Below are 57,671 nucleotides of genomic sequence, written 5' to 3'. Positions count from 1 at the left end.
AACATTCCAACCAATTTAAAGTTTTGATTATCTTGTGAAGTATAGACTTCTAATTTTGTCGGTAACACAATCCAAGAACGAGAATCTTGCAAGAAATTCATGACAACCGAAGAAACAGATTTTGCTTTTTTCATATCAATAATTGCTTCAAAATTTTGATCATAATAGCCTTGCCAATCTCCTTTTTTCCAATTGCTATCACCAACAATTCCGTCCAATAAACCTTGTGGACCACCTGCATGATATTGTGGTGTATAAGTAGAATTCAACTGAATTGTATAATCATTTGGTTTCTTTGTAAACGTTCCAGAAATCGTTTTACTTTTCTTTCCATTCACTTCTATGAAAGAAGAAATTGTAGTTGTTTCTTTTATTGAAATTGGCTTTTTATAAATTTCAGCTTTTTTACCATTCACCGAAACATAAATTTTTGCATTAGGTTCAGAAGATTTTACTTCAACATTCATTTTATTTTGAAATGATCTGTCTTCAGCAACCAAAACTGGAACTGTTACAATTTTTTCACTTTCAGAAATAGTCTTAATCTCTCTATCTTTCAAGAATTCAAATCCTAAAAATTGATTTTCTTTATAATTATTTTTCGTGATTACACGCTTCGTTCCATCTTCTAAATTAATCGTGATTTCATCAAAATACGGCTCAACCGTCGTCCACATTCCAGAACCTGGCGTAACGCTATAAATTCCCATCGAAGCTAAAACATACCACGCACTCATCTGTCCGCAATCTTCATTACCAATTAATCCGTCTGGTGAATTTTTATAATGTTCGTCCAAAATTTTATGAACCAATTCTTTCGTTTTTTCAGGTTTATCAATGTAATTGTACAAAAAAGCTACGTGATGACTCGGCTCATTTCCTTGCGCGTATTGCCCAATAAGTCCCGTAACATCCACTTGTTCACGACCTGTTGTTTCTGATGGCGCATTAAATAATTCATCCAATTTTGCCTCAAAACCATCTTTTCCACCATAAATATTAATCATTCCATTAATATCTTGTGGAGCGAAAAATGTGTATTGCCAACCATTTGCTTCTGTGTAATTGTTATTAACTTCACGAGGATCAAAAGGCTTTAGCCAACCTCCATTTTTCTTTGGCTGAATAAATTTTGTCTCATGATTGAATAAATTTTTCCAATATTGAGAACGCTCAATGAAGTAATTATAATCGTCTTGTTTATTTAAAATCAATGCCATTTGCGCAATACACCAATCATCGTATGCATATTCTAACGTTTTTGAAACTGACTCGTGTTCATCATCAATCGAAATAAATCCATTCTGTTTGTAGGCTTTCAATCCCAAATGATCTAACATTGCCGAATGTTTTGCCGCTTCATAAGCTTTCTCATAATCAAAGCCTTTGAAAACTTTGACCATCGCATCTGCAATCACAGACACCGAGTGATAACCAATCATACAATCGGTTTCGTTGCTCGCTAATTCCCAAACTGGCAAACGTCCGCCTTGTTCGTAATGTTTGATAAATGTGTTAATAAAATCGATCGTTCTTCTCTTCTCAATCAACGTATACAAAGGATGCGCAGCACGAAAAGTATCCCAAAGTGAAAAAACTGAATAGTAATCGAAGTTATTTGCCAAATGAATTTGATCGTCCATTCCACGATAATCTCCATTCAAATCTTGCGAAATATTTGGTTGCATCATCGTGTGATACATTGCTGTATAAAAAATTGTTAGCTTATTTTTCTCTGAAGATTTTACTTCAATCTTTGATAATTCTTTGTTCCAAGTTTTTTCAGCAGCGGCTTTCGTTTTTGAGAAATCAAAAGTTGTTAATTCTTTGCTATTAACATCCGTTCCATTGTATCCAGTTGTTGACAAGGTTACTTTCAACAAAATTTTCTCGCCTTTCTTTACTTTTTTTCCAAAAGCCAAGGCAATTTCATTTCCTTTGAATGTTTTAGATTCAATATTTCCGTCTTTTGAAGAAGTTAATTTCAACGGAACATTAAATTCTATTTTGGCAAAAATCTTTTGATTCTTCGCCCACTCTTCCGAATTTCTGTATACATAAAGTGTTTTAGCGTCTACAATTTTCACTTCTCCGTCTACCAATTTATCACGATGATTAAGATCTAAAATGATATTTGCATCACCAGCTTTATTAAAAGTATATTCATGCAAGCCAACGCGAGTTGTCGTTGTTAATCGAACATTTATATTGTATTTATCCAACAAAACTTGGTAATATCCTGCTGTTGCTTTTTCATTTTTATGCGAAAATTTAGAACCATAATCCGCTTGATTAAATCCTTTCTGATTAAACGTTGGCATCAACATAATATCACCATAATCAGAAACTCCTGTTCCATTAAGATGCGTATGCGAAAAACCGTAAATAAAATCATCTGAATAATGATAACCGCTACAGCCGTCCCAACTTCCATCAATGCGAGTATCTGGTGAAAGTTGAACCATTCCATAAGGTAAAGTCGCTCCAGGAAAGGTATGTCCATGACCACCTGTTCCAATAAAAGGATTTACATATTGCGCATAATTATTCTTTTGTGCAAACATAAAAGAAGAAATTATCATCCAAAAAATAGATAGTAAAATTGTTCTCATAGTTTTTAGTGTTTTGATTATCAGATAAACTGTTATACAATTATATGGATTATATTTGTTAGATTCATTATTTGAAATCGATTAACACATGAATAATAGAAGAAATTTTATAAAAAATTTAGGTGCTTTAGGATTGCTTTTAGGCACAACCAAACTAGATCTTAATGCGCAAACTAAATCTACAAAATCAGCTGCTTCAACAAAAGTTAATAAACCAATTGTTCTTTCAACATGGCGTTTTGGAATTGAAGCTAATGCCGAAGCTTGGAAAATTTTAGGTAAAAACGGTACAGCTTTAGACGCAGTAGAACAAGGTGTAAAATTAGTTGAAGCTGATCCAAATGAACGAAGTGTTGGTTACGGCGGACGTCCTGATCGTGATGGAAAAGTAACGTTGGATGCTTGTATTATGGACGATCAAGCTAACATTGGTTCCGTTGCTGGTTTAGAATATATAAAACATCCTATTTCTGTTGCGCGAAAGGTGATGGAAGATACGCCACACGTGATGTTGGTTGGAAATGGAGCGTTACAATTTGCATTGGAAAAAGGCTTCAAAAAAGAGAATTTATTAACTGAAATTTCCGAAAAAGAATGGAAAGAATGGTTGAAAGATACCAATTATCAAATGCCAATCAATATCGAAAATCATGATACAATCGGAATGATTGCCTTAGATGCCCACGGAAATCTTTCTGGAGCTTGTACTACTAGCGGAATGGCGTACAAAATGCATGGTCGTGTTGGCGATTCACCAATTATCGGTGCAGGTTTGTATGTTGATAACGAAATTGGTGCGGCAACTGCAACTGGACACGGTGAAGAAGTGATTCGTATTGCGGGAAGTCATTTGGTTGTGGAGTTAATGCGTCAAGGTTATTCGCCAGAAAACGCATGTAAAGAGGCTGTTCATCGAATCATTAAATTAACAAAATCGCGCAAAAAAGATTTATCGGCGATTCAAGTTGGTTTTATTGCAATCAATAAACAAGGTGAATATGGTTCGTATTGTATCCATCCAGGCTTTAACTTTGCGGTTTATGACGAAACTGGAAATCGTTTGATTGACGGAAAATCTATTACAAAATGAAAAAAATAGAAATCGCTTGCTTCAACTTAGAATCAGCTTTAATTGCAGCAAAATCAAATACAGATCGAATAGAGTTATGCGCCGATGCTTCAACAGGTGGAGTTACGCCAGACTTTGAAGATATCAAAACATTAAGAAAAGAAACGGACAAAGAAATCATGGTGATGATTCGCCCTCGTGGTGGAGATTTTTGTTATTCTGATGAAGAATTTGAACAAATGAGATCTGAAATTATCATGATTAAAAATTTTAGAATTGATGGTTTTGTTTTCGGAATTTTGAATGAAGAAAACGAAATCGATTTTGAACGAAATCAAGAATTAGTTGAACTTTCAAAACCTTTTCCATGTACTTTTCATCGTGCTTTTGACAGAACTTCAGATGCTGAAGATTCACTTCAAATGGTGATTGATTTAGGATTCAAAACCATTTTAACTTCTGGTTTGGATAGCAATGTTGATTACGGAAAACGTGAATTAAAAAATCTAGTTAAAAAAGCAGAAAATCAAATCACAATTATGCCAGGAGGTGGTTTACGCTCAACAAATATTGAAGAAATTGATTCATATACACATGCAACCTACTTTCATTCGTCAGCTATGATTGACGATTCTGGAATTGCTAATTTAGAAGAAATCAATCGATTAAAAAGTTTGATAAATTCTGAAAAATAAAAATAGTAACTTTGGACTATGCTTTGGGAAAATGTAATTGGACAACAGGAAATTAAAAACAAACTTCAACAATCTATAAAAGATGGTCGTATAAGTCATGCGCAGCTATTTTCTGGTCCAGAAGGTTCGGGAACTTTGGCTTTAGCAATTGCTTACGCACGTGAGGTTTTGTGTGGTTTGAATAACGAACAATGCAATCTAAAAGTTGATAAATTACAACATCCTGATTTACATTTTTCTTTTCCTTATTCAGCAACAGAAAGTGTAAAAAAGCCACTTGCTAAGTATTTATTAAATGATTGGAGGACTTTTGCAGACGAAAATGTCTACGGAAATCTAACTGATTGGATGTCTCATCTCGGAATTGAAAAAAAACAAGGCGTTATCCCTGTTGATGAAGCAGATGAAATTGTTAAAACATTAGCGCTAAACAGTTACGAAGGCGGTTACAAAATCATGATTATTTGGCAAGCAGAGGAAATGACAACTGCAGCAGCAAATAAATTGTTAAAAATAATTGAAGAACCACCTCAAAAAACATTGTTTTTATTGGTAACAGAGCGTGAAGATTTAATTTTACAGACGATTACTTCTCGTTGTCAATTAGTTAAAATTCCTCGTTTATCACAAGCAGATATTAAGAATTATTTGGTTGAGAAGAAAAAAATTAATTCAGAAAAGGCACAACATATTGCTTTTCTATCTCAAGGAAATGTACGAGAAGCTTTGCATCAATTGAATGATGACGAGCATTTATTTGATAAATATTTTGTTACTTGGATTCGAAAAGCGTTTATGGCAGCCAAAACTCCAACCGTTTTAAAGGATTTGATTGATTGGTCAAATCAAATTGCAAGTTGGTCGAGAAGTGAACAAAAAGATTTTTTAAATTATTGTTCAGAGATTTTTCGTCAAGCTTTGTTAAAAACGTATCAATCTAATGATTTAGTTTTTTTACAAATTAACGCAGAAGGTTTTAAATGGCAAGGTTTTGCTCCTTTTATACATGGAGCAAATATCGAAGATATTTTAAATGAAATTAATGACGCTTCGTATCATATTGAGCGAAATGGAAATTCTAAAATTATACTTTTAGATTTATCTATCAAGTTAACTCGCTATTTACATCGCAAAACAACATAAAAAAACCACTTATTAGATGAGTGGTTTTTATATATGATTTGAATCTTATTTCAAATTATTTTGCTGGAGTTTCAGTTGCTGGAACTTCTGCTTTTAAAGAATCTACTGTTTCTTTTGCTGAATCTACTACTGCATTAGCTGAATCTACTACTGTATTAGCTGAATCGATTACTGCATTAGCTGAATCTACTGTGTTTTCTACTGCTTCTTCTGCTTTTTTCTCACCACAAGATACTGCTCCTAAAGATAAAGCTGCTACTGCAACTACTGCGAAAAATTTTTTCATTGTTTTATTGTTTTAATTATTAATAATTGTTTCGATTAATTTTCTTTGACAAATTTATTTCGAAATCAATATAGTAGCATGTAAAATCAATGTAATATAATTGTATTAATAAATTCTTAAATAACAAAATTTAAACCACTAAAAATAAGCTTGTTATAAATATATTTACAAATAATAATTTTATTTTGTAAAATAAAATTATTATTAATCTTATTAAGAAAAGTCAACTCATTTCAAATAAAATCTAATTTAATTATATTTTTAGCACTAAATGGTTTAAACTTTATTCAGAAAAGTTTATTATTTATACATTTGTATAAATTTAATAAAAGTATGCTAGTAGTTTCTTACATTCAAGAAAACAAAGATCGTGTAATTGAAGGCCTTAAAAAACGTAACTTCAAACAATTAGATCTTGTTGATGAAGTTTTAAATGTGGATGAACTTCGTCGTAAAACACAATTTGAATTAGATAATGTATTAGCTGAATCCAACAAATTAGCAAAAGAAATTGGTAATTTGTTTAAAGATGGAAAATCGGAAGAAGCTAATGAATTAAAAAACAAAACGGTTGATTTAAAAACTCAATCAAAAGAGTTACAAGATTTATTATCATCTTATGAAAACTCCGTTAAGGATATTTTATATCAAATTCCTAACATTCCAAATGATTTAGTTAAAGCTGGGAAAGATGCAGAAGATAACGAAATCGTTTTTGAAAAAGGAAATGCAACTGCAAAACCAGAAAATTTACCTCATTGGGAAGTTGCTAAAAAATTTGATATTATAGATTTTGAATTAGGTGTTAAAATTACAGGTGCAGGTTTCCCTGTTTATAAAGGGAAAGGTGCTCGTTTGCAACGTGCTTTAACTCAATTTTTCTTAGACAAAAATGCTGATGCTGGTTATACAGAAATTGTACCTCCTTTTGTTGTCAATGAAGCTTCTGGTTATGGAACTGGTCAATTACCTGATAAAGAAGGACAAATGTATTATATTGGAGAAGATGATTTATATTTAATTCCTACATCTGAGGTTCCTGTTACAAATATTTATCGTGATACAATTGTAAAAGCAGAAGATTTACCTATTACTTTAACTGCTTATTCACCATGTTTTCGTCGTGAAGCTGGTTCATACGGAAAAGATGTAAGAGGTTTAAATCGTTTACATCAATTCGAAAAAGTAGAGATTGTTCGTATAGAAAAACCAGAAAATTCTTATGCTGCTTTAGAAGGAATGATTGAACATGTAAAAGGTCTTTTAGAAGATTTGGAATTACCTTATCGTATTTTAAGATTATGTGGTGGAGATACAGGTTTTACATCTGCTATTACATATGACTTTGAAGTGTTTTCTGAAGCCCAAGAAAAATGGTTAGAAGTTTCGTCTGTTTCTAACTTTGAAAATTTTCAAGCAAATCGTTTGAAATTACGTTTTAAAGATGAAAATGGAACTCAATTAGCTCATACATTAAATGGTTCAGCTCTAGCTTTACCTCGTATTTTAGCTTCTATCTTAGAAAACCATCAACAACCTGACGGAAAAATTAAGATTCCTAAAGCTTTACAGCCTTATACTCGTTTTGAAGTTTTAGATTAATCATAAATAACAAAAAACCACTTCATATGAAGTGGTTTTTTGTTGACTATTATTTTTTCAATATTTTAGAAGTTTCTATTTTGCCATTTTTCAAATATTGTTTTAAAAAATAAACACCTTTAGGTAAATGTTTTAAATTAATTTCTTTTTTTGAAGAAGTGGTTACAATTTGACCATTTTGATTGATAACTTCTGATTTTAATACTTTTTCAAATTCATTTAAATAAATTATATCGCTTGTTGGATTAGGATAATAATTTATTTTATTTGAGTAAATTTCATTTACACCTAAATTACTTTCTCCATATAATGTCATACTTAAGCCTTTCATACTTTCTGCAAGAGAATTAGGATCTTCACCTAATTTAGTTACTAAATCTACAAAGTTTGTCCAATCAGTAACTCCAACTCCCAGAAGATTTTTTTCGTCTATAACATATGCATCTGAGAGAGTGGGTAGTGACGAAAGTCTTGTCCAAGTAATACCAGATGAGAGTATATCGTCAATACTTTGTTTTAAAGAAAATAATATAAAATACTTTTTATTTGCATCCAATTCAATTTTACTTCCTAATAAAGCTTCCAAATCTAAATTAATTATTGTTGATGTTTCTCCAACCTGTTTTATTGTAAATCCAATAGCGTCCTTATCAAATTCTTTGTAAATTTTTGCAGTACTTGGATTAGAAGGCTTACCTTTCGGTTTTCCATTTTCCTCTTCAAAAATCATAAACTTTCCTCCTAGAACAGAATCGACTAGATTGAAAGCCTCCCATGTATCTCCAATAAATACAATACGGTCAACTTTTACAGAGTTATTAAATTGAACATCATCTGTAGATGTAACCTCTTCACCACTTTTAGTATAAAAACTAGGTATATACATTAATTTGTCACCAATCTTTTGTTCAAATATTATATTAGAACTAATCTTAGAGTTTTTTTTTGAAACAGTTGTAGTTTTTATTTTTTTTTGGTAGATCAAATGAGATTGACCATTTACAAGAAATCCGATTCCCATTGTTAGAAGTAGATAGTAAGTTCTTTTCATAATTAATGTTTTTTAAATTTTCTAAATATAAAACTAAACAATTGTATATCAAAAGAATAAATAATAAAAAAAGCTCAAAATAAATATTTTGAGCTTTTTTTATTATTTAATAGAAATATTTTCTGGTTTAAGATATAAATCGAAGTAATCTGTAATTTTTTGCATCAAATGAACGCGATCTTTTCCACGGACATTGTGCTCATGTCCAGGATAAACAAAGTAATCCATTTGAACACCATTTTTCACCGCTTCGCGAATAAAATCAATTGAATGTTGCCAAACAACCACATTATCTTGCGCTCCGTGAATCATCAATAATTTACCTTTTAAGTCTTTCACACGGTTAATTAAATTCGTGTTTTTGAAACCTTCAGGATTGTCTTGTGGCGATTCCATGTAACGCTCTGTGTACATAATTTCGTATTGCGTCCAATCTAAAACTGGTCCACCAGCAACTCCAACTTTGAAAACGTCAGGTTTACGTAACATGAATGATGTTGTCATAAATCCACCATAAGACCAACCATGAATTCCCATACGTTCCGCATCTACGAAAGGTAAAGTTTTCAAGAAATCGACACCTTTCATTTGGTCATTCATTTCTGTAGTTGCTACATTTCCGTGAATCGCTTGTTCAAATTTAAGACCTCTATTCGCCGATCCTCGTCCATCCATTGTAAAGACAACATAACCTTTTTCCGCTAAATGATCATACCAAAGATTTCCTGTTGCAGGAAAACGATTCGTGATTAATTGCGCGTGAGGACCATTGTATAAATAAACGATAACTGGATATTTTTTCGAAGAATCAAAGTTTGTAGGATAGATTAATTTTCCATACAAATCTGTTCCATCATCCGCCTTTAACTTTACATTTTCAACTTTTGCCGTATTGTAATTTGCTAAAGGATTTTGAGCAGTTAAGATATTTTGTTTGAATTTTCCATTCGCATCCAACACATCAATTTTACGAGGCGTGTTATCATTGCTCCAATTATCAATTGCATATTCTCCATTCGTTGAAACCGAAACGTTGTGTGTTCCTGCATCTGTCGTGATTTTACGCAATTTTCCATTCTCCCAATTCACTGCATATAAATGACGATCTTTCGGAGAATCCTTTGTTGTCATGATTAAGAATTCTTTTTTCTTCGCATTTTCTCCAACAAGATCCGTTACAATCCAATCTCCTTTTGTGATTTGGTTTAATAATTTTCCGTCTGTATTGAAACGATACAAATGCATAAAACCATCACGTTGCGACCACCAAACAAACTCGTTATTTTTTCCTGGAATAAAATGTAATTCATTTTGAGGTTCTACATATTTTGCATCATCTTCTTTGAATAATGTTTTAATCAATTTTCCTGAAACTGCATCATATTGATTCAATTCCATGTGTTTTTGATTACGAGAAAGTAACGCGATATAAATATGTTTTTCGTCTGGCGACCATGTAACCGAAGTTAAATAATGATCAACTTCTGGATGAGTTTCTAAGAAAGTCGTTTTTTGTGTCGAAGGATTATAAACACCTAAAGTAACGGTATGATTTTTTGTTCCAGCAAATGGATATTTGATGTTTTTATTCACTGCAGGTTGAACAGACCAATCGATAATTGGATAATCTGTAACCACTGTTTGATCCATTCTGTAAAACGCAACTAAATTTCCTTTTGGAGAAATGAAAATTCCTTTGTGAATTCCGAATTCATTTTGATGAACCGATTTTCCATTTACAATTTCATATTTTCCGTCTTTGGTAATTTGATGTGTTTTTCCAGTTTTATCAACAAAAAACAAATTGTTATCAATTACATATCCAACTTGATTATTTGTTGCATCAAATTCTACATTTTCTGCATTATCAGGTAATTTCAACCAATCGTTTTGTTGACCAGCAGTTGTAATTGTTTTGTAACCCGTTTTTGTCGAATAATAGGCTTGCTTATCATTAATCCAATTCAAAGAAGGAATTCTTTTATTCTCAAATTGAGAACTTCTAAAAATAGTATCTGTTTTAAGAGAAGGAACTTCTTTCTTGATTAAAGCTTCTCCGTAAGATGTTTTTACATTTTGCGTAAATGCATTTTGATTAGGAATCCATTGTACTTGATTTAGATTCTCGATACGTAAATTCGTCGATAATCCAAGTACAGCATCTTCCATTGTGACATTCTTTTTCTGAGCCAATAAACTCGCGCTCATCAAAAGTGTACTCAATAAAATTGTTTTTTTCATGTGTGATTTCTATTTCAAATATTGCCCAAGGGCTTCTAAGTTTTTCTTTTCGTTCCCAATAAAAATTTTGTCTCCGTCCACAACTACAGGACGTTTTAGGAAAGTATAATCTGATAAAATATAATTTTTGATATCATCTTCAGAAAGCTGTTGATCTTTCAATCCTAATTTTTTGTAATTCTGTGCACGTCTCGAAAACAAAGCTTCGTAACTCCCAGCTAAATTCTTCATTTCGTCTAATTCATCTTCTGTAATAGCAGTCGATTTTATTTCATGCAAATCAAAACCTGTAAAATCAAACTCTTTCATAATACGTTTGCACGTATCACAAGTTTTCAAAAAAAATACTTTTTTCATTTCTCAAAATATTTGGTTTTGTAAAGATAAATAAGTTTCATCGTTTTGCAGAATGATAAAGAATTTTGTCAAAATATATTTCAAATCGATAAAAAACTATCTTTGCAAGTATGGAAGAAACTAATTTTTTGCGTTTAAACAAATATATTAGCGATAGTGGTTTTTGTTCTCGTCGCGAAGCAGATCAATACATCGAAAATCGTTTGGTACAAATTAATGGACGAGTTGCTAAAATTGGGCAATTTGTCGGACCAAATGATATTGTGACTGTAAAAGGTGTCGAAATAGAACCACGCGAAAAGGAGCATGCGGTTTATATTATGCTTAATAAACCTATAGGCGTTACGTGTACAACAGATCCTACAGATCCAGATAATATTGTCGATTTTCTTTCGTTTGGAGAACGAATTTTTCCGATTGGTCGTTTAGATAAAGATTCGCAAGGATTGATTTTATTGACAAGCGATGGTGATATTGTGAATAAGATTTTACGTGCTGGAAATAATCACGAAAAAGAATATATCGTAACCGTTGATAAACCAATTACGGATGAATTTTGCGAACGAATGTCGAAAGGTGTTCCTATTTTAAATCAAGTTACGAAGAAATGTAAGATCGAAAAAATAAGTACAAATGTTTTCAAAATTACATTAATCCAAGGTTTGAATAGACAGATTCGTCGTATGTGTGAATATTTTGGATATGGTGTAAAAAAATTAGAACGAGTTCGAATTATGAACTTAACGTTGAACGTAGGAATTGGTCAACACCGTGATTTAACAGCAGAAGAATTAGCGGAAATCAATCGATTAACGAGAGATTCTGAAAAACATGAAGAAAAGAAACCAGCTTCAAAATCAAAAAAATCATCAGCGAAAAAAACAAAAGAAATTTCTCCAGATTTTAAAGATTCGAAAGGAAAATCAATCAAAAAGCCTGTAAAAAAATCAACAACTCAAGCCAGAGTAGGAAAAAGTAAACCACCAACAAATACCAAAGGAGGGAAATTTGGTAAAAGAAGATAAAATTGAAAAGACGAATAATATTCGTCTTTTTTTATACATTTTGGTCAAAACTAACTTCTATCATATCATTTTACCAAAGATTCAATATCTTTATAAAGTAAAATCTTAAAAACACATGAAGAAAATTGTTTACTCGTTGCTTTTTATAGCGATGACTTTTGGTGCGTCGGTAAAAGCGCAAGAAAATGTTACTTATCAATTGCCTCCGCAAGAAATTTTACAATTGGCAGACGCGGATATGCCACCCTCAATTAGTACAGATCGCAAGGCAGAAAATGCATTTTTGTCTTATAGAAGTCGTTACAAAACGATTAATGAATTGTCAGAAAAAGAATTACGTTTAGCAGGATTACGAATTAATCCAGTTACAAATATTAATTCACGCGAAACATTCAGTGAGAAAATTACTTATTTTGATCTGAAAACTTCAAAAGAAAAAACGATAGCTGTTTTACCTGCAAAAGGTCGTTTTTCTAATCAATCTTGGAACACTTCTCAATCGAAATTTGCCGTTACAAATACAACAAATAAAGGTGTAGAATTGTGGATTGTTGATGTGAAAACACAAGCTGCAACAAAAGTTTATGAAGATAAATTAAACGCAAACTTAGGTCGTCCTTTCAATTGGATTTCAGATACAGAATTAATTGTGAATGTAATTCCAGCTTCTAAAAAAGCTTTGATTGACACGAAAGATGCAATTGCAACTGGACCTACAGTTTCTGTTGCTGACGGAAAAGAAGCGCAAAATAGAACCTATCAAGATTTATTACAAAATAAAAATGATGAGTTTAACTTCGAACAATTAGCAATTTCTGAATTAGTAAAAGTTAATATCGAAACAGGAGCAAAATCGAAATGGAAAGATGCTGCGATGTACACGGATATTTCGACTTCTCCAGATGGACAATATGTTTTGGTGAACGAAATCAAAAAACCTTTTTCATATTTAGTAACTTATAACAGTTTCCCTTCAACTGATATTGTGTATGATATTAATGGGAAATTAGTAAAAGAAGTTGACCACAAAGAGTTGCAAGAAGTTGTTCCGAAAGGATTTTCTTCAACAATTATGGGAAAAAGAGGTTTGTATTGGAGAGCGGATAAACCAAATACATTATATTGGGTAGAAGCTTTAGACGGTGGTGATGCAAACAAACCTGCTGAATATCGCGATGCGCTTTATCAAGTTGCGGCGCCTTTTACAGCGAATAAAGAATTGTTAGTAAAAGTAAAAGATCGTTACAGAGGAGTTATTTGGGGTAATGATGAGGTAGCAATTGTAAGAGATGCTTGGTACAACACACGTAACGAAAGCAGCTATTTATTCAATCCGTCAAATCCAACTCAAGAACCGACACGTTTTTTCAGTAGAAATTCGCAAGATGCTTACAATAATCCTGGAAGTTTCGTAACTGAAATGAATGATTATGGTTACAATGTTTTAGCGATTAACAAAGGAAAATTAATGTTAGTTGGAGAAGGAGTTTCTGCGGAAGGAATTTTACCTTTTGTTGATGATTTTGATATCAAAACACAAAAAACTTCTCGTTTGTGGAGAGCGCAAAAATCAGATAAATTAGAAGCGATTGCTCGTGTTATCGATCCGAAGAAAGGAATAATTTTAGAACAAATTCAATCGAAATCAGATTATCCAAATTTATATGTTCGTAATATTTTTCAGAAAGAAGGAAAGCCAAAACAAGTAACGTTTACAAAAAATCCTTTCGAGGCTATGAACAAGGTTTCGAAAGAGTTAATTACGTACAAACGTGCTGATGGTGTAGAATTATCAGGAACTTTATACTTACCACCAAATTACGATAAAACGAAAAAGGAAAAGTTACCAATGTTAATGTGGGCTTACCCTCGTGAGTTTAAAGATGCGTCTACGGCAGGTCAGGTTACAACTTCTGAGAACAAATTTACTTCTCCTTCTTATGGAGGTCCTATTTATTGGGCGTTGAGAGGATATGCGGTATTAGATGATGCGGCTTTCCCAATTATTGGAGAAGGAAAAGAGGAGCCAAATGATACGTTTGTTCCTCAATTAGTTGCCAATGCAAAAGCAGCGATTGACGCGGTGGATAAATTAGGTTTTATCGATCGTGAAAAAGTTGCAGTTGGTGGACATTCTTATGGTGCATTTATGACAGCAAATTTGTTAACGCATTCTAATTTATTTGCGGCGGGTATCGCGCGTTCAGGTGCTTATAACCGTACGTTGACGCCGTTTGGATTCCAGTCAGAACAACGTAATTATTGGGAAGCTCCTGATGTTTACAACACAATGGCGCCTTTCCAAAATGCAGATAAAATGAAAACACCATTATTATTAATTCATGGTGAAGCTGATAATAATACAGGAACTTTCCCGATGCAATCTGAGCGTTATTTCAACGCATTGAAAGGTTTGGGAGCGACAACTCGTTTGGTTTTATTACCACAAGAATCTCACGGATATGCAGCCAGAGAAAATATTCTTCACATGTTGTGGGAACAAGATCAATGGTTAGAGAAATATGTGAAAAACAAAGGAAAAAATTCTGAAAATAAATAATTCTAAACAAAAAAACCACTTCTTTCGAAGTGGTTTTTAAATTTTATAACTGAGGTATTATAACATTTTCAAGAAGTTAACTTCTAATTCTGTTAATCTTCTAAAATCACCTCTTTGTAAAGTTTTCTTTGTAAGTCCTGCAAAAGAAACGCGGTCTAAAGCTTCTACTTCGTATCCTTTTGTTTCGAAAATACGACGTACAACGCGGTTCCAACCAATGTGTAATTCTACACCAACTTCATTTTTCGGTCTACCTTCGATAAAAGAAATTTCGTCAACAACTGCAATTCCTTCAGGAATTAAACGAACACCTTTTTTGATGTCAGCCAAATCATTTGCTGTTAATTTTTTATCTAAAGTTACATGATATATTTTTTTGATATCATGACTTGGATGCGTTAATTTCTTAGTTAAATAACCATCGTTTGTAAACAATAAAACTCCTGTTGTCTGTCTGTCCAAGCGTCCTACTGGGAAAATTCTCGCTGTAGTTGCTGTAGACATTAAGTCCATCACTGTTTTACGTCCTTTTTCATCATTTGATGTTGATATGAAACCTTTTGGCTTATTCAACACAAAATATACATTTTTCTCTGAAGAGATTTTACGACCATCGAAACGCACTTCATCATCGGGTTGTACTTTATAACCCATTTCAGTAATTACTTGACCATTCACTGTAACGATTCCAGTTTTGATCAACTCGTCGGCCTCTCTTCTGGATGCAATCCCTGCATTCGCTACATATTTATTTAAACGAATAGTCCCGTCATCAACTGGTGCTTTTTTCAGTCTTTTAACAAATGGTTTTTCACCTGGTTTGTTAAACGGTTTCTTTGGTCCAAAACTTTTCTTTCCCTCTTCTGATGGTTTTCCACCAAAAGTTGGTTTTCCTTTCCCTAAAGATGGTTTAGAAGAAGAATTTCCTCTTGCTCCACCTTTTCCACGATTGTTCCCGCCTTGGGAATTTCTGTCGTTGGATTGATTTCGTCTGTTATTCATCTGAATTTGATTAATTTATGCGCTGATTAAAATTTTGCGCAATAGTTTGCAAAGTTAAGGGATTTATTTCGATTAATACGATACTAAATACACCTGCAACAATCATTCCCTTAAAAAAATAATGTAAAATCTTATATGCTTGTGTCGATTTTATTCTCCAAATTATAAATAAAATCACTGTGAAAGTGATATTCGCAGCAATAAAAAAGTATTTCATTGCGCCAACATCATTTTTCATAATGATAATAATTCCAATAATTAATTCTGTAATAATTAAACATGAAATCAAAACTTTTGTAAAATCGATTCCATATTTAATTGGAATTGAATCATAATTATAAATCAAATCTGCTTTCTGAGAACTCAAATCTTTTACAATATCAGTAATCAATAATAAAATGGTCAAGAAAGTAGCATGTAAAGCCAAATTGAACGTGAAATGGTCAAAATAAACCAATAAGGCGAAAAATGGCATCACACGAATAATAACCAAGTAAAAGTTTTTGATCAATGCAAATCGATTGATTTTGTGACTATAAAACCAAACCAAAAATTGATAAACCAAAAAGAAAATGAAAACTTTCCACGAAATTAAAGCTGAAATAATCAATGCTAAAGCATTTAGAACAATGTAAACGGTTAGTTTGAAACCTTGCGAAACTTGTTTCTGAAGATAAACTTGTAAAGGACGTTTGAGTTCGTCTTTTTCTAAATCGTAAAAATTATTGATGATATATCCCGCGGCCACACAAAGTATCGAACAAAGAATAAGCCCGTCCAATTTTGGATTTGTCAACAATTGACGATGACCAACTTCTGGTGCAAAAATAAAAAGCGCAGCAAGATATTGTGCCAAAATAAGCACAATTAAATTATAGCCACGAACAACAGAAAATAAAGCAAAAACTTTTAAGATTATTTTCTGAACGTTCATTGATTATATTTTTATAAATTATTTTTTAGAATTTGTAAATAACTTCGGTCTGAAAGTCTTTTAGGTAGCTTTTCGCTTTGTCATAATCTTGTGTAAAACCAAGAACATAACCGCCTCCACCAGAACCACAAAGTTTTAGGTAATAAGTATCTGTATCAATTCCAGTTTTCCATGCATTCACCAATTTTTGAGGAATCATAGGTCTGAAATGCTCATAACCCCAAGCCGATAATTTTTGAAGATTTGCAAAAAGAGGATTGTACTCACCTTTCACAAAGTTTTCGATACATGCATTGTTGTATTTAATAAACTCCTCTTTCAATGTTTTACGGAAACCTTCTTTTTTCATTTTTTCGAAGAAAATATGAATCATTGGCGCCGTTTCACCTGGTGTACCAGAATTGATTAAGAAAACAGCTCCCTTTCCGTCAGTATTTGCAGAAGGTAAACCAATTGTCGAGATATCATCTTTAGATTGAATTAACAAAGGAATATTCATGTAGCAAATTAAAGGATCAATTCCAGAACTTTTTCCATGAAAATGAGATTCTAAATTTCCAAAAAGTGCTTTTAATTCGCTGATTTTTTCTTTGTTTAGATTTTGATTGATATCTATTTTATTCAAAGCATATTTGTCATAAATAGCTGCAACCAAAGCGCCAGAACTACCTACACCATATCCTTGAGGAATGTTAGAATCGAAATACATTCCGTTCGCAACATCTTCCGAAAAAGATTTTGTATCAAAAGTATCAGCAAAATTTTCTTCCAAGAATTTTGCATAATTTTTTAAGTGAGCATTTGATTCTTCTGCAATTTCAGAAGGTTCAAATTTTAATGCACCTTGATAAAAATTATAAGGAATCGTTAATCCTTTCGAGTTCTCAATAATTCCATATTCGCCAAAAAGTAAGATTTTGGCATAAAATAATGGGTTCTTCATTCAATGCTAAAATTGGTATTGCAAAGCTACAAAATTTAAGCCATTATTTTTTGAGTTTGAATAAGAGTTTGTTTTAATAAATTGTAAACCATATTATTTTTTGTTTACTAAGTTACTTTTGGAATATATTTTGACTAATTATTTTAAAATAAATTGATTAAATTTCAATTAATAATCAATGATTTTAATCGAATTAGGATTAAAAATAGAGAATTAATGTATTAAAATATATAAATTTGTGCCATGTATATCACCGAATATCTATCGAACGAGATTAAACCAGGGAAAGTTAATTCTTCTCCAAGCCAGCTTTTAGAAGTTGTACAAGAGAATAAATTGACGCATTTACCTTTGTTTAAAGGATTGGATTTTGTTGGAAATATCTCGGAAGAAGATTTGATTGAATTATCAATTGATAATGAAAAAGTAGATTACACCTCGTATTTAGAAAGTTTTTATCTTTCTGAATCGAGTACGCTTTTAGATGCAATTCACATGATGTACACGAATCAGGCGAATATCTTACCAATTATTAATGAGCAATCGCGATATGTTGGTTTTATTACAGAAACGAATATAATTAACACGCTTGCAAATTTCCCTTTTGTAGCTGCACAAGGTGTTTCTATGTTAGTTTCGATTGCGGAAAAAGATTTATCAATGACAGCAATTTCTAATATTATCGAAGTGAATAATGGAAAAGTATTGGGAATGATGATTGTTGGAAATAAAGAGGATAGTGTTTATGTTTTGCTTAAATTTAGTTCATCGAACTTGTTAGCAATTGGTGAAACATTCGAACGTTATGGATATCAAGTGATTCAAAAATTTTATAACGACGAAAAACAAGAACTTCTGCAAAGTCGTTATGCACAATTGTTAAAATACATGAATACCTAATGATAAAAGTTGCACTTTTTGGACAAAAAACAAGTACGTCTTTAACGGATATTATTCCACCATTTATAAATTATTTAGTTCAAAATGAAATTGCTTTTTGTGTTGAACAAAATTTTCTTCAAATCTTAAAAGAAACAACTGATTTTGATGCTAAGACTGTAGAAACGTATACTTCTTATGATGATTTAGATAAATCTGTAAAATTTTTATTCAGTTTTGGAGGAGACGGAACAATATTATCTGCAACAACAATTGTTAAAGACTCTAATATTCCAATTATTGGAGTAAACACTGGACGTTTAGGCTTCTTAGCAACAATTAATAAAAGTGTATTGTTGGAGCAAATGGATAGTTTTTTCAATAATGATTACAACATTATTCCACGAACTTTATTAACGGTTAAAAGAAGTGATGGTGTAGAAATTGAAAATAACTTTGCGATTAACGAGGTAACTGTTGTGCGTCGCGAAACAACTAGTATGATTACGGTTGATGCTTATTTAAATAATGAATTTCTAAATTCTTTTTGGTCTGATGGTCTGATTATTTCAACCCCAACAGGTTCAACTGGATATTCATTAAGTTGTGGAGGACCAATTGTCCATCCCTCTAACTTAAATTTTGTTATAACACCAGTTGCGCCTCATAATCTAAATGTACGCCCATTAGTAGTATCAGAAAATGAAAAAATAGACTTAAAAATACGCAGTCGTGCTAATGAATATTTCCTTTCATTGGATTCACGTAACTTTCCTTTAACAACTGACGTAGAATTAACCATACAAAAAGCGGATTTCAAAATCTTAATTGTTGAAGCTAGTGATGCGACTTATTTTACAACTTTGAGAGAAAAAATGCTTTGGGGATCAGATAAAAGAAATTAAAATTTACAATAAAACTTCTTAATTTTTGTTAAATCAGTTACGTTGAATTGACTTTTGTTTATATTTGTTCGAATTTAGAATAAAAAGAAAAAGCAAAAGCCAGAAAAATAACACACATATGAGGAGATTATTTTTGTTCTTTTTTACATTATGTTTGTCGCAAATTATTTTTGCGCAAAGGCACGAACTTGGAATTTTTGCTGGTGGTGCAAATGTGATTGGAGATATTGGTAAAGCAAGTTACATCAATCCATTTCCAACAAAAGTAGAAAAAGGAGGAAGTTTATATTTTCCTATTTCTATAGGAGGTTTATATCGCTTCAACATAAATCCACAAATGGGTTTTAGAGCAAACATTTCTTATTCTAAAGTAGGAGCTGGAGATCATGTAGCAAAAGAGCAATATAAAATTGATCGAAATAAAAGTTTCAAGAACAATATTGTTGAAGGTTCTATAATGTTTGAGTATAATTTCTTTAATATTAATGATGATCAAGAAACAGCTCAATCTCCATATATTTTTTTTGGTATAGGTGCTTTCTCAGCTAAAGGTCGAGAATATGATTACGATTCAACTGTTTCAACTGGTTTTCCAAATGGAAAAGTTATTGAAAAAACAAAATATAATACAGATTTAGCAATTCCTTTCGGAGTTGGATATAAGGTTAGATTTAATTATAGTTGGATATTATCTTTCGAGACAGGAATTCGCTATGCGAATGTTGATTACTTAGATTATAACACAGGTAAGTTTACTAATCGATTTAATGAAGCAATATTAGATGGAACTTTACCTAAAGACGAATTTGATAAACGCCAATTTGGAAATATGTCTAATAAAGATTGGTATGTATTAACAGGAATATCTTTAACATATAGTTTTGGTCGACCTGCATGTTATTGTGATTAAAAAAAATGGAAATTAGTTTAGTAGAACAAATAGATAAAAACAATATACCTAATCACGTTGCTATTATTATGGATGGTAATGGTAGATGGGCAAAGAAGAGTGGTAAAGAAAGAACTTTTGGACATAAAAGTTCTTTGGGAGCTGTAAGATCTTCTATAGAAACTTGTCGAAAATTAGGTATAAAAAATCTTACACTTTACGCATTTTCTACTGAAAATTGGAATCGTCCAAAATTAGAAGTCAATGTTTTAATGACTTTATTAAGTTCTGCAATTAAGGATGAGATAAATGAATTACACAAAAATGGAATTCGATTAAATGTTATTGGAGATTTATCAAAATTACCCAAAAAAGCATATAACGATTTGACAAAAGCAATGGAAAAAACAAAAGACAATACTGATTGTGTTTTGACATTAGCACTAAGCTATGGTTCTAAAGAAGAGCTTTTACATGCTATCAAATCTATTGCAAAAAAATACAAAGACGGTGAAATATCCGACAATGATTTTAATGAAGAATTAGTTCATCAAAACTTATATACACACGATTTACCAATGGTAGATCTTATGATTAGAACAAGTGGCGAAACTCGTATTAGTAATTTCTTATTATGGCAAATTGCCTATGCAGAATTATATTTTACAGAGGTTTTGTGGCCTGATTTTAATGAGGAGGAATTTTATAAAGCAATTTTAAATTACCAAAATCGTGAACGTAGATTTGGTAAAATAAGCGAGCAACTAACGAACTAATCGAACTGAAATAGAGGATTATGAAGAAAATTTTTTGGACAATGTGTATGCTTGGTGCTTACATGGCACAAGCACAAGTCGTAGATTCTACGAAAACCATTGATTCAACGCAACAAGATAATTTTGTCTTAGATTATACCAATGCAAAAACTTTCAAATTGAAAGATATTATTGTAACAGGAGATACAAAATATTCTAAGAATCAAATTATACGTTATGCAGGTTTTGCTATTGGCGAAGAGATAGAATTACCAGGTACGAAGGTAAATAATGCTGTAAAAAAATTATGGAGATCTAATATTTTTTCTGACATTGATTTGTATGTAGATAAAATAGAAGGTGATCAGGTAACTTTAGAGCTTGCCTTAGTTTCAGTTCCAAGTTTAGGAGAAATAAAGATTAACGGAGTTAAGAAATCTCAACGAGAAGATTTAATTAAGCAAAATAAATTAAATCCTGGAGTTAAGATTACGCAAAGTTTAATCAATACGACAAATAATAAAATCAAAGATTATTATACAGGTAAGGGGTATCCTAACACAACAATTAATGTAGAACGTAAACCAATTGTTAGTAAAGAAGACGAGGAAAACATTACATTAAATGTAAATCGTGGAGAACGCGTAAAAATTAAGAAAATCGTTTTCGAAGGAAATGAAAACTTAACTGCTGCTCGTCTACGTAAAAAAGGGATGAAAAATACCAAACAGAAATCTATCAATATCTTTAAATCATCTAAAATGATTCCTGAAAAATTTCAGGAAGATTTAAAAACATTGGTTGATGAGTATAAGTCTGTAGGATTTAGAGATGCCAAAGTAGAGTCATATAATATCGAAAAAGTTGATGATAAAAACTTATTAGTTAAAATTAAAGTTAACGAAGGAAAACCATATTTCTTAGGAGATGTAACGTTTTCAGGTAACTCTATTTATACTTCTGAACAATTACAACGAATTTTCGGATACAAAACAGGTGATCGTTATGATGCTGTAGGTATCAATAAAAAGATTTCTGGTTCAGAAAAAGATGATGATATTTCTACTTTATATATGGATAGAGGGTATTTATTTGCTCGTGCTATTCCAGTAGAAAAAAGTGTAAAAAATGATACAATAGATCTTGAAATAAAAGTTTTTGAAGGTACACAAGCTACACTTAACAAAGTAATTATTAATGGTAATACAGAAGCACATGACCATATTTTGTACCGAGAATTAAGAACAAAACCAGGGGATTTATTTTCTAAAACTGATATCAAACGTACAATGATGGAGTTAGCTTCTTTGGGATACTTAGAGCCAACACAAATTGTTCCAGATATTCAACCAAATCAGGATAACAATACAGTTGATGTAGAATGGAAAGTAGCACCAAAATCTTCTTCTCAAGTAGAATTACAAGGAGGATATGGTGCAGGTACTTTTATTGGTACTTTAGGATTAACATTTGGAAACTTTTCATTAAAAAATATTTTTAATAGAAAAGCTTGGAAGCCAATTCCAATGGGAGATGGACAACAATTATCGTTAAGAGCACAAGCAGGTAATGGATACAAAAACTACAGTTTCTCATTTGTAGAACCTTGGATTGGAGGTAAACGCCCTACAGCTTTATCTACTTCATTCTACTACTCTCAATATACAGGTAGAGATCAATATAGTAAAAGATATGAGTTAAATATTTTAGGTGCAACAATTGGTTTAACTAAATTATTAACTTGGCCTGATGATTACTTTAGATTATCAAACTCAATTTCTTATCAATTATATGACTTTAATAATTATAGATTAAACATCGCTAGTTATGATGAGAATAATGATACAGGTAAATCTAATAACTTAAATTATACATTAGGCTTAACTCGTAACTCAGCAGGTCCAGATCCTATTTTCCCTCAATCTGGATCAGAAATTAGTTTATCTTTCACAACAACAGTACCTTATTCTGTATTTCAAAATAAAGATTACACAAAAATGAGTGAAACTGAAAAATTTAAATGGTTAGAATATTATAAATTCAAAGCAAAAGCATATTTCTATAAAGAATTAACAGGAAAATTAGTTTTAAAAGCTGGAGGAGAATTTGGAGTTTTAGGAACATATAACCGAAAAATAGGAACTATCCCGTTTGAACGTTTTTATGTTGGAGGAACAGGTTTAGCGCAAAATCGTATGGATGGACGTGAAATTATTTCATTAAGAGGATACGAAGACGCTTCAACTTATGGAGGAAACACGGGAGACATTACTCCAGAAGGAGGAGGAACGATTTATAATAAATATTCATTAGAGTTACGTTACCCAATTACAATGAGCCAAACTGCAAAAATCTATGCCTTAACTTTTGCAGAAGGAGGTAATGTTTGGAACAATACAAGTGAATTTAAACCGTTTGAATTAAAACGTTCTGCAGGAGCAGGAGTACGTATTTACATGCCAGCATTTGGTTTATTAGGATTCGATTTCGGATATGGATTTGATAAAGGCTTTGGGCAAACAGAACGCTCTGGATGGCAAACACACTTTATTATTGGTCAACAATTCTAATAAATTATGTAAATTTGTATAGAACGTTTTGGCATAGTTTTAGAATTAATACACTCAGAATATGAAAAAATGGATTAGCTTTATAGCATTGTTCCTTGGATTAGCAAATTTTGCATTAGCACAGAGATTTTGTTATGTTGACTCTCAATATATTTTAGAGAGTTTACCAGAATACACATCATCTCAAAACAAATTAAAATCTCAAACAGAATCTTGGCAAAAAGAAATAGAACAAAAACAAGAAAATTTAGCTAAATTACAAGCCGAATTTGAAGCCGAAAAGATTTTATTAACAGCTGAACAAGTTAAAGAACAAGAAAAAAAACTTGCGGATGAAGTAAATGCTATAAGAGTTTTACAAGATAAAAGATATGGTCCAAATGGAGATTTAGTAAATTTGAGACGATCAATGGTAAAACCTTTGCAAGATCAAATATATAATGCTACTAAAGAAGTTGCAGATAAACGTGGATATGGTTTTGTTTTTGACAAAGGAAGCGATTTGATTATGATTTATACGGACCCAAAATTTGACATAAGTAGAGAAGTTTTACATACTTTGAGGCCAGATTTGAAGCCAAATAATAATTCAAATTCTAAACCAAAAGCAAAAAAATAAAAACACAAGTAATAAAACAATAAAATAAATTTTAAAACAAATTAGACTAGAAATGAAACAAATTAGATTGATAGCAGTATTTACAATGATGGTTTTCGGAAGCGTTTTATCTTTCGCTCAAGAAATTGCACATATTGATACGCAAGCGGTAATTGAAGCTATGCCAGCTTATAAAAAAGCTGAAGCAGATTTAGAAGCTTTAGGTAAAAAACATCAAGAGAAAATTGCAAAATTACAAGGAGACTATAAAACTTTTATGGAAACTGCCCAAAAAGATTTAGCTGGTAAATCTCCTGAAGAGCAACAAAAATTAATTGCGGCTAATAAATACCAAGAGAAAGAGCAAGAAATGCAAAAAGCTTACGAAACAGTAGCTAAAGCAGCTCAAGAAGAAATGCAAGCAAAAGAAAAAGCTTTAATGGATCCAATCGAGAAAAGAGTTATGGATGCAATTAACGCTGCTGCTGCAAAAAAAGGTGTTAAATATGTTTTACCTGCTGGTGTATTAGTTTACAAATCTGGAGGATATGACTTATTAAACGATGTTAAAAAAGAATTAGGATTATAATTTTTAGGATTATTAATATCTTCAAGCCACTATTTTAGTGGCTTTTTTTATATTATGAAAAAAATTTTAATTACTGGCGCAAATGGTCAATTGGGACAATCAATTTTAGAACAATCTAAAAAATACAATGAGATTGAATGTTTTTTTGCTACTAGAAATGAGTTAGATATCACAAATGAAAATTTGGTTAATCAATATTTTGAAGATAAACTATTTGATTTTATTATAAACTGTGCAGCTTATACAGCTGTAGACAAAGCAGAAGACGATTACAATAATGCTTATTTAATCAATGCTAAATCTACTGAATTATTAGCTAAAGTTACCAATCAAAAAAGTATTCCATTCATCCATATTTCGACCGATTATGTATTTGATGGAACAGAAGCAAAACCACGCTTAGAAACCGACTTAACAAATCCTATTGGAGTATATGGACAAACAAAATTACAAGGAGAAGAATTGGCATTACAAAATAATCCTAAAACAATTATTATTCGTACGGCTTGGGTATTTTCAAGGTTTGGCAATAACTTTCTTAAAACGATGCTAAAATTATTTAAAGAAAAAGAATCAATTTCTGTTGTTTCAGATCAAATAGGTTCTCCAACTAATGCTTTAGATTTAGCAAAAGCAATTCTAGATATTATTTCAAAAGACGAATTGAAATATGGGATTTTTAATTATTCAAATGAAGGAGAATGTTCATGGTTTGAATTTGCTCAGAAAATTAAAGAATTATCAGGCGCAAGTACAGAAATTATTCCTGTTTCAACATCAGCTTATCCTACAAAAGCGAAACGTCCTGCGTACAGTTTATTGGATAAATCGAAAATAAAAGAAGTGTATCAACTTGATATTCCGACTTGGGAAAATAGTTTGAAAGATGAGTTAAATCAAATAATTTAATTTTTAGAATAAGAATTATATATAAAAGGTCGAGAATATTCTCGACCTTTTATATATAATTGTGTTTACTTTTTCCAATATTTGTAAGCATTTATTAATCCATTTGTAGATGAATCATGAGAAGTTATTTGTTCATCATTTGATAATTCAGGTAAAATAACATTTGCTAATTGTTTTCCTAGCTCAACTCCCCATTGATCAAAAGAAAAAATATTCCAGATTATACCTTGAACAAATATTTTATGTTCATACATAGCAATTAAATTCCCTAAAACTCTAGGTTTTAACACTTCATATAAAATCGAATTTGTAGGTCGATTTCCTTCAAATACTTTAAAAGGAGTTAACAAATCAATTTCCTCTTTCGTTTTTCCAGCTTTTTCTAATTCAGCAATAACAGTTTGTTTATCTTTTCCGAAAGCTAAAGCTTCTGTTTGCGCGAAGAAATTTGATAATAGCTTTGCATGATGATCTCCTATAATATTCAATGAATTAGCCCCTGCTATAAAATCAGCTGGAATTAATTTAGTTCCTTGATGAATCAATTGATAAAAAGCATGTTGCCCGTTTGTCCCTGGTTCTCCCCAAATAATAGGACCTGTTTCATAATCTACTTTTTTTCCATTACGATCAATTGATTTCCCATTACTTTCCATATCTCCTTGTTGAAAATAAGCAGCAAATCGAGATAAATACTGTTCATAAGGCAATAAAGCAATGGAATCTGCTTCAAAAAAATTGTTATACCAGATTCCTAATAAAGCCAAAACAACTGGAATATTTTGATCTAATGTTTCAGTCCTAAAATGAATATCCATTTCATGAGCTCCTTCTAGTAATTCTTCAAAATTATCGAACCCGATTCCCAAAACAATACTTAAACCTATCGCACTCCAAAGTGAATAACGACCTCCTACCCAATCCCAAAATTGAAACATATTCGCAATATCAATTCCAAATTTCGTTACTTCTTCATTACTTGTTGATACCGCTACAAAATGTTTCGCAACATCACTTTCTTGCGCATCAGAATTTAAAAACCATTCTTTTGCTGAAAAAGCATTTGTCATTGTTTCCTGTGTTGTAAATGTCTTAGAAGCAACAATAAACAATGTTGTTTCTGGATTAACATCTTTAAGAGTCTCCACTAAATGTGTTCCATCAATATTTGAAACAAAATGAATATTTAAACGTGTTTTATAATGTTTTAATGCTTCAGTTACCATCATAGGGCCAAGATCAGAACCACCAATTCCAATGTTCACAACATCAGTGATCTCTTTTCCTGTAAAACCTTTCCATTCACCCGAAATTACTTTATTTGAAAAAGATTTCATTTGTTCTAATACCTCATTAATTTGAGGCATTACATCATTTCCGTTAACCAAAACTTCTTCATCAGAGCGATTGCGTAAAGCTGTATGTAAAACGGCTCTATTTTCAGTAACGTTAATAATATCACCTTCAAACATTCTCTGAATTGACTGATCAACTTCCATTTCTTTTGCTAAATCCACTAAAAGTTGAATTGTTTCAGTATTAATCCTATTCTTCGAATAATCCACTAACAACGAAGGATATTGAATCGAAAATTGCTCAAAACGGTTTGAATTTTGATCAAATAATTCTTTAATGGTTGTATGCTGAATAGATTGAAAATGTTTTTTTAGTGCATTCCAAGCTTTCGTTGTTGTCGGATTAGTTGTTTTCAAAGACATAGTATTTTTTGATAATCTTTTCTTTAACAAATTTAATCATTTCAAATTGGTTGCAAAATGTAAGTTTATAACAATATCTTTTTAAGAAATTATCAAAATATTTTGTAACCTTTTGTAAAACGTTACGTCTTATTTGAAACTATAGATTTATGCGCAACTATTTTTTTGTATCAATTGTAGCAATTTGTAATATAATCTCTGCTCAAACTAAATTGAACGGAAGTGTGAAAGATACCAATAATCTTGCAATTCCATATTGTTCAATTGGAATAAAAGATTCTGAAATTGGAGCAATTACAGATGAAAAGGGAAATTTTTCTATCGAAATCCCAGAAAAAATAGCAAAAAGTCATTTAATTTTTGATGCAGCTGGTTATAAAGAAGTTTCTAAATCTATTGAAGAAATTCAACAAAACTCAGTTATAATTTTAAAAGAAAAAGAAGTTTCATTAACTGAAGTTATTGTTAAATCTGAAAAAATGAAAGAAAAAGTAATTGGTCAAAAAACTCGTCCAATGCTAACTTTTTCTAAAATGTTTGATGAAAATGTACCAACAATTGAACAAGGAAATATTTTTGAAATTTACCCAAATACAAAACTGAATACATTTAATTTCCATATTATTCCAAGTTCTAAATATGAAGAAATCACGTTAAAAGTTAATATTTACGCTGTTAAAAATGGTTTGCCAACAGAATCGCTTTTAGATGAAAATATTATTTATAAAACATCTACAACTGGATGGCAAAAAATTGATTTAACACCATATAAATTTCGATTCAAAAATGTAAACCAAATCGCTGTTACAATGCAACTAGTTAGTTTTAAAAAACATAATCAAGAAGATTTTGTTTTTGGTATTTCTGCTAAAAAATCTTTAGCAAAAGACTTATTGTTTAGATATCAAAGTCAAGGTAATTGGGAAGCTTCTTCAGGAGTTTTTATCGCTAACTTAGAAGTTTTATACTCAAAAGATAAATTAACTATAAATGAGGAAAAGTCTGAAGAAATTGATACAAAAACGCAAGAATTGATTTCATACTATCAGCATAAAGAGAAAGCTAAAAGGTCGATTTACGGAAAAAATAAATCCGGAAAATATCTTGACATAAATGATGCGAAGATCTATTATGAAGAATATGGACAAGGTGAGCCTTTGATATTTTTGCATGGAAATAACGGAAGTATAGAAGATTTTTATCAACAAATTCCATTTTTTGCAAAGCATTATCGAGTAATTGTTCTTGATACTCGCGGACAAGGAAGAAGTACTGATTTGACAAATACTCCATACACTTATGAAAAATTTTCAAATGATTTGTTTCAAGTAATTCAGCAACTTAATTTAAATAAGGTTAACCTTATTGGATGGAGTGATGGCGGAAATACAGCATTAATTTTCAATGCTCAACATCCTCAACTCATCAATAAAACAGCGACTATTGGTGCGGTTCTTAATCCAAATGGAGTAAGCGAAGAACTAATTGGGAATTTAAAAAATTTAGCAAATAAGCCTTCAGAAGACACAAATTTACGCTTAATCGAATTGATGTTAAATGAACCAAATATTACGAAATCTGAACTAAATAAAATTCAAAATCCAGTATTCATTATTGCTGGAGAAAAAGATGAAGTAAAAGAAAGTCATACTAAAGAAATTCAACAAAATATTTCAAAAGCGGAGTTATTGATTATTCCAAATTCTACACATTATGTTCCTTTCGAACAGCCAAAAATATTGAATGAAGCTATTTTGAAGTTTTTCAAAAAATAGGAACATAGGTTTGGTTTTCATTTTCTCCATATCTTTACTCCAATAAACCAACTCAATGAAATACATCACAGGTTTTTTCGTTCTTATTTGGCGCATTTGGATGATTTTATTAGCCGCAATTTATGTCCTAACAATTGGTGTTTTTATCGTATTACCTTTAGCAAACTTCGATAAAACATTTCCTTACATCTACCCATTTATAAGATATTGGGGAAAATTTGTTTTGTATGGAACAGGATTTAGAATTGATTACAAAAAACTTGTCCCTCTCGATCCGAAAGAAAATTATATTTTTATAGCTAATCATACTTCGGTGATGGATATTATGTTGATGTTGGCTATTCTTAAACATCATCCAATCGTGTTTGTTGGTAAGGCAGAATTACTCAAAATCCCTATCTTTGGAAGAATATTCGAACGAATTTGTATTCCTGTCGACCGAAAAAGTGCACGTAGTAAAGCACTAGTTTATCCCGAAGCAAAGAAAAAGTTAGACAAAAATCTGAGTATTTTTATTTTTCCTGAAGGCGGTGTAACAAACGACAAAGAATTCAAGATTTATTTGGATCCTTTCAAAGATGGAGCGTTTAACATTGCAATCGAAACACAAACGCCTTTGGCTGTTTTGGCGATTCACGGAGTTAATAAAATGTTCCCATTTAATTGGTTTAGAGGTTATCCAGGAAAAATAAAAGTTCGATTATTAGCGGCTTTCGAAACGAAAGGTTTGAATGTAAAAAACAATAAAGTTACTTTGAAAGAAGAAGCTTACAACACGATTTTAAAAGATTTAGAACAATGAAAAATTTAGTTTATATCGCATTAGGAACGGCTTTAACGGCGGTTAGTTGCAATAAACAAATCACTTCTACCACAGAAACTGAAGCAAAAGACAATCAAACTTTTGCTGATTTAGATAAAGCCCGCATCAAACATTTTAGTTTGGATATCGAAACCGATTTCGATACGCATCAAATTAAAGGTTCTGCGGCTTATACATTCGAAAATAATCAAGCAAAACAATTGATTTTAGATACCGAAAAACTAACAATTGATTCAGTTTTATTAGCGAATGGACAAAAAACAACATACAAATTAGGTGAAAAAGATTCGATCAAAGGTCAAGGCTTAATCATTGATGTCACACCAAATGATACAATTGTAAAAATTTTCTACAAAACTTCGCCTGATGCAAATGCTTTACAATGGTTAAATCCGCAACAAACACACGATAAAAAACATCCGTTTTTATTGTCTCAAGGACAAGCAATTTTAACACGTTCTTGGATTCCAATTCAGGATACGCCAAGTGTTCGCTTAACGTACGATGCAAAAGTAAAAACGCCGAAAGATTTGTTGCCTTTGATGAGTGCAATCAATCCGAAAGAAAAAAATGTGGAAGGAATTTATACATTCAAAATGACGCAACCAATTGCGCCTTATTTGATTGCTTTGGCTGTTGGTGATGTGCAATATCAACCAATCGACAACAGAACGGGTATTTATGCAGAACCTGGTTTGTTAAAAGCTGCTGCGTGGGAATTTGCCGATATGGGAAAAATGGTAACTGCTGCCGAGAAATTGTACGGAAAATATCCTTGGGAACAATTTGATGTCTTGGTTTTACCGCCTTCGTTTCCTTTTGGAGGAATGGAAAATCCGCGTTTAACGTTTGCTACGCCAACTGCAATTGTAGGTGATCGTTCGATGACGAATTTGATTGCACATGAATTGGCACATTCTTGGTCTGGAAATTTAGTAACGAATTCTACTTGGGATGATTTCTGGGTGAACGAAGGATTTACAGTTTATTTCGAGCGTAGAATCATGGAAGAATTAGAAGGAAAAGATTATGCGGATATGATTTCAGTAATCGGTTTTCAGGATTTAGAGACGTCGATAAAAAATATTCCAGAAAAATATACTTCATTAAAAGTGAACATGAAGGGAGCAAATCCTGATGATGCTTTTTCTGATGTTCCGTACGATAAAGGTTATTTGTTCTTGAAAATGTTAGAAGATAAATATGGACGTGAAAAGTTTGATAAATTCTTGAATCAATATTTTTCTTCGCACGCTTTCCAAACAATGACGACAGAAAAATTTGTGGAATATTTGAAAACTAATTTGACAAATGGAGACGATTCTTTTGTTCAAGAATGGATTTATAACACAGGCTGGCCAAAAGATTTGAAAAAACCTACTTCAAAATTATTCGATTTAGCAGAAGCGCAATTACAGCAAGATATTACAAACGGACGAAATAAAGTTGCTGCGAAAAAAGTGGCGATTTCTACGAAATCTACAAATGAATGGGTTCATTTTATTCGTCAAATTGATACGACTAAAAACACAAAAGAAGATTTAGCTTATTTGGATGCTATTTATGATTTTACAAATTCTAAAAATCCAGAAATTGAAACAGCTTGGTACGAAAAAGCATTTTTAATGCATTACGATAAAGTCAACACAAATGCGAAAGAATTCTTGGTAAATGTTGGTCGTCGTAAATTTTTAGAGCCTTTGTATTTAGCTTTAAAAGAATCTAATCAATTAGATTTAGCGAAGAATATCTATAAAGATGCGCGTCCAAATTATCATTTTGTTGCGCGTCAAACAATTGACACAATGTTAAATTACAAACCATAAAACATGGCAATTGTAGCATATACAGACGGTTCATCGTTGGGAAATCCTGGTCCAGGAGGATTTGGTTGTATTTTGTTGGAAACCGAGAAAAAAGTCAAAAAAGAAATTTCTCAAGGTTTTCGATTAACAACGAATAACCGAATGGAATTGTTGGCGGTTATTACGGCTTTGGAAACGCTAAAGTTTACAAACACGGAAATTACTATTGTGACGGATTCTAAATATGTGGTCGATGCTGTAGAAAAACGTTGGGTTTTTGGTTGGGTTCAAAAGAATTTCAAAGGAAAGAAGAATGCCGATTTGTGGAAAAGATTTTTAGAAGTTTATAAAATTCATCGCGTAAAATTTCAATGGATAAAAGGTCATGCTGGACATCATTGGAACGAAGAAGCTGATAAATTGGCGGTTGCGGCAGCAAATAAACCCGAAAATTTTAAGATAGATTCTTACTTCGAAATTCATCAAAACGAAGAATAATTTTCTACTTTTGTGAGGCAGAGAGAAAAATGAAAATGAAGACGTTGTGGAGATTTCTCCCACTAATTTTAATTATAATTTACAGTTGTTCACCAAAAAAAGAAAAAGGTGAGCTTGTCTACTTTAGTGGACGAATCGCTAATGCACAAACAGATAGCATTTACCTATTATTGAATAATCGTGAAAAGGCTTTTGCTTTAGATTTTGATGGAAACTTTTCGGATACAGTTCAGTTAGTTGACGAAGGCTACAAAACGCTTTCTATTGAGCGCGAGGAGTTTACAATTTATTTGATTCCAGGTGATAGTTTGATTCTAAATACAGATTTAAAACATTTGGAGAAAAATTTCAAATTCTCTGGAATAGGAAAAAATCGAAACAATTATTTGGTTGACAAAAGTTTTAAAACGGATAAATTCTTAACTAATCATACCGAATTATTTAAACTTGCTCCGCCAGATTTCAAAAATCAAATCAAAAATTTTCATCAAAAAGTTTTCGAAGATTTAGAGAAATTAGAAGTTAATTCTTCGTTCATCAAAACAGAAAAAACGAATTTAAATTACGATTTTATCAATTTGTTGTACATGTACAAGGATTCGTACACCTATTACAATCCTGCTTCACAGCAATTACCTATTAATTTTCTGACCGAATTAGACAAAATAGATTTAGATAATGACGAGGATTACAGAACTTATCAAAGTTACCGCAATATTGTCTTAACGAATTTACAAGAAAAATTGTATCAAGGATTTTCTCCAGATACTTTATTAGAAAACATCAAAAGTCAATCAATCAAAAATGGATTTATTAATTCATTAATTTACGAACTTGATCCAAAAGATCCAAACAGCCAAGTAATCTATCAAGCAATACAAAAACATTGCAATTATCAACCTTGGTTGGATGAAGCAAAAGGGCGAATGAAAAAATCTATTTAATATGATTTTTATTTTATTATTAATCAAACATATAGATATTATTTACGGTTTTCCTCATTTTTAGAAGCAATCTTTGCATGAAATTTGCACCTTGTTAGAAAATAAATCAACTAATAATGTCTAAACCTAAGAGAATTCACAAGACTTATCAAAAGTCTATATTTAGCAAAATGAAAATAAAACCTGTCAACATATTACTTTTTATGGCAGTAGCTTGTTTTATTTTCGTTTTAGTGTTTCTATAATAGCTAAAACAAAAAAGATCTACTTACTTTTAGCGCTAATTATTTCTTAACTTCGTTATAAACGGAAAAAGATGACAAAAACAGAAGCTAGAAGATACTATCGAAATCTGAGAAAAGAATTCACAAGAGTAGAGATAAACGAATTAAGTGAAAAGATTTTTCAATACATTAAACAATTTAGTTTTTCAATTGAAAAGTCTTTTCATATTTTCTTGCCTATCGAAAAAAATAACGAAATCAATACTTATCCAATTATAAATTGGCTATATCAACAGCAAAAAGAAGTTGTTTTACCTTTAGTTGTTGGCGATGATATGATAAATTGTAAAGTTGAAAAAGGCTTCGAAACTGTTTTAAATTCACGTCAAATTCCCGAGCCAATTAATTATGTAGAAATTGAATCTTCTACAATAGATGTCATTTTTATACCAATGTTTGTAGCTGATAAAACAGGAAATCGTGTTGGATATGGAGGTGGTTATTATGATAAATTCTTAGCGAGATGTAGACCTGATTCAAAAAAAATAGGTCTAACTTTCTTTAGACCTATCGAACATATTGAGGACGCTTATTTAGGCGATTTTCCACTTGACTTTTGTATTACTCCTGAAGGAATTGAATCGTTTTGAATCGAATCTTTTTGTTCCTTTAAAGTAGTAAAATAAAATTTGAATTCTCTCTGAAACTTTATTGGTTCTTGTTTTAAAACAAATACACCTACATGATTATTTGTTTCAATTAACTTTTTATCTGAATTGAAATAATTGATTGTATAAGCTATTCTCTTTATAGAATCTGGCACGATAGAATCTTTAGGTAAAATAGCAAATTTAGATACTGATGTATAGGTGACTTTTTTTGAACGCAAATCCCTTAATAAAGAAAAAATCTCAGTTGTATCTTTTTTTGGAAAATATGATAACAATTGATCACGTAGTAAACTATCAACTTCAATATCACTTGTTGTTGATGCCAAAGCTGAAAGTTCATACAGCTCTCTTAGTTTTTGCTTCGCAATAAAATTTACAGCTTCAACAGAATCCATTTTACTACTTACAGTTGACGATTCATTTTTGTAACCTTTTATTGTTTCTGGGTTATAATCTCCTTTATATTTATCGTCTTTACACGAAAATATAATCCAAACACTCATTAGTAATATTATACTAAACTGAACCATTTTATTTATCGTTCTCATCTTGTTGGATTTTAAATTTTAATTTAACAATTTTTCCTTTTTTGCTTTCCGACTCAATTAAAGAGAAGTTCTTTAAAGAAGTTGTAGGCATTGTAACCAAATTGATATACTGTTGTTTCGAAAGAATTTCTACACCAAAAAAGTCGTTATCGTAAACTTGATAAATCAAAGCATCATCAGAAATCATTTGATTAAGTTTAGATATTCGTTGTTTCAAATCTTTTGCAGAATTCGAATAATAATACAGCATAATTTTATAATCGTCAGGCTCTAATAAAAGCTTTTCTGGCTGATTATATTGATGCAAATTAACTCTAAAAGTATCTTGTTTGTAATAAGGTGAACTCACAAACATCTTGATAGTATCTTTTTGTGATTCAAATTTGATACAACCTGTTTTTGTGGATAAATACAATGGTGTAAAACCATCTCTAATAATTGTTACCTCAACAGAATTGGTTATTTTGCTTTGTCTATCTGAATCTACAAAACAGAATTCATATTCTCTTTGACTAAAAAAAGAATAATAAACAGCCATTCCTATCCCACTTAATAAAATAACAGCAACAACTATTATCGAAATTAATTTTAGCTTAGGCTTTGTTTTGATGATTTCTACTTTTGCAGAATCTGCTTCTTTTTCTATTGATGATTTAACTTCCTGTAGAATCTCTACTTTTGGTTCTGATGAAATTATGTGTTCTGATGAAAAATTTTCGTTTTCTCTTGCTTCAATCGTCGATTCTTCAGCTTTACTTGAACCAAAATGTTCTATTTTCTGAACATTAAGAAAGTGTGCCCAATTTTTATATCCACAATATTGCGCCAAAAGATTGAGCATATCAATACGCGGAAGCTTCTTAAAATCTGACTTAAAATACGTATAAAACCATTTTTCACTAACGGTAGATCTGGTTTTATTAAATAAATCATCTTGGAAAGATGTAATTTCTTGCCCCTTCCAATCGGAGATATTTTCGGATTGAGCAGAATTTTCTTCTAAAAATCGATTTGAAATCGTTTTTTTTAGAATTTCGAAAATTTCTATATCTGTAAATTTGCTCAAAAAATAAAATTTATAAGATTGGTTTTCAGTATTTTGTAAAATAATTTCAATTTTACAAATTGTCTTTTAATACAACTACAAATAAAATAATTTTTTTGATATGTTGAGTTGTATTTCTTTATTAATGCGTTGTTAAATGATTTCTTTTATTGTAAAACATTTGTTGAATATTAGATGATTGGATTACAATCATCTTACAACGATTTTGCTTCGAAAAAATTTGATATCAGCTTAACTTTGGTTCAACAAAATGATTGAAAAATCAACAAAAACAAAAAATCAATTAAACATTTAAAAAATTAAAGTTATGAAAAAATTAGTATTAAACGTAATCGTATTAGGAGTATTCGGAACTGCATTTGGTTTAACATCTTGTAATTTATTTGGATCGAAAGAAACAAAAACTGAAACAGAGGTAAAAAATGACACAATTACAACAATCGAAGATTCATTAAAAATTGATTCTATAGGAAAAGATTCTGTTGTCATCAAAGATTCGGCAGTTGTAAAAGAAACTCCTATAAAAGTTGAAACAACTACGACTACAACAACAGAGAAAAAATAATTTGTAGAATAGATTAAACAAAAAATCAAATGAAAAAATTAGCTTTATTTGCTTTCGCAGCGATTTCTTTCACAGCAATGTCTTGTAAACAAGAACCAACAAAAGTAGGAGAACCAATAACTATTGATGAGGATTCAGTAAGTGTTGAAAAAGCAGAAATTCCTGCAGCCGATTCTGTAGAAGGAGTTACGATAGATTCTTCGAAAACTGTAAATACAGCAGAAACAACTAAAGATTCTGTAACGAAATAAAACTTGAAAACTCAATAAACAAAAAATCCGCTAATAAGCGGATTTTTTTGTTTATATATCTAATAGATTAAGATTCTTTCAATGATTTGATATCAATCACAAAACGGTATTTCACATCAGACTTCATCATACGTTCGTAAGCTGTATTAATATTTTGAATATCTATCATTTCTACATCAGAAACAATATTGTGTTCTCCACAAAAATCTAACATTTCTTGTGTTTCTTTTATTCCTCCAATTAACGAACCTGCTAAATTACGACGTTTCATAATTAATAAACCTCCGTGAACAGCATCTAAAGGCTCAATAGCTCCAACCATACACATTGTTTTATCTAATTTTAATAACTGTAAATATGGATTAACATCGTGCTTTACTGGAATAGTATTCAATAAAAAATCGAATGAATTTGCATGCGCTTTCATTTGTGTTGCATCTTTTGAAATTAAAACCTCATCAGCTCCAAGTTTCTTTGCATCTTCACCTTTCGATTCAGAAGTTGTAATCATTACGACATGTGCACCCATTGCTTTTGCAAATTTAACACCCATATGTCCTAAACCTCCAAGACCAATTACACCAACTTTATCACCTACTTTTACATTCCAGTGACGCAAAGGCGACCAAGTTGTAATTCCTGCACACAACAATGGTGCAGCAGCTTTTACATCGATATTTTCAGGTACGTGAAGTACAAAATCTTCTTCTACCACGATATTTTCTGAATAACCACCATAAGTGATTCCACCATGTTTTGAATTTTTAGAATTATACGTTCCTGTAAAACCATTTTCACAATACTGCTCCAAACCTTCGTCGCAAGAAGAACAGTGTTGACAAGATTCGACCATACAACCTACTCCAACCAAATCGCCAACTTTGAATTTCGTCACTTCAGAACCAACTTCTTTTACTCGACCAATGATTTCGTGTCCAGGAACAACCGGATAATTTGGTTTTCCCCAATCTCCTTTCGCTGTATGAATATCGCTGTGACAAACCCCACAATACTCGATATCAATAAAAATATCTTTCGCGTGTAAATGTCTACGTTCTATTGTGTGTGGCGCTAATGGATCTGTTTCATTGAACGCTGCATATGTTTTTGTACTCATTATTTATAAATTTTTGATATTATAAAATTAAAAAAATCCATCTGAATAATTAGATGGATTTTGAGATTATAATAATTAATTATTCATTTAAAACCATTATTCTTCTTACATCATCTTAAAAACACTATCCTTTCCGCAAGAATTGCCTGACCAGCTGGAATCCCTGACATTTCTGCATAAAAATATTGTGGTGTTGCATATTTTACTTTGATATAATAATTTTTAGAATAAGTTATAGCAAAATTTCCTTTCATTTTTGTTGATTCATGTTTATTAGAGGGTTTTATTCCAAAATACAAATTACCTCTATATACTACCGCAAAAGGATTTTTTAAAATATCATCATTTTTAGCATATTTAAAAGCCATTAAATCCTTAGGATTTTCATAATATTTTTTTCCTTCTTCTCTTCCTACAACCTTTTCAGTAGAGGAAGGAATTTTATTTATCATTTTTATTTCCTAACAACCAATTTTTCAACTCATCAAAATCATTGTTCATTTCAACTTTAATTGATTGTTTCAATTTCAATTCTTCGACTTCTTTTGGATAGACAATTTTATCTCGTATTTCTTTTGAAAAAACTTCAGGAAATTTACACGGATGCGCCGTCGATAAAAATACCACCAATTCTTTTTCATCTTGTTTTTTCGCTTGATATTCCTTTGTCGCTAACCACGCAATCGACGTATGCGGACAAGCAACATAATTATATTGTTGATTAATTTCTACAATTGCATTTGTTGTTTCTACATCAGAATAAGCTTTTGAAACCATTTTTGATTTTAATTGCTCCACATCTTGCTCAAAAAACTCCATCACACGAACCCAATTACTCGGATTTCCAACATCCATTGCATTCGATAACGTTTGTACAGAAGGTTTTGGTTGATAATTTTCGGTTTCTAAAAATGAAGGAACAGTATCGTTCGCATTTGTAGCTGCAACAAATTGTTCTACTTCCAATCCTAATTTTGAAGCTAAAATACCAGCCGTAATATTCCCGAAATTTCCGCTTGGAACAACAAAAGAAATTTTCTCAAAACCTTTTCTTTTTGCTTGAGCAAAAGCCTCAAAATAATAGAAAGATTGCGGAATCAAGCGAGCAATATTAATCGAATTTGCTGAGGTTAAATTTAGATTTCTCATTAAATCTTTGTCTAAAAAAGCTTGTTTTACCAAGGCTTGACAATCATCAAAAGTTCCATCAATTTCTATCGCACGAATATTTTTTCCATTCGCTGTTAATTGCAATTCTTGTATCGGCGACACTTTTCCTTTTGGATATAAAATCGTTACTCTCGTTCCTTCTACTCCCAGAAAACCGAGCGCCACAGCGCCTCCTGTATCGCCAGAAGTCGCCACCAAAACATCTAACAATTGATTATCTTTTTTCGAATAATGCGCCATCACTCGACTCATAAATCTTGCTCCAAAATCCTTGAACGCAAAAGAGGGTCCATGAAACAATTCCAAAACAGCTAAATCATCTTCTAAAAATACCAAAGGCGCAGGAAAATTGATTACCTCATCAATCAAATTATTGATCGTTTCTTCAGAAAAATAATCTTTTAATAAGTGATTTGTAACCTTTTTCGCAATCTCTTGAAATGAATAATTTTCAATCGAATTCATCCAATTTTTATCTAATTTTTCCAATGACAAAGGCATATATAATCCTTTATCTTCTGGCAAAGATTGAAAAACCGCTTGTTTAAAATCGACTCTGTTATTATGATTATTTGTACTATATAATTTCATTTTTAGTGTTTTATATAAGGTCCTTGTTGATTAATTTTAGAGACAAATGATAAATGTTCAATTTCTTTTATTGCCAAAAAATCATTTAATTTTTGTTCAATAATTTCTGCATCCAATTTACTTTTAGATAACGCCATAACTGTTGGTCCAGAACCAGAAATCCCGAATGTTAATGCATTATTTGCAAGCGAAATACTTTTCATTTCATTAAAATATGGAATCAATAAAGAACGATTTGGTTCGATAATGTCATCTTGCATCGAACGACCAATTTCTTCGTAATCATTCTCATAAAGCGCCGCAACCAAACTTGCAATGTTTCCCCATTGTTTTATTGCTTTACTCAATTGCACTTTATCTTTAATTAATTTGCGCGCATCCTTTGTTGGCACTTCTACTTTTGAATAAATCAACGTCACATATAAATTTTCAGGAACAGGTAAAGAACGTACCAAAAGCGGCTCGTAAGAAGGAATCAACGTAATTCCACCAAACAATGATGGCGCGACATTATCCGCATGAGCAGCACCACAAGCCAATCGTTCGCCTTCCATACAATAAGGTATAAGTTCGTTTTTAGAAAGTGGTTTTCCTAATAATTCATTCAATGCAAAAAGTCCAGCAACTGTACTCGCTGCACTTGATCCTAAGCCACTTCCAATTGGCATTTTTTTGTGTAATTCTATCGATAATCCAAAAGAATCTTGTAAACCTAAATCACAAAATAATTTCCATGCCGAATGAGAAACTGTATTTTTCATTGCATCCAAAGGTAATTTCCCTTCGTCTCCTGTAATTGTCAGAATTTCGATTCCTAATTTTTCTGTCTTTTCAATGATTACTTCATCACCTGGATAATCCACCGCAAAGCCCAAAATATCATATCCACAAATCATATTGGCAACTGTTGCAGGAGCAAAAACGTGTACTTTTTCTAAAAACTTCGCTTGATCAAGCTTATATTTATTTTCGATTATTTGATTCATCTTTTATCGTATTGAACTTATGTTAACTAAATCTGCAAAAACGCCAGCTGCCGTAACTTCCGCGCCAGCTCCAGGACCTTTCACAACCAAAGGACGTTCCTTGTAACGTGCTGTTGTAAACGAAATAATGTTATCGCTTCCAGACAAGGCATAAAACGGATGTTGATTATCAACCAACTCTAACAAAATTGATATTTTTCCATCTTCTAAAATCCCGATATAACGAATCACTTTTTGCTCCGCTTCAGCTTGAAATTTTATCTTTTCGAAATAATCATTTTCGTTGACTAACTCTTTATAAAAATCTTCTACAGTAGCAGCTTCTAGACAAGATTTTGGCAAAATAGAATCGATTTTTACATCTGCCGCTTCCACTTTGTAACCATTATCACGAGCAAGAATTAACATTTTTCGCATAAAATCTATTCCACTCAAATCGTCGCGAGGATCTGGTTCTGTATAACCTAATTCTTGAGCTTTTTTTACAACTTCAGCAAATGTATTTTCACCTTTAAAATGATTGAAGATATACGAAATTGTCCCTGATAAAATCGCTTCAATTTTTAGAATTTGATCTCCACTCATTCGCAAATCTTTCAACACGCTAATAATTGGTAAACCTGCTCCAACATTTGTTTCGTAAAGAAAATCAATGCCATATTTTCGAGCAGTTTCTTTCAAATTTTTATAGTCTTGATAAGAAGACGAATTCGCAATTTTATTACATGTTACAACCGAAATGCTGCTTTCGAAAATTTGTTTGTAATAATTTGACAAATCAGAACTCGCTGTATTATCAACAAAAACACAATTTGGTAAATTATACTGCTTCATTTTTTGGATAAATTCATTCAAATCAGCCGATGAAGAAGAATTTTCCAATTCATTTTTCCAATTCGATAAATTGATTCCGTTTTCATCAAACATCATTTTTTTAGAATTTGATAATCCAACTAATTTTATTTCGATGTCATTATTTTTAGCTAAAAAATCTTTCTGTTTTTCTAATTGATTTAAAAATGTCGAACCAATATTTCCCACACCAACATTGAAAACATGAATTGTCTTTTTCAAGTGATTAAAAAACGCATCATGCACGACATTTAAAGCTTTTGATAAATCATTTTCGTTAATCACAACCGAAATATTATACTCCGAAGAACCTTGCGCAATCGCTCTAACATTAATTCCATTTCGTCCTAACGCATAAAATAACTTACCCGAAACACCAACTGTCTTTTTCATGTTTTCTCCAACAATTGCAATAATTCCGAGATTTTCTTCAACTTCAATTGGCTCCAACCATTTTGCTGCAATCTCTAAACAAAACTCTTCTTCTATTAATTGTTTCGCTTTTTCAACTTCATTATGATGAATCGCAAGCGTGATACTATGCTCTGACGAAGATTGCGTAATCAATACAATATTGATATGATGTTGCGCTAAAAGTGAAAAAAGTTTCCCACTAAAACCCAATTTCCCGACCAAACCACTTCCTTTTATATTGACTAACGCAATATCTTTTATCGACGAAATTCCTTTGATTGGAAAATCTGTTGGTTGCGAATCGAACTGAATTTTTGTTCCTTCGAAATCTGGTTGAAATGTATTTTTAATTAAAATTGGAATTCGAAGTTTAAAAGCCGGAGCCATTGTTGGCGGATAAATCACTTTTGCACCGAAATACGACAATTCCATCGCTTCTGTATAGGATAAATTCTCTAACGAAAAAGCTTTGGATACATAACGAGGATCAGCTGTCATCATTCCATTTACATCTGTCCAAATTTCAATTTGTTCTGCATGTAAAGCCGCTCCAATCAAAGCCGCAGTGTAATCAGAACCACCTCTTCCTAAAGTTGTCACTCGTCCTTCTTCATTAGCCGCAATAAATCCTGTTACAACCAATAATTTATCCGAATGATCTTTTGTTAATTGTTGAATATTTTGAAGTGAGATTTCTTCTATCACATTCGCTTGACCAAAATTATGATCTGTCACAATATAATCAGAAGCATTAATTACTAATGAATCTCCAACATGTTCTTGCATTATTTTTGCGATTAATAAAGCACTACATCTTTCGCCAAAACTCAAAATCAAATCTTTTGTTTGAAGACTTAATTCTTTCAAAATCTCAACTCCTTCTAATAATGCTTCCAACTCATTCATCAACAATTTCAACTTTGTTAAAATCGGATTTTGATTTGGCACATTGATTAAAGCTTTTACAATTTCGAAATGTTTGTCTTGAAAAAATTTTAAATCATTTTCATCAAATTTTCCTGATGAAGCTTCTTCGGACATTTTGGTTAATAAATTGGTCAAACCAGAAATAGCAGATACAACCAAAATAATCGAATTATTTTGTTGTCTTTCTTGTTTAACAATTTCTACTACCATACGGATGCTTTTTACTGATCCGACTGATGTTCCTCCGAATTTTAAAACTTTCATAATTTAAATTTTGATCATAAAAAAAGCATCTTCCTTTTGAGAAGATGCTTTTGCATTATTTTATAAAATTAAATACATAACAAGACTCCTCTAAGTGTGAACACTAGAAGTCGTCGTAATTGAAATAATTGTATTTAATCCGTTTTGTTTCATTATTGATAACGAATATACAAACTTTTTTAATAAATCAATAAAAATTTATCAATTTGTTCAATTTTTATTTTATAGAATCTTTCTTCGTAGCTAGTGAATCAATAACTTCAGCAGTTATAGGTTTTATATCATTCGAATAACCAACAACGATTCCATCTAATTTATCTATTCTTTTTACTTTAAAAGTTTCAGTTCCTTCAGCACCTTTAAATGAAACTTTATAAACAGCTTCATAAACAGTTTTATCTCCATCCTCAAGAGGAGTCATTTTTTCAAAATTATAAACGTCTACAGGACCATACGCTTTAATTGGAGCATTTAAATCATCTACTGCTACTCCTTCTACTTTTGCAAACAAAGAATCTGGTTTTTCAGCTCTATATTTGTAGACTTCTAAAATAGCTTCTTTCACTTTATAGTCGGGTAAATCAGATTTTTTATTACAAGCTGTTAATGCTAGAATTCCACCAACGATAAGTAATGCACTTGCTTTCATAATTATATTTTTTGTGTTAATTGTACTGTAACTAATTTACTAATAAATAAAATCAAAAACAAGTATTTTTATTATAATCAATAAGATAGATAACTAAAAAATCGATTCTGTAATAGAACCGACTTTTGAATATAAATCTAATAATCTACTCTTTTAACTATTTATTAAAAAGATTATTTTTTGATTATTTTATATGTTTTTGATGTTTTATCTGTTTTTACTTCAACAATGTAAACACCCGATTTTAAATTCGAAACATCTATTTTAGAGGTTTTAGAGTTTCCTTTTTTCGAAAATAATTGTTGCCCCGTTAAATTGAATACAGTTACTTGTTTAATATTCTCCTTAGAATCAATATTTAATTCCTTTGAAGCTGGATTTGGGAAAAGTGTTGTTAATTCTATATTATCTACTTCTTCAATTCCTAATTTTGGTAATTGAATTCTGAACATTTTGATATTAGTTGCATCTAATCCCCAACCTACAATATATTTCTCATTTTCTGACAATTGAGTTGGAACATAGATTTTATCACCTTTCATATCAAACTTTAATGTATTTATAACATAATTATTAAAATCTTGAATACCTGTTTCTTTTGTCCAAATAAATGGCGTATAAACTGGAGCAGAGTCAACCCATTGTTTAGAAATCGTATACCCCAAAACAAGTGATCCGTCATCATTTATAGAAGTTACCCACGATTGTACATTATTTTCTTCTGGTTTTGCTATTCTTCCTAAGTCTATAACTCCTGTTTCTTCACTCCAAATCCATGCATTTTCAAAAGAAGCATCACTTTTACCTCCAATCCATTTTCCATCACCTGAAATTGCTCTTGCTTCTCCTAACTGATTAAATTCGTTTGTAGAACTTCCTTTTGGATCAACTAAAATATATTGTCCTTTTTGATAAGTTCCATCAGGATTTCTTTTCCAATAATGTGCTTTCCATGGCCCTCTCATATCTGACCAACCAATTATTACAGAACCATCATTTGATACTGCATTTGCTCGTCCTTGTTTTGCACTTGGATTAAATGGTTCTAATATTGAATTACCATGTATGCTATTCCAAGCGAACGCAATTGCTCTTGGTACTTCTTGTCCATCTACTGTTTTTTTCTCATATGAAAGACCTACAGCTGTATTTCCATCAGCTGAAATATAATAACCAGAACTAAAATCAGCATCTGAATAACCTGTATTATAATTAAAACCTAACGTTTCCCATTTTTTGGTAACCATGTTATATCTTGACATCTCTCCAACTGTAGGATCAGTATTTGTTTCACTTGTTCCAGAAATATATTTTCCATCTGGAGTAAAGGTTGCAACACCACCATGATTATTTCCTGGGGCAATTCCGCCAATAGCTTCTACTTTATCAGTATCTGCATTCCAAATTAAATACGGACCAGCCCATTCGCCATAGCCTGCAACTAATCCGTCATTTGATACTGATTGTGGATTTTGAAATTGTGTTGTTGTAATATATTGCGCATAAGATTTAGTAGACGCTAAACCAAAAATCGCAGCCAAAGTAAAAAGTTTTAATTTCATAAATGCTAATTTTTTTGTGTTAATTAATTTTCACAAAGATTAGTACAAAATCAATCAAAACTTCAAAAACATAGCTTACTTCGGTTGTACAGAACACATTACATTTTTAGTACTTTTATTTACAAACACAACATAATCAGTAAATTATAAATTTTCTAAAAAATTTATCAAATTAATATCCTCTCCTTTTATATTCAATTTTTTTCGAAGTCTAAAACGAGAAACATTTATACTATTTGTAGATTGGTAAGTAATGGTAGCAATTTCCTTGGTTGTCATTTTAAGGCGTAAAAAAGCGCATAATTTTTTTTCGTTTGGCGTTAAATTAGGACAAAGTTCATTTAGTTTGGTATAAAAATCTGGATTAACTTTTGTAAAATAAGTTTCAAATTCTGTCCAAATTTCATCATCTTTTTTAAGGCGCATTTCAACGATCATTTCCTGAATTTCTTTTTTATTTTCAGGCATTACTTTTTTCTTTAGTTCGACAAGCCTTTCAGCAATAGAATTTATCAACTCATTCTTTTTGAATAAATACATAATTTTTGCAGTTATCTCTCTATTCTTAAATTCGAGCTCATCTTTTAAAAAGTCTTTTTCGAGTGAAATATTTTTATGTTCTAATTGTAGTTTTTCTTTTAAAAGACTGATATTCTTTATTTTAGTTTTCTGTAGATAAATCCAAAGAATCGCAAGAATAAGAAACAGAAACAAACAACTACCAATACTATAATAGATTAATTTAGTTCTTTTTTTCTCTGCCTCTTGTCTTTTAATATTTTCTGAATAAATTGTTTTTTGCTTATCCAATTTATAATTCAGCTCCAATTGCGCCATCTTTTTCACAGATTCTTCATTGTAAACTTTTTTATTTAGAGTAGTATATTCATCTAAAGTTTTAAAAGCATTTTCATAATCATTCAATTCTTCATAAAGTCTTTTTAAAGAAAACAATGAATAAAGTATAGATTCTGTATTACCTACATTATGTCCAATTTTTAGCGCTTCTTCTAAGTAATATTTTGATTCTTTATACTTTTTTTGCAATCCATAAGCTTTTCCTAAATTATTATAACATTGTGCAATTCCCCTCTGATCATCTAATTTCTTTCGAATCTCTAAAGCCTTATTCAATACAAAAATGGATGTTACATATTCCTGATTTTCTAAATAACATATTCCCATATTATTCAACAAAGAAGCCTCTAATTTTTCGTCTTTTGCTTTTACATTTAATTCTTGAGCCAATTCATAATACTTCAAAGCCTTATTAAACTCTTCCTTTTTCAGAAAAACACCAGCTGTATTATTTAAAATATTTAATTTAAATTGAAGTCTTTTCGATTCATTTTTTATTTGTTCTAATCTTACTTTTGCACGATTATAAAAACCCAACGTTTGATCAAAATTATTTTGACGCAATTCTAAATTTCCTACAGCAATCAACAATTCTATTTCATACGTCATATATTGTTGATTATTAGGTTCAGAAATCAATTTGTTCTCAACAATTTTAGAAGCTTTCAAGAAATAATTCAGAGAGTTTACAAAATCTCCTCTTTCTAAATAAATATTTCCTAAATTCTTATAAACAGAGATTTTATCAGCATTCTTAGGTAAATTATGAATAAGATCATCTGCCTTTCTGTTATAAAGTAATGCCGAATCAAGATTAACACTAACAAATTCATATGACTTCTTCAAATAATTTTCTATTTCTGTTTCTGCATTCTTTTGTGCATTTAATAATACACTTATAAGCGTAAAAGCAAGAACAAATAAAAGTTTTAACTTCTGTAGATAAATTTGATTGAGAAACATATTTTTGGCATGAATATTAAGAAAACAATATACAACGAAAATTGAATGCGTCAGAAAAACTGATTATTCATTTTAAACTTTTTTACTTGGATAATCCTATCTTAACAAAAAAGTCGATTCTGTAACAGAACCGACTTTTGAATATCTTTTATTGTAAAGTGAATTTTATACTTCAAAATTCACATAAAAACCTTCATGACCTCGAACATTGAAAACGGTATTGTTTTCAAAAATTAAGTATTGACCTTTTATTCCTTTCAAAACACCTTCTATTTCTGGTGTTTTTTTCAAGTTTAATGATTTTACTTTTTCTGGATAAGATAAAACTGGATAGTCTAACTTCCAAACTTCTGGCTCATCAACCAAAAATTGTTGAAAATCAGGATTCACTTCATTTCTGATTTCGTGATACTTTTCGAACAGATTAATTTCTGGCACATCATTTTTCAACATTCTTTGCCAATTCGTTTTATCAGCAATAACATTTTTCAACGAAACCTCTATCATTCCAGCTTCGTAACGGTTATCCGTTCGTGCAATAATAATAGCTTCTGAAGCACCTTGATCGATCCAACGAGTCGGCACTTGTGTTAAACGCGTTACACCTACTTTTATTCCCGAAGAATTTGCCAAATACACAATATGTGGTTGCAATTCGAATTTCGTTTCAAACTCTAAATCACGTTGTGCAATTCCCAAATGTGCTGTAGAAAGTTCTGGATTGATGATACTTGGATTAGCTTCTGGAACTGTAAAAAAACAATTTTTACAATATCCCATCTGATAAATCTCTTTATCCTCATGACAGTTTAAACATTCGTAATGATCAAAGTTAATCTTGATTTTTTTTCCTAACAATTGATTCATAACGATAAAATCATCTTTGAAATTCCAATAATAATTTATTGGAGTTCCATTTTCAGTTGTCATTTTACGAATTTGTCCTTCAAACTGCATCTTGCTAAAAAAGTTTAATTAATTTTGTGTAAATCTACAAAACTTTTAGCGGATGGGAATAGTCAATAAGATTATGGAAATTATGATGCGTAGCCGAATGAATGTCATCGAAGAAAGCATCAAAAATCCAGTTGGTACGCAAGAACGTGTGTTATTTGAGAATATCAAAAAAGCCAAATCGACTATTTACGGAAAAGAATTTCATTTTGACGAAATTAAAACGACACAGAAATTTCAAGAGCAAGTTCCTGCGGTACATTACGAAGATTTTCAACCTTATATTGAATTAGCGAGAAAAGGTGAAAAAGATGTCACTTGGCACGGAAAAATAAAGTGGTTTGCGAAATCTTCTGGAACAACAAATGCCAAAAGTAAATTTATTCCAATTAGTAATGAATCCTTAGAAGATTGCCACTACGCAGCAGGAAAAACAATGTTTGCATTGTACTTAAATGCTTATCCCGAAACGGATATTTTTATGCACAAAAACTTAAGAATTGGCGGAAGTAGTGAACTTTATCAAAAATATGATACTCGTTTTGGTGATTTATCAGCTATTTTGATTGATAATTTGCCTTTTTATGCAGAAATGAAAAATATTCCGAATCGTGAGATTTCTTTAATGTCTGATTGGAATGTAAAGATGAACGCGATTATTAATGCCACAAAGAATGAAGATGTTGGTTCATTAACTGGTGTTCCTTCATGGATGCTGGTTGTATTGAACAAATTATTAGCCGAAACTGGAAAGAATTATTTGGACGAATTATGGCCAAATCTCGAAGTGTTTTTTCATGGCGGAATCAGCTTCAAACCTTATGCAGAAAACTATAATTTAATCACACAAAAAAAATTAAATTATTTCGAATTATATAACGCTTCCGAAGGTTTTTTTGGAATTCAAGATCAATTGCACAGCAAAGATTTGTTGTTATTATTAGACAACGGAATTTTTTACGAATTTATTCCAATGGAAGAATTTGGTTCAGAAACTCAACGATTTTTAACAATTGGAGAAGTTGAAGTTGGTAAAAATTACGCCATGGTTATCACGACAAATGGAGGTTTATGGCGCTATATCATTGGTGATACGGTTCGCTTTACATCTACAAATCCTCATCGAATTGTTGTTTCTGGACGAACAAAACATTATATCAATGCATTTGGCGAAGAATTGATGATAGAAAACGCTGAAGAAGCTTTGAAACGTGCTTGTATGCAAACAAATTCAATTGTTTCTGAATATAGTGCTGGTCCAATTTTTATGCAAGGAAAAGAAAAAGGCGCTCACGAATGGATAATAGAGTTTGATAAAGAACCTGAAAATTTTGAACAATTTATTGATTGTTTAGACAAAGGTTTGCAAGAAGTTAATTCCGATTACGAAGCAAAACGTTACAATAATATGACACTTAATCGACCGATTGTACACAAAGCACGCACAAAATTATTCATCGAATGGATGGCTTCAAGAGGTAAATTAGGTGGACAAAATAAAGTTCCTCGTTTATCAAATACAAGAGAGTTTATTCAACCTTTGATAGAGCTGAACAAAAAAGGTTAAAAATACAAAATTATAAAAGCCTTAAAGAGTAAATACTCTTTAAGGCTTTTTCTATGAACAACAATTAAATAATTTATATTAATTCTCTTTTAATCAATATTTTAAATGATTAAAAATAAGGTTTAACATGATTTTCATCAGGGAATATCATTCGCTATTTCAGGAAATTAGCATCTTATCTTTATTAAAAACCACATGAAAATCGCAAATTTACATACATTCCATATTCCTGTTATGGGATTAGCTTATACGATTGATTCTCCTATTCGTGTTGCTCATTTAGGAATTTCGTCTGTTATTTCTGTAATGGATGACGAATTAATGGAACGTATGAATAAGTTTTACAGTGAGAAGTTTGAACTTCCATATCAAGAGATTAGTACAAAAATGGAAGATTTTCGATCTCGGAGAATTACAGCTTATCTAAATACAGTTGATAACATCGTTAAAAACAAATTTCAGGAACTGAAAACATCTTTAATGGAAAACAAAAAAGCTGTTGAAGATTTTGCTAACACATTACCTAATGTATCTCAACTTAAAGATGATTTACAACAATATTTAGAAAATCATCTTTCATTAGATTATCTACAATCTGTTCTTTCAGAATATTTCACACCTGGTTCTATTGATGTTAATATCATGACAAAAGTAGATCGCGAACATTACAATGGAAAAGAGCAATTACCGATACAATATAATGATGCCCATGCAGCTTTGAGAGGTTTTGCGCAAAGTAGTTTGGATGCTTCTGTAGTTTTATCCGCAGGAATGAACCCTAGATTATACGCTTACTTCGAAGAGTTTGATAATTTTTTCCCAACAGAAAACGAGCTTCCTCAAAAACGTATTATTCTAAAAGTGAGCGATTATCGATCTGCTCTTATACAAGGTCAACAATTAGCGAAAAAAGGATTATGGGTTTCTGAATACAGAATTGAATCTGGTTTAAATTGTGGTGGACATGCCTTTGCTACAGACGGACAATTGATGGGACATATCTTAGAAGTATTTAAAGAAAAGCGACAAGAATTAATTGAAACTACACATCAGCTTTTATGTAAATCGCTTCAAGAAAAAAAACGTTTTGTTCCAACTATTCCTCTTCCTATAACAATTACAGCACAGGGAGGAGTTGGAACAGCGCAAGAACATAAGTTTTTATTAGAACATTATCAGTTAGACTCTATAGGTTGGGGTTCTCCCTTTTTACTCGTTCCAGAAGCTACCTCTACAGATATTGAAACACGAAACTTATTAGCAAATGCAAAAGAAGATGATCTTTATCTAAGCGATATTTCTCCACTGGGCGTTCCCTTTAATACAGTTAGAGGAACAACGAACGAAGATTTTAAACAAGAACGAATTATCAAGAATAACCCAGGAAGTTCTTGTCCAAGAAAATATCTGGCACTGGATAGAAGTTTCTTTTCAGACGGAAGCTGTACAGCCGATCGTAAACATCAGAAAATAGCTTTAGCGCAATTAAAAGAAAATGAAGCGAATTTAACTCAAGAAGAGTATGCCGAGCAGTTTCAGAAAATAACAGAAAAATCTTGTCTATGTATAGGACTAGCAAATGCGTCTTTATTAGAACAAAGTTTACCAATAAAAGGTCAAGCACAAGGAGTTGTTATTTGTCCAGGTCCAAATATTGCTTATTTCACCAAAGAAGCAAGCCTGAATGAAATGATTGATCATATTTATGGAAGAGATAATTTGATTGAAACAAAAAATCGTCCAAATTTCTTGATTAAAGAACTTGAAATGTATGTTGAGCATTATCAAAAAGAACAAAACAATTACAAAAAAGATCCTACAAATCAACGTATAAAAAAGTTGAATAAACTAAGAGATAATCTTCTTGAAGGAATTCAATATTATAAAACACTTTTTAATACAGATGAGCAATATTTTGTTGAAGATAAGAAAACAATACAATCACAACTAAGTACTTTTGAAAAAGAATTAACATCAGTTTAAAAAGAAAACAATCATTCGCCAAAAAAAATCTTTTATTTTAGAGGCGAATAATTGTTTTTAAACATCTCTAAAATTAATAGTAAATGTGTCTTTTATAACAGAATACTATGCACGTATCGTCCGATGCCTATAGGAGTTGCAACGTATGCCCATCGGAGAGTTAACGGAAGCGCTTCCGTTAACTCTCCGATGGGCATACGTCAGTTGATTGAAGGGCATCCGTGTAAAGAGCTGATTTATTTATCATTTTTTAGTATTCCTAATAAATCTTTCACGATTATTTTTCAAAGTACTAATACTCGTTGAAATTGAACATAATTCTAATAATATCTTAATATCTTAGCAACGATGGAAAAGATTATTTTAGGAATTGATCCTGGAACAATGGTAATGGGATTTGGACTAATCGAAGTAAAGAATAATAAGATAAAGTTGATTACTTTAGATGAGTTGTTATTACATAAACTCCCGAATCAACAAACAAAATTGAAAAGGATTTTTGAAAAAACATTAGCTATTATTGATCAGTATCATCCTGATGAATTAGCCATCGAAGCACAATTCTTTGGTGTTAATGTTCAATCAATGTTAAAACTTGGTCGAGCGCAAGGTGTCTGCATTGCAGCTTGTTTGCATCGTGATATGCCTGTTGTAGAATATGCTCCTAAAAAAGTAAAAATGGCTATAACAGGAAACGGAAATGCATCAAAAGAACAAGTCGCAGGGATGTTACAACACTTACTTGGTTTAAAAGAAATTCCAAAACGTTTGGATGCTACAGATGGTCTTGCTGTAGCAGTTTGTCATTACCTAAATTCTAATAAAACAGCAGGAACTTCAAGTTCTTATTCGAGCTGGGATGCTTTTGTAAAAAATAATCCGAATCGAAGAAAATAGATATATTTGTAATAGAATTAGCAACCTAATTCTTAAAACATCAAAAAACATCAAATGAAAAAATATTTAATCGCAGCATCAGTTTGTGCTACAGTTTTCTCTTCATTGTTCTTTTCTTGCAAAGATTCATCTGGAAAAAATAACACAGCAATTACAGAAATTGTTTCTAAAATTGAACAAAACAAATATAAAATTGGAGATAAAATAGATATTCCTTTAACCAATTTAGAGGGAATTACGAAAGTTGTTGTTTCAGTAGATGGACAAGAAGTTCCAGCTGATTTTACAATTGACGGAAAAGCAATTAGCTTAGGAAATCATACTGTTAATTTGAGATTCTTTAAAGGAGAAGAAGAAACAAATTCACGAGATTTTACATTCGTTGTTTATGCAAATGAACCTGCAGCTCAATGGTCTTATGAAATTGTAGGAACTTACCCACATAATAACGATTATTTTACACAAGGATTTTATTTCAAAAACGGAAATATTTTTGAAGGAACTGGACTTCGCGATGGAAAAACACGTTTGATTGAATATAAATTGGGAGCAACTGAACCTACAAAATTATATCAAATAAAAGATGATGTTTTTGGTGAAGGAATTACAGAATTGAATGGGTTTATTTATCAATTAACTTGGCAAGATCGTGTCATTTATAAATATGATTTAAACTTTAACCAAGTTCAAAAATTTGATATGCCAGCTCAAATAATTGAAGGTTGGGGAATTACAACAATTGGAAAAGAATTGGCTGTAACAGAAGGTTCTCAACGTATTCATTTCTTCGACGAGAATTTTAATTATCTAAGAACGGTTCAGGCATTTGATAGCCAACAACCATATAGCTATTTAAATGAAATTGAATATCATGATGGTTTAATTTATGCGAATGTTTATCTAAAATCTGGACATTCAGATAATAGTAACATTGTAGTTATTGATCCAAAAACAGGAGCCGTTAAAGCTGAATTTAATTTCGCTGAACTAAAAGGTAAGCAAGGAAATCCTCAAGCGCAAGAATTGAACGGAATTGCATTCAAAGACAACGGAAACATGTTATTAACAGGAAAACTTTGGGACAAAATTTTTGAAATTAAGATTAAGAAGTAAAATATGGCTATTTGGCAATACAATGTTTCCTTAATTCCATTAATTAATTTCGATAAAAATTATTTAGAATTCATCAAACAAGAGGATTCTGACTACTTAAAAAGTACCGAATGTTTTTGGAATGAAACCTTTGTCAATAAAAATGAAATTGAATTAAAGATTGATGAATTCATTACAGATCAAAAAAGTATAAGTAATAATTTTCTTTATTGGAAAGGAGATACTTCAAACTTTTATGATAATGATTGTTCTATAGGTTTTGATGAAAATGACAATATTAATTTTTTCAATTTCAGATTCGATTTAAGAAATGAAATCAATATTATACAGTCAATTGATTTATTAATCGAAATTGCTCAAGAATATCATCTAAAATTTACGAATGTTAAATATGTTTTTTTTTGAAGCTGAAAAAGAATTATTTATAGAAAACATTCATCAATCTAATGGATTTAAATTTCTTGAAGATCCTGAGAAATTTTTAGAAAATCTATAAAAAAGCAAAAAGCTCGACCTGCAAAATCGAGCTTTTCTTTTCAAAAATCATCTAAAAAATTATAAGTAAAAATTTTTAGTTATGAGAGATCTATAACCAAAATTGATCTTTCCAATCTGTATTTGTTAAAAGTTTATTAAATTGATCTTTAATTTCTTTTAATTGTTTTTGTGTTGCGTTTTTTTCAAATTCTGGAAACATTTGTTTTTCTTCGAATCTGATATGCAAATCCAATTCTTCTTCAATGTAAATCAAGCTTTTCATTGGATTTTTAGTATCTATTTTAAACAAACGTCTTAAACGTCTGTGTTCTTTCAATGCTCTTTTTACTAGATAATGATCTTCGTCTAACAATGTAAATAAATATTGTTCTTCTATTTCGAATTTTTTAAATAAGATTTCTTCGCCATACCAATTCACATAGTCTACTATACGTTGTATATCAACTCCTTTATCTATTCCTGCTCTGATATTCCAACAAAAAAATAATGTCTTGTGGTGTCTTGTGCAAGCTTCATTCAAGTTCAATCTGACTGAATAAGTAAGATGAGATGATTTAGTCTGAGGAATTTCTATCGTTAGTTTCATATCATTACATTTTCAATTCGGATAATCGGATATTTTTATCTGATTTAATTTTAAATTTTTTTAATGTTTAAGAAAAGCTAATCCTTTCTCTAAATCATCAATCAAATTAAACATAGAAGTTTCTTCTAACATCGTTCTCAAATCTTTACGAATACTATAAACTCGACTATGTAAAGCACAAGGTTTTTTCGCATCACATTCAACCAATCCTAAAATACAGCTATGATATAATCCATCACCATCTATTGCTTTTATTATGTGAACCAATTTTACATCTTCAAAATGTTCTGCATCCATTTGAAAACCTCCCATCTTTCCTTTTACAGAAGATATAACATTTGCCTTCACTAATTGTTGCAAAATTTTTGCTGTATAAGCTTCTGGTGAATTAATGGAATTTGCTATTTGCTTCAAGTTTACTCTATTTCCTTTTTGAGATTCTTGTGCTATAAAAACACAAGCCTTTATTCCATATTCACAAGCCTTTGAAAACATTAACTTCTTTTATTCATTAAAAATACATAGCAAATATACAACTAATTTTAAATCGGACAAATTTATCTTAATATTTTTTTAAATAAAAAAACCACTCAAAATTGAGTGGTTTAATTTTATCTGAAAAGAAAATTTCTATTCTTCATCTTCGTCTTGATCAGCATCCTTAACTGCATTACGAGAAGTACGGATAGCTACTACTACTGCATTATCTGGATGAGCGAATGTATAATTATCATTTTTCAATGATTCAACATACATTTTGTGACCAATTCTCATTGGAGTGATATCGATTTCAATTTCGTTTGGTAAGTTTGCTGGAATAGCACGAACTTTTAATTTACGCATGTTGAAACGTAAAACCCCACCAGCTACTAAACCACGAGCACGTCCTACTAAACGAACAGGAACTTCCATTGTTACTGGTTTGTCGTCGCTTAATTGGTAAAAATCTACGTGTAAGATTCTATCAGTTACTGGATGAAACTGAATATCTTGTAAAATTGCTTGAATTTTAGCTCCATCAGCTAACTCGATAGTTGCTGTATGAGCATCTGGAGTATAAACTAATGATTTGAATGCTTTTTCATCAGCTGAAAAGTGGATAGGCTCTCCTGAACCATAAACCACACAAGGTACTTGCTCAGCATTACGTAGGTTACGTGTTGCCACTTTACCTAAGTCTTCTCTTTTTACACCTTGAATTGTAATTGACTTCATAATAATTTATATAATAAAAAATAATTTAATTTTAGCTAAACCACTAGATAACAAAACGTTGACTAATAGATTTATTACTATGTACTAAATGCATAACATCTGCAAAAAGCGGAGCGCAAGATAATACTTTTATTTTAGATACGGAAGTATTTTTTAATGGAATACTATCAGTTATAGCAATTTCCGTTAACATAGAGTTATCAAGACGTTCATAAGCAGGTCCAGATAAAACACCATGAGTAGCAATTGCACGAACAGATTTTGCTCCCTTCGACATAATCAATTCAGCAGCTTTTGCTAATGTTCCTGCAGTATCAATCATATCATCAACTAAAATAACATTCTTACCTTCAACTTCTCCTATCAACATCATACTATCAACTTGATTAGCAACTTTACGCTCTTTATGACATATTACTATATCTGCATTAAGGTATTTTGCGTATGTATTTGCACGTTTCGCACCTCCCATATCAGGAGAAGCAATACAAATATCGTCCAAACCTAATCCTTTAATATATTCTACAAAAATTGTAGATGCAAATAAATGATCAACTGGAATTTCAAAGAAACCTTGAATTTGATCTGCATGTAAATCCATTGTCATTACACGTGTTGCACCTGCTGTCATTAACATTTTAGCAACCAACTTGGCTCCAATTGGTACTCGAGGAGCATCTTTGCGATCTTGACGCGCAAAACCAAAATAAGGAATAACTGCAGTAATACTTTTAGCTGAAGCACGTTTTGCGGCATCACACATCAAAAGTAACTCCATTAAATTGTCTGTTGGCTGCATTGTAGAACCAATTAAGAAAACACGAGCTCCACGAATTGGTTGCTCGAAAGCTGGGACGAATTCTCCGTCACTAAATTCTACAATTTTAGATTTACCAAGTTCTTGACCATAATATTCGGCTATTTTCTCTGCCAAATCTATTGATCCTCTTGTCGAAAAAAGAAATGCTGATTGTTCCATTGTTTGTTTTGGGAATATTTGTGCAAAAATAATTTAAATGATTCAAAGAAGGTATAAAAAAAACAAAAATTAATTCCGGCATAGTTATTGTGTAATTTCAAGTCACGTTAAAGTAATTATAAAAAAATATCATGACTTTCGTTAGTTATGGGCTTTTTTAACATTAATTGTTTATTCGTATTTTAAGTATTTATATAATTTTGTAATTAAATATATCCTCATGAAAAAGATTTCATACCTATTAAGTGTAATTGGATTAGGAATTTTTGCTCAAGCGCAAGAAACTACTGAAACAGTTAACAATGATTACAACAAGTGGTCTATTGAGGCACAAGCTGGTGCCAATAAAGCTACAGCTCCATTTACAAATGGATACTATAATGAAACTCCAAGTTTCTATAATGCAAACTTTGGTGTTCGTTATATGTTTAACAACAAATTCGGTTTAAAATTATCTGGTGGTTATGACCGTTTAAAAGAAGGAGAAGGGTCAAAACATTTCAGATCTAATTTCTACCGTGTAGATTTATCAGGAGTAGCAAACTTAGGTCGTATGATGAATTTCGAAACTTGGACTAACACAATTGGTTTATTAGCTCATGGTGGAGTTGGTTATGGTTTCATGAACAATGATGCGACTAAAGGAGATTCTTCAGGTCTATTAGATGATAATGATGAAATGGGATTAATTTCTTTAGGATTAACACCTCAAATTAAATTAACAAATAGAATTGTTTTAACTGGTGATTTATCTTATACAAAAACTATTCGTCAAAATACTACTTGGGACGGACAGTCTTCAGATGAGGCCGCTAAAAGAGGGTTTGATGGTTCTTTATGGAATGCTACACTTGGTCTAACATTTTACTTAGGTAAAAATGAAAAACACGCTGACTGGGTTTATGAACCAACTCGTTCTGATTTAGAAGATAGAATTACTAACATTGAACAAATGTTAAAAGATACTGATGGAGATGGTGTTGCTGATTACTTAGATCAAGAACCAGATTCTGCTCCAGGTGCT

The 57,671-nt window shown here is 31.1% G+C and carries 52 protein-coding genes (2 of these 52 cut by a window edge); 28 read left to right on the top strand and 24 right to left on the bottom strand.

Features of this window, described 5'->3' with window-relative positions; translation table 11 throughout:
* A protein-coding gene (locus tag E4J94_RS04605) for a GH92 family glycosyl hydrolase (protein WP_135834694.1) crosses the window boundary here: on the bottom strand, nucleotides 1-2,612 show its 5' portion. The gene continues 187 nt to the left of window position 1, outside the view; only the first 2,612 of its 2,799 coding nucleotides appear in the window; the start codon lies at nucleotides 2,610-2,612; its stop codon lies beyond the left edge, outside the window.
* 88 nt (nucleotides 2,613-2,700) lie between these two features.
* Here E4J94_RS04605 and E4J94_RS04600 point away from each other — a divergent pair, with 88 nt between their 5' ends.
* Genes E4J94_RS04600 through E4J94_RS04590 form a run of 3 tightly spaced genes read left to right on the top strand, consistent with a single transcriptional unit; the run spans nucleotide 2,701 to nucleotide 5,519 of the window.
* Entirely contained in the window at nucleotides 2,701-3,702 is a 1,002-nt protein-coding gene (locus E4J94_RS04600) for an isoaspartyl peptidase/L-asparaginase family protein (RefSeq protein WP_135834693.1), read from the top strand.
* The gene (locus tag E4J94_RS04595; RefSeq protein ID WP_135834692.1) at nucleotides 3,699-4,376 is read left to right on the top strand and encodes a copper homeostasis protein CutC; all 678 of its coding nucleotides are present in this window, start codon (nucleotides 3,699-3,701) and stop codon (nucleotides 4,374-4,376) included. Before E4J94_RS04600 ends, E4J94_RS04595 begins: the two co-directional genes overlap by 4 nt.
* Before the next feature lie 18 nt (nucleotides 4,377-4,394).
* The gene (locus E4J94_RS04590; RefSeq protein WP_135834691.1) at nucleotides 4,395-5,519 is read left to right on the top strand and encodes a DNA polymerase III subunit; all 1,125 of its coding nucleotides are present in this window, start codon (nucleotides 4,395-4,397) and stop codon (nucleotides 5,517-5,519) included.
* A 55-nt stretch (nucleotides 5,520-5,574) separates the two neighbouring features.
* Here the strand turns inward: E4J94_RS04590 and E4J94_RS04585 are convergent, their stop codons facing one another.
* Entirely contained in the window at nucleotides 5,575-5,805 is a 231-nt protein-coding gene (locus E4J94_RS04585) for a hypothetical protein (RefSeq protein WP_135834690.1), read from the bottom strand.
* 333 nt (nucleotides 5,806-6,138) lie between these two features.
* Here E4J94_RS04585 and serS point away from each other — a divergent pair, with 333 nt between their 5' ends.
* On the top strand, nucleotides 6,139-7,407 hold the full coding sequence (gene serS, locus E4J94_RS04580; RefSeq protein ID WP_135834689.1) for a serine--tRNA ligase: 1,269 nt from the start codon (nucleotides 6,139-6,141) through the stop codon (nucleotides 7,405-7,407).
* 49 nt (nucleotides 7,408-7,456) lie between these two features.
* On the opposite strand, the gene E4J94_RS04575 is transcribed toward serS, so the two are convergent.
* The 3 genes from E4J94_RS04575 to E4J94_RS04565 form a co-directional block, all read right to left on the bottom strand.
* Nucleotides 7,457-8,458: a T9SS type A sorting domain-containing protein gene (locus tag E4J94_RS04575; RefSeq protein ID WP_135834688.1), complete on the bottom strand. Its 1,002-nt coding sequence runs from the start codon at nucleotides 8,456-8,458 to the stop codon at nucleotides 7,457-7,459.
* A 102-nt stretch (nucleotides 8,459-8,560) separates the two neighbouring features.
* Nucleotides 8,561-10,699: a S9 family peptidase gene (locus tag E4J94_RS04570; protein WP_135834687.1), complete on the bottom strand. Its 2,139-nt coding sequence runs from the start codon at nucleotides 10,697-10,699 to the stop codon at nucleotides 8,561-8,563.
* A 9-nt stretch (nucleotides 10,700-10,708) separates the two neighbouring features.
* Complete coding sequence (locus E4J94_RS04565) at nucleotides 10,709-11,056, bottom strand: arsenate reductase family protein (RefSeq protein ID WP_168801824.1); 348 nt, start codon at nucleotides 11,054-11,056, stop codon at nucleotides 10,709-10,711.
* 110 nt (nucleotides 11,057-11,166) lie between these two features.
* On the opposite strand from E4J94_RS04565, the gene rluF reads away from it, so the two are divergent.
* Nucleotides 11,167-12,081, top strand: a complete 915-nt coding sequence (gene rluF, locus E4J94_RS04560; RefSeq protein WP_135834686.1) for a 23S rRNA pseudouridine(2604) synthase RluF — start codon at nucleotides 11,167-11,169, stop codon at nucleotides 12,079-12,081.
* Nucleotides 12,082-12,196: 115 nt separating this feature from the next.
* Nucleotides 12,197-14,641: an alpha/beta hydrolase family protein gene (locus E4J94_RS04555; RefSeq protein ID WP_135834685.1), complete on the top strand. Its 2,445-nt coding sequence runs from the start codon at nucleotides 12,197-12,199 to the stop codon at nucleotides 14,639-14,641.
* 57 nt (nucleotides 14,642-14,698) lie between these two features.
* Here E4J94_RS04555 and E4J94_RS04550 read toward each other — a convergent pair whose 3' ends face one another.
* The 3 genes from E4J94_RS04550 to E4J94_RS04540 are packed head-to-tail and all read right to left on the bottom strand — an operon-like array spanning nucleotide 14,699 to nucleotide 17,520.
* Nucleotides 14,699-15,643, bottom strand: coding sequence for a pseudouridine synthase (locus E4J94_RS04550; RefSeq protein ID WP_135834684.1), 945 nt, complete (start codon nucleotides 15,641-15,643; stop codon nucleotides 14,699-14,701).
* A 10-nt stretch (nucleotides 15,644-15,653) separates the two neighbouring features.
* Nucleotides 15,654-16,577, bottom strand: a complete 924-nt coding sequence (locus tag E4J94_RS04545) for a geranylgeranylglycerol-phosphate geranylgeranyltransferase (protein ID WP_135834683.1) — start codon at nucleotides 16,575-16,577, stop codon at nucleotides 15,654-15,656.
* A 25-nt stretch (nucleotides 16,578-16,602) separates the two neighbouring features.
* Nucleotides 16,603-17,520, bottom strand: coding sequence for a mevalonate kinase family protein (locus tag E4J94_RS04540; RefSeq protein ID WP_135834682.1), 918 nt, complete (start codon nucleotides 17,518-17,520; stop codon nucleotides 16,603-16,605).
* A 243-nt stretch (nucleotides 17,521-17,763) separates the two neighbouring features.
* Here E4J94_RS04540 and E4J94_RS04535 point away from each other — a divergent pair, with 243 nt between their 5' ends.
* The 8 genes from E4J94_RS04535 (at nucleotide 17,764) to rfbD (ending at nucleotide 25,614) form a co-directional block, all read left to right on the top strand.
* Nucleotides 17,764-18,420 carry a CBS domain-containing protein gene (locus E4J94_RS04535; RefSeq protein ID WP_135834681.1) on the top strand — a complete coding sequence of 219 codons (657 nt, stop codon included), beginning with the start codon at nucleotides 17,764-17,766 and terminating at the stop codon, nucleotides 18,418-18,420.
* Nucleotides 18,420-19,304 (top strand): NAD kinase, encoded by an 885-nt coding sequence (locus E4J94_RS04530; protein WP_135834680.1) that lies wholly within the window; start codon nucleotides 18,420-18,422, stop codon nucleotides 19,302-19,304. The genes E4J94_RS04535 and E4J94_RS04530 overlap by 1 nt, the downstream gene beginning before the upstream one ends.
* A gap of 118 nt (nucleotides 19,305-19,422) precedes the next feature.
* Nucleotides 19,423-20,214, top strand: coding sequence for a type IX secretion system protein PorG (gene porG, locus E4J94_RS04525; protein WP_135834679.1), 792 nt, complete (start codon nucleotides 19,423-19,425; stop codon nucleotides 20,212-20,214).
* A gap of 11 nt (nucleotides 20,215-20,225) precedes the next feature.
* Nucleotides 20,226-20,969: an isoprenyl transferase gene (locus tag E4J94_RS04520; RefSeq protein ID WP_135834929.1), complete on the top strand. Its 744-nt coding sequence runs from the start codon at nucleotides 20,226-20,228 to the stop codon at nucleotides 20,967-20,969.
* A 20-nt stretch (nucleotides 20,970-20,989) separates the two neighbouring features.
* The gene (gene bamA / locus E4J94_RS04515) at nucleotides 20,990-23,518 is read left to right on the top strand and encodes an outer membrane protein assembly factor BamA (protein ID WP_246034256.1); all 2,529 of its coding nucleotides are present in this window, start codon (nucleotides 20,990-20,992) and stop codon (nucleotides 23,516-23,518) included.
* 61 nt (nucleotides 23,519-23,579) lie between these two features.
* The gene (locus E4J94_RS04510; RefSeq protein WP_135834678.1) at nucleotides 23,580-24,137 is read left to right on the top strand and encodes an OmpH family outer membrane protein; all 558 of its coding nucleotides are present in this window, start codon (nucleotides 23,580-23,582) and stop codon (nucleotides 24,135-24,137) included.
* Between the two features lie 52 nt (nucleotides 24,138-24,189).
* Nucleotides 24,190-24,705: an OmpH family outer membrane protein gene (locus E4J94_RS04505; protein ID WP_135834677.1), complete on the top strand. Its 516-nt coding sequence runs from the start codon at nucleotides 24,190-24,192 to the stop codon at nucleotides 24,703-24,705.
* A 54-nt stretch (nucleotides 24,706-24,759) separates the two neighbouring features.
* Entirely contained in the window at nucleotides 24,760-25,614 is an 855-nt protein-coding gene (gene rfbD / locus E4J94_RS04500; RefSeq protein ID WP_135834676.1) for a dTDP-4-dehydrorhamnose reductase, read from the top strand.
* 65 nt (nucleotides 25,615-25,679) lie between these two features.
* On the opposite strand, the gene pgi is transcribed toward rfbD, so the two are convergent.
* Entirely contained in the window at nucleotides 25,680-27,332 is a 1,653-nt protein-coding gene (pgi, locus tag E4J94_RS04495) for a glucose-6-phosphate isomerase (protein ID WP_135834675.1), read from the bottom strand.
* A gap of 149 nt (nucleotides 27,333-27,481) precedes the next feature.
* On the opposite strand from pgi, the gene E4J94_RS04490 reads away from it, so the two are divergent.
* From E4J94_RS04490 to E4J94_RS04465, 6 genes are all read left to right on the top strand, one after another.
* Nucleotides 27,482-29,107: an alpha/beta fold hydrolase gene (locus E4J94_RS04490; RefSeq protein ID WP_135834674.1), complete on the top strand. Its 1,626-nt coding sequence runs from the start codon at nucleotides 27,482-27,484 to the stop codon at nucleotides 29,105-29,107.
* A gap of 55 nt (nucleotides 29,108-29,162) precedes the next feature.
* Nucleotides 29,163-29,909, top strand: a complete 747-nt coding sequence (locus E4J94_RS04485; protein WP_246034255.1) for a lysophospholipid acyltransferase family protein — start codon at nucleotides 29,163-29,165, stop codon at nucleotides 29,907-29,909.
* Complete coding sequence (locus E4J94_RS04480) at nucleotides 29,906-31,756, top strand: M1 family metallopeptidase (RefSeq protein WP_135834673.1); 1,851 nt, start codon at nucleotides 29,906-29,908, stop codon at nucleotides 31,754-31,756. The genes E4J94_RS04485 and E4J94_RS04480 overlap by 4 nt, the downstream gene beginning before the upstream one ends.
* Nucleotides 31,757-31,759: 3 nt before the next feature.
* Nucleotides 31,760-32,233 carry a ribonuclease HI gene (rnhA, locus tag E4J94_RS04475; RefSeq protein ID WP_038336544.1) on the top strand — a complete coding sequence of 158 codons (474 nt, stop codon included), beginning with the start codon at nucleotides 31,760-31,762 and terminating at the stop codon, nucleotides 32,231-32,233.
* 29 nt (nucleotides 32,234-32,262) lie between these two features.
* Nucleotides 32,263-33,177, top strand: coding sequence for a hypothetical protein (locus E4J94_RS04470; RefSeq protein ID WP_135834672.1), 915 nt, complete (start codon nucleotides 32,263-32,265; stop codon nucleotides 33,175-33,177).
* A gap of 316 nt (nucleotides 33,178-33,493) precedes the next feature.
* Complete coding sequence (locus tag E4J94_RS04465) at nucleotides 33,494-34,051, top strand: 5-formyltetrahydrofolate cyclo-ligase (protein WP_135834671.1); 558 nt, start codon at nucleotides 33,494-33,496, stop codon at nucleotides 34,049-34,051.
* Here E4J94_RS04465 and E4J94_RS04460 read toward each other — a convergent pair.
* Nucleotides 33,991-34,620 carry a hypothetical protein gene (locus E4J94_RS04460; RefSeq protein WP_135834670.1) on the bottom strand — a complete coding sequence of 210 codons (630 nt, stop codon included), beginning with the start codon at nucleotides 34,618-34,620 and terminating at the stop codon, nucleotides 33,991-33,993. The two genes, E4J94_RS04465 and E4J94_RS04460, sit on opposite strands and share 61 nt — an antisense overlap.
* Nucleotides 34,604-35,686, bottom strand: a complete 1,083-nt coding sequence (locus E4J94_RS04455) for a flagellar basal body-associated FliL family protein (protein WP_135834669.1) — start codon at nucleotides 35,684-35,686, stop codon at nucleotides 34,604-34,606. The genes E4J94_RS04460 and E4J94_RS04455 overlap by 17 nt, the downstream gene beginning before the upstream one ends.
* Nucleotides 35,687-35,993: 307 nt before the next feature.
* Between E4J94_RS04455 and E4J94_RS04450 the strand changes: the two genes are divergently transcribed.
* Both E4J94_RS04450 and E4J94_RS04445 read left to right on the top strand, forming a co-directional pair.
* Nucleotides 35,994-36,251 (top strand): hypothetical protein, encoded by a 258-nt coding sequence (locus tag E4J94_RS04450; protein ID WP_135834668.1) that lies wholly within the window; start codon nucleotides 35,994-35,996, stop codon nucleotides 36,249-36,251.
* Nucleotides 36,252-36,280: 29 nt separating this feature from the next.
* A complete protein-coding gene (locus E4J94_RS04445; protein WP_135834667.1) occupies nucleotides 36,281-36,502 on the top strand; it encodes a hypothetical protein in 222 nt (73 codons plus the stop codon).
* 67 nt (nucleotides 36,503-36,569) lie between these two features.
* Here E4J94_RS04445 and E4J94_RS04440 read toward each other — a convergent pair whose 3' ends face one another.
* The 9 genes from E4J94_RS04440 to E4J94_RS04400 all read right to left on the bottom strand — a co-directional run bounded on the left by E4J94_RS04440 (nucleotide 36,570) and on the right by E4J94_RS04400 (nucleotide 47,812).
* Nucleotides 36,570-37,619 (bottom strand): NAD(P)-dependent alcohol dehydrogenase, encoded by a 1,050-nt coding sequence (locus tag E4J94_RS04440; RefSeq protein ID WP_135834666.1) that lies wholly within the window; start codon nucleotides 37,617-37,619, stop codon nucleotides 36,570-36,572.
* A gap of 110 nt (nucleotides 37,620-37,729) precedes the next feature.
* Complete coding sequence (locus tag E4J94_RS04435; RefSeq protein ID WP_135834665.1) at nucleotides 37,730-38,071, bottom strand: hypothetical protein; 342 nt, start codon at nucleotides 38,069-38,071, stop codon at nucleotides 37,730-37,732.
* Nucleotides 38,061-39,380 carry a threonine synthase gene (gene thrC, locus E4J94_RS04430; RefSeq protein WP_135834664.1) on the bottom strand — a complete coding sequence of 440 codons (1,320 nt, stop codon included), beginning with the start codon at nucleotides 39,378-39,380 and terminating at the stop codon, nucleotides 38,061-38,063. The genes E4J94_RS04435 and thrC overlap by 11 nt, the downstream gene beginning before the upstream one ends.
* 2 nt (nucleotides 39,381-39,382) lie before the next feature.
* On the bottom strand, nucleotides 39,383-40,366 hold the full coding sequence (locus E4J94_RS04425) for a homoserine kinase (RefSeq protein ID WP_135834663.1): 984 nt from the start codon (nucleotides 40,364-40,366) through the stop codon (nucleotides 39,383-39,385).
* Between the two features lie 3 nt (nucleotides 40,367-40,369).
* Complete coding sequence (gene thrA / locus E4J94_RS04420) at nucleotides 40,370-42,823, bottom strand: bifunctional aspartate kinase/homoserine dehydrogenase I (protein WP_135834662.1); 2,454 nt, start codon at nucleotides 42,821-42,823, stop codon at nucleotides 40,370-40,372.
* A 217-nt stretch (nucleotides 42,824-43,040) separates the two neighbouring features.
* Nucleotides 43,041-43,472: a hypothetical protein gene (locus E4J94_RS04415; protein ID WP_135834661.1), complete on the bottom strand. Its 432-nt coding sequence runs from the start codon at nucleotides 43,470-43,472 to the stop codon at nucleotides 43,041-43,043.
* A 173-nt stretch (nucleotides 43,473-43,645) separates the two neighbouring features.
* The gene (locus tag E4J94_RS04410; RefSeq protein ID WP_135834660.1) at nucleotides 43,646-45,034 is read right to left on the bottom strand and encodes a T9SS type A sorting domain-containing protein; all 1,389 of its coding nucleotides are present in this window, start codon (nucleotides 45,032-45,034) and stop codon (nucleotides 43,646-43,648) included.
* Between the two features lie 144 nt (nucleotides 45,035-45,178).
* Nucleotides 45,179-46,855, bottom strand: a complete 1,677-nt coding sequence (locus tag E4J94_RS04405; RefSeq protein ID WP_135834659.1) for a tetratricopeptide repeat protein — start codon at nucleotides 46,853-46,855, stop codon at nucleotides 45,179-45,181.
* Between the two features lie 165 nt (nucleotides 46,856-47,020).
* Nucleotides 47,021-47,812, bottom strand: coding sequence for a DUF2797 domain-containing protein (locus E4J94_RS04400; protein ID WP_135834658.1), 792 nt, complete (start codon nucleotides 47,810-47,812; stop codon nucleotides 47,021-47,023).
* Nucleotides 47,813-47,864: 52 nt separating this feature from the next.
* On the opposite strand from E4J94_RS04400, the gene E4J94_RS04395 reads away from it, so the two are divergent.
* The 5 genes from E4J94_RS04395 to E4J94_RS04375 all read left to right on the top strand — a co-directional run bounded on the left by E4J94_RS04395 (nucleotide 47,865) and on the right by E4J94_RS04375 (nucleotide 53,774).
* Complete coding sequence (locus tag E4J94_RS04395; RefSeq protein WP_135834657.1) at nucleotides 47,865-49,376, top strand: GH3 auxin-responsive promoter family protein; 1,512 nt, start codon at nucleotides 47,865-47,867, stop codon at nucleotides 49,374-49,376.
* Nucleotides 49,377-49,571: 195 nt separating this feature from the next.
* Complete coding sequence (locus E4J94_RS04390) at nucleotides 49,572-51,359, top strand: hypothetical protein (RefSeq protein WP_135834656.1); 1,788 nt, start codon at nucleotides 49,572-49,574, stop codon at nucleotides 51,357-51,359.
* Nucleotides 51,360-51,707: 348 nt separating this feature from the next.
* Entirely contained in the window at nucleotides 51,708-52,256 is a 549-nt protein-coding gene (ruvC, locus tag E4J94_RS04385) for a crossover junction endodeoxyribonuclease RuvC (RefSeq protein WP_135834655.1), read from the top strand.
* 54 nt (nucleotides 52,257-52,310) lie between these two features.
* The gene (locus E4J94_RS04380) at nucleotides 52,311-53,369 is read left to right on the top strand and encodes a glutaminyl-peptide cyclotransferase (protein ID WP_135834654.1); all 1,059 of its coding nucleotides are present in this window, start codon (nucleotides 52,311-52,313) and stop codon (nucleotides 53,367-53,369) included.
* Between the two features lie 3 nt (nucleotides 53,370-53,372).
* Nucleotides 53,373-53,774 carry a hypothetical protein gene (locus E4J94_RS04375; protein WP_135834653.1) on the top strand — a complete coding sequence of 134 codons (402 nt, stop codon included), beginning with the start codon at nucleotides 53,373-53,375 and terminating at the stop codon, nucleotides 53,772-53,774.
* A gap of 181 nt (nucleotides 53,775-53,955) precedes the next feature.
* Here E4J94_RS04375 and E4J94_RS04370 read toward each other — a convergent pair whose 3' ends face one another.
* The 4 genes from E4J94_RS04370 to E4J94_RS04355 form a co-directional block, all read right to left on the bottom strand.
* Complete coding sequence (locus tag E4J94_RS04370; RefSeq protein WP_135834652.1) at nucleotides 53,956-54,453, bottom strand: hemerythrin domain-containing protein; 498 nt, start codon at nucleotides 54,451-54,453, stop codon at nucleotides 53,956-53,958.
* Nucleotides 54,454-54,513: 60 nt separating this feature from the next.
* Nucleotides 54,514-54,948: an RrF2 family transcriptional regulator gene (locus E4J94_RS04365; RefSeq protein ID WP_135834651.1), complete on the bottom strand. Its 435-nt coding sequence runs from the start codon at nucleotides 54,946-54,948 to the stop codon at nucleotides 54,514-54,516.
* A 135-nt stretch (nucleotides 54,949-55,083) separates the two neighbouring features.
* On the bottom strand, nucleotides 55,084-55,668 hold the full coding sequence (locus E4J94_RS04360; RefSeq protein WP_135834650.1) for a 50S ribosomal protein L25/general stress protein Ctc: 585 nt from the start codon (nucleotides 55,666-55,668) through the stop codon (nucleotides 55,084-55,086).
* 43 nt (nucleotides 55,669-55,711) lie between these two features.
* On the bottom strand, nucleotides 55,712-56,647 hold the full coding sequence (locus E4J94_RS04355; protein ID WP_135834649.1) for a ribose-phosphate pyrophosphokinase: 936 nt from the start codon (nucleotides 56,645-56,647) through the stop codon (nucleotides 55,712-55,714).
* Between the two features lie 220 nt (nucleotides 56,648-56,867).
* On the opposite strand from E4J94_RS04355, the gene E4J94_RS04350 reads away from it, so the two are divergent.
* Nucleotides 56,868-57,671 carry the 5' portion of an OmpA family protein gene (locus E4J94_RS04350; protein ID WP_135834648.1) on the top strand. It continues 465 nt past the right edge of the window, so the window shows 804 of its 1,269 coding nt (coding positions 1-804); it begins with the start codon at nucleotides 56,868-56,870; its stop codon lies off the right edge, out of view.

It is taken from the genome of Empedobacter tilapiae (assembly GCF_004785645.1).
GTDB lineage: Bacteria > Bacteroidota > Bacteroidia > Flavobacteriales > Weeksellaceae > Empedobacter > Empedobacter tilapiae.
Note: the sequence above shows the minus strand (reverse complement) of the source record. Positions and strands in the feature narration are given on the sequence as shown.

Coding starts and splice junctions, on each gene's coding strand:
- E4J94_RS04600 (WP_135834693.1), top strand. CDS start 2,701: ATGAATAATAGAAGAAATTTTATAAAAAATTTAGGTGCTTTAGGATTG.
- E4J94_RS04595 (WP_135834692.1), top strand. CDS start 3,699: ATGAAAAAAATAGAAATCGCTTGCTTCAACTTAGAATCAGCTTTAATT.
- E4J94_RS04590 (WP_135834691.1), top strand. CDS start 4,395: ATGCTTTGGGAAAATGTAATTGGACAACAGGAAATTAAAAACAAACTT.
- E4J94_RS04585 (WP_135834690.1), bottom strand. CDS start 5,805: ATGAAAAAATTTTTCGCAGTAGTTGCAGTAGCAGCTTTATCTTTAGGA.
- serS (WP_135834689.1), top strand. CDS start 6,139: ATGCTAGTAGTTTCTTACATTCAAGAAAACAAAGATCGTGTAATTGAA.
- E4J94_RS04575 (WP_135834688.1), bottom strand. CDS start 8,458: ATGAAAAGAACTTACTATCTACTTCTAACAATGGGAATCGGATTTCTT.
- E4J94_RS04570 (WP_135834687.1), bottom strand. CDS start 10,699: ATGAAAAAAACAATTTTATTGAGTACACTTTTGATGAGCGCGAGTTTA.
- E4J94_RS04565 (WP_168801824.1), bottom strand. CDS start 11,056: ATGAAAAAAGTATTTTTTTTGAAAACTTGTGATACGTGCAAACGTATT.
- rluF (WP_135834686.1), top strand. CDS start 11,167: ATGGAAGAAACTAATTTTTTGCGTTTAAACAAATATATTAGCGATAGT.
- E4J94_RS04555 (WP_135834685.1), top strand. CDS start 12,197: ATGAAGAAAATTGTTTACTCGTTGCTTTTTATAGCGATGACTTTTGGT.
- E4J94_RS04550 (WP_135834684.1), bottom strand. CDS start 15,643: ATGAATAACAGACGAAATCAATCCAACGACAGAAATTCCCAAGGCGGG.
- E4J94_RS04545 (WP_135834683.1), bottom strand. CDS start 16,577: ATGAACGTTCAGAAAATAATCTTAAAAGTTTTTGCTTTATTTTCTGTT.
- E4J94_RS04540 (WP_135834682.1), bottom strand. CDS start 17,520: ATGAAGAACCCATTATTTTATGCCAAAATCTTACTTTTTGGCGAATAT.
- E4J94_RS04535 (WP_135834681.1), top strand. CDS start 17,764: ATGTATATCACCGAATATCTATCGAACGAGATTAAACCAGGGAAAGTT.
- E4J94_RS04530 (WP_135834680.1), top strand. CDS start 18,420: ATGATAAAAGTTGCACTTTTTGGACAAAAAACAAGTACGTCTTTAACG.
- porG (WP_135834679.1), top strand. CDS start 19,423: ATGAGGAGATTATTTTTGTTCTTTTTTACATTATGTTTGTCGCAAATT.
- bamA (WP_246034256.1), top strand. CDS start 20,990: ATGAAGAAAATTTTTTGGACAATGTGTATGCTTGGTGCTTACATGGCA.
- E4J94_RS04510 (WP_135834678.1), top strand. CDS start 23,580: ATGAAAAAATGGATTAGCTTTATAGCATTGTTCCTTGGATTAGCAAAT.
- E4J94_RS04505 (WP_135834677.1), top strand. CDS start 24,190: ATGAAACAAATTAGATTGATAGCAGTATTTACAATGATGGTTTTCGGA.
- rfbD (WP_135834676.1), top strand. CDS start 24,760: ATGAAAAAAATTTTAATTACTGGCGCAAATGGTCAATTGGGACAATCA.
- pgi (WP_135834675.1), bottom strand. CDS start 27,332: ATGTCTTTGAAAACAACTAATCCGACAACAACGAAAGCTTGGAATGCA.
- E4J94_RS04490 (WP_135834674.1), top strand. CDS start 27,482: ATGCGCAACTATTTTTTTGTATCAATTGTAGCAATTTGTAATATAATC.
- E4J94_RS04485 (WP_246034255.1), top strand. CDS start 29,163: ATGAAATACATCACAGGTTTTTTCGTTCTTATTTGGCGCATTTGGATG.
- E4J94_RS04480 (WP_135834673.1), top strand. CDS start 29,906: ATGAAAAATTTAGTTTATATCGCATTAGGAACGGCTTTAACGGCGGTT.
- rnhA (WP_038336544.1), top strand. CDS start 31,760: ATGGCAATTGTAGCATATACAGACGGTTCATCGTTGGGAAATCCTGGT.
- E4J94_RS04470 (WP_135834672.1), top strand. CDS start 32,263: ATGAAAATGAAGACGTTGTGGAGATTTCTCCCACTAATTTTAATTATA.
- E4J94_RS04465 (WP_135834671.1), top strand. CDS start 33,494: ATGACAAAAACAGAAGCTAGAAGATACTATCGAAATCTGAGAAAAGAA.
- E4J94_RS04460 (WP_135834670.1), bottom strand. CDS start 34,620: ATGAGAACGATAAATAAAATGGTTCAGTTTAGTATAATATTACTAATG.
- E4J94_RS04450 (WP_135834668.1), top strand. CDS start 35,994: ATGAAAAAATTAGTATTAAACGTAATCGTATTAGGAGTATTCGGAACT.
- E4J94_RS04445 (WP_135834667.1), top strand. CDS start 36,281: ATGAAAAAATTAGCTTTATTTGCTTTCGCAGCGATTTCTTTCACAGCA.
- E4J94_RS04440 (WP_135834666.1), bottom strand. CDS start 37,619: ATGAGTACAAAAACATATGCAGCGTTCAATGAAACAGATCCATTAGCG.
- E4J94_RS04435 (WP_135834665.1), bottom strand. CDS start 38,071: ATGATAAATAAAATTCCTTCCTCTACTGAAAAGGTTGTAGGAAGAGAA.
- thrC (WP_135834664.1), bottom strand. CDS start 39,380: ATGAAATTATATAGTACAAATAATCATAATAACAGAGTCGATTTTAAA.
- E4J94_RS04425 (WP_135834663.1), bottom strand. CDS start 40,366: ATGAATCAAATAATCGAAAATAAATATAAGCTTGATCAAGCGAAGTTT.
- thrA (WP_135834662.1), bottom strand. CDS start 42,823: ATGAAAGTTTTAAAATTCGGAGGAACATCAGTCGGATCAGTAAAAAGC.
- E4J94_RS04415 (WP_135834661.1), bottom strand. CDS start 43,472: ATGAAAGCAAGTGCATTACTTATCGTTGGTGGAATTCTAGCATTAACA.
- E4J94_RS04410 (WP_135834660.1), bottom strand. CDS start 45,034: ATGAAATTAAAACTTTTTACTTTGGCTGCGATTTTTGGTTTAGCGTCT.
- E4J94_RS04405 (WP_135834659.1), bottom strand. CDS start 46,855: ATGTTTCTCAATCAAATTTATCTACAGAAGTTAAAACTTTTATTTGTT.
- E4J94_RS04400 (WP_135834658.1), bottom strand. CDS start 47,812: ATGCAGTTTGAAGGACAAATTCGTAAAATGACAACTGAAAATGGAACT.
- E4J94_RS04395 (WP_135834657.1), top strand. CDS start 47,865: ATGGGAATAGTCAATAAGATTATGGAAATTATGATGCGTAGCCGAATG.
- E4J94_RS04390 (WP_135834656.1), top strand. CDS start 49,572: ATGAAAATCGCAAATTTACATACATTCCATATTCCTGTTATGGGATTA.
- ruvC (WP_135834655.1), top strand. CDS start 51,708: ATGGAAAAGATTATTTTAGGAATTGATCCTGGAACAATGGTAATGGGA.
- E4J94_RS04380 (WP_135834654.1), top strand. CDS start 52,311: ATGAAAAAATATTTAATCGCAGCATCAGTTTGTGCTACAGTTTTCTCT.
- E4J94_RS04375 (WP_135834653.1), top strand. CDS start 53,373: ATGGCTATTTGGCAATACAATGTTTCCTTAATTCCATTAATTAATTTC.
- E4J94_RS04370 (WP_135834652.1), bottom strand. CDS start 54,453: ATGAAACTAACGATAGAAATTCCTCAGACTAAATCATCTCATCTTACT.
- E4J94_RS04365 (WP_135834651.1), bottom strand. CDS start 54,948: ATGTTTTCAAAGGCTTGTGAATATGGAATAAAGGCTTGTGTTTTTATA.
- E4J94_RS04360 (WP_135834650.1), bottom strand. CDS start 55,668: ATGAAGTCAATTACAATTCAAGGTGTAAAAAGAGAAGACTTAGGTAAA.
- E4J94_RS04355 (WP_135834649.1), bottom strand. CDS start 56,647: ATGGAACAATCAGCATTTCTTTTTTCGACAAGAGGATCAATAGATTTG.